52 protein-coding genes, 1 tRNA gene and 4 pseudogenes (1 of these 57 cut by a window edge) are annotated in these 54,715 nt (G+C 73.2%); 30 read left to right on the top strand and 27 right to left on the bottom strand.

Annotation, left to right across the window (positions count from 1 at the left end; genetic code table 11):
- Together ACZ573_RS08295 and ACZ573_RS08290 are read right to left on the bottom strand one after the other, a co-directional pair.
- Window positions 1-311 carry the 5' portion of an isoprenylcysteine carboxyl methyltransferase family protein gene (locus ACZ573_RS08295; protein ID WP_471300811.1) on the bottom strand. It extends 280 nt beyond the left edge of the window, so 311 of the gene's 591 nt are visible here — the first part of the coding sequence; it begins with the start codon at window positions 309-311; its stop codon lies off the left edge, out of view.
- A gap of 5 nt (window positions 312-316) precedes the next feature.
- Entirely contained in the window at window positions 317-1,378 is a 1,062-nt protein-coding gene (locus ACZ573_RS08290; RefSeq protein WP_471300808.1) for a type III polyketide synthase, read from the bottom strand.
- A gap of 76 nt (window positions 1,379-1,454) precedes the next feature.
- On the opposite strand from ACZ573_RS08290, the gene ACZ573_RS08285 reads away from it, so the two are divergent.
- Entirely contained in the window at window positions 1,455-2,345 is an 891-nt protein-coding gene (locus ACZ573_RS08285; RefSeq protein WP_471300806.1) for a UbiA family prenyltransferase, read from the top strand.
- A 113-nt stretch (window positions 2,346-2,458) separates the two neighbouring features.
- On the opposite strand, the gene ACZ573_RS08280 is transcribed toward ACZ573_RS08285, so the two are convergent.
- Together ACZ573_RS08280 and ACZ573_RS08275 are read right to left on the bottom strand one after the other, a co-directional pair.
- The gene (locus ACZ573_RS08280) at window positions 2,459-3,493 is read right to left on the bottom strand and encodes a PHP domain-containing protein (protein WP_471300803.1); all 1,035 of its coding nucleotides are present in this window, start codon (window positions 3,491-3,493) and stop codon (window positions 2,459-2,461) included.
- 48 nt (window positions 3,494-3,541) lie between these two features.
- The gene (locus ACZ573_RS08275; protein ID WP_471300800.1) at window positions 3,542-4,027 is read right to left on the bottom strand and encodes a MarR family winged helix-turn-helix transcriptional regulator; all 486 of its coding nucleotides are present in this window, start codon (window positions 4,025-4,027) and stop codon (window positions 3,542-3,544) included.
- 128 nt (window positions 4,028-4,155) lie between these two features.
- On the opposite strand from ACZ573_RS08275, the gene ACZ573_RS08270 reads away from it, so the two are divergent.
- Window positions 4,156-4,566: an Ohr family peroxiredoxin gene (locus ACZ573_RS08270; RefSeq protein ID WP_471300798.1), complete on the top strand. Its 411-nt coding sequence runs from the start codon at window positions 4,156-4,158 to the stop codon at window positions 4,564-4,566.
- Between the two features lie 74 nt (window positions 4,567-4,640).
- Window positions 4,641-5,769, top strand: a pseudogene (locus ACZ573_RS08265) (FAD-dependent monooxygenase).
- 4 nt (window positions 5,770-5,773) lie between these two features.
- Here ACZ573_RS08265 and ACZ573_RS08260 read toward each other — a convergent pair.
- Entirely contained in the window at window positions 5,774-6,139 is a 366-nt protein-coding gene (locus tag ACZ573_RS08260; RefSeq protein WP_471300795.1) for a DUF6204 family protein, read from the bottom strand.
- Between the two features lie 172 nt (window positions 6,140-6,311).
- Here ACZ573_RS08260 and ACZ573_RS08255 point away from each other — a divergent pair, with 172 nt between their 5' ends.
- Entirely contained in the window at window positions 6,312-7,589 is a 1,278-nt protein-coding gene (locus tag ACZ573_RS08255; protein ID WP_373040350.1) for a VWA domain-containing protein, read from the top strand.
- Window positions 7,589-8,407, top strand: coding sequence for a hypothetical protein (locus ACZ573_RS08250; RefSeq protein ID WP_471300792.1), 819 nt, complete (start codon window positions 7,589-7,591; stop codon window positions 8,405-8,407). Before ACZ573_RS08255 ends, ACZ573_RS08250 begins: the two co-directional genes overlap by 1 nt.
- Window positions 8,408-8,462: 55 nt before the next feature.
- Here the strand turns inward: ACZ573_RS08250 and ACZ573_RS08245 are convergent, their stop codons facing one another.
- Window positions 8,463-10,949 (bottom strand): D-alanyl-D-alanine carboxypeptidase family protein, encoded by a 2,487-nt coding sequence (locus ACZ573_RS08245; RefSeq protein ID WP_471300790.1) that lies wholly within the window; start codon window positions 10,947-10,949, stop codon window positions 8,463-8,465.
- A gap of 224 nt (window positions 10,950-11,173) precedes the next feature.
- Between ACZ573_RS08245 and ACZ573_RS08240 the strand changes: the two genes are divergently transcribed.
- Both ACZ573_RS08240 and ACZ573_RS08235 read left to right on the top strand, forming a co-directional pair.
- On the top strand, window positions 11,174-11,836 hold the full coding sequence (locus ACZ573_RS08240; protein ID WP_471300787.1) for a lysophospholipid acyltransferase family protein: 663 nt from the start codon (window positions 11,174-11,176) through the stop codon (window positions 11,834-11,836).
- A 112-nt stretch (window positions 11,837-11,948) separates the two neighbouring features.
- Window positions 11,949-12,188, top strand: coding sequence for a hypothetical protein (locus ACZ573_RS08235; protein WP_471300784.1), 240 nt, complete (start codon window positions 11,949-11,951; stop codon window positions 12,186-12,188).
- A 47-nt stretch (window positions 12,189-12,235) separates the two neighbouring features.
- On the opposite strand, the gene ACZ573_RS08230 is transcribed toward ACZ573_RS08235, so the two are convergent.
- The 3 genes from ACZ573_RS08230 to ACZ573_RS08220 form a co-directional block, all read right to left on the bottom strand.
- The gene (locus ACZ573_RS08230) at window positions 12,236-12,949 is read right to left on the bottom strand and encodes a hypothetical protein (protein ID WP_471300781.1); all 714 of its coding nucleotides are present in this window, start codon (window positions 12,947-12,949) and stop codon (window positions 12,236-12,238) included.
- Between the two features lie 132 nt (window positions 12,950-13,081).
- Complete coding sequence (locus ACZ573_RS08225) at window positions 13,082-13,435, bottom strand: VOC family protein (RefSeq protein WP_390799946.1); 354 nt, start codon at window positions 13,433-13,435, stop codon at window positions 13,082-13,084.
- An 89-nt stretch (window positions 13,436-13,524) separates the two neighbouring features.
- Window positions 13,525-13,956, bottom strand: a complete 432-nt coding sequence (locus ACZ573_RS08220; protein WP_471300778.1) for a GNAT family N-acetyltransferase — start codon at window positions 13,954-13,956, stop codon at window positions 13,525-13,527.
- 168 nt (window positions 13,957-14,124) lie between these two features.
- Between ACZ573_RS08220 and ACZ573_RS08215 the strand changes: the two are divergent.
- Window positions 14,125-14,637 (top strand): annotated as a pseudogene (locus ACZ573_RS08215) (hypothetical protein); the annotation flags it as partial.
- 102 nt (window positions 14,638-14,739) lie between these two features.
- Window positions 14,740-15,897, top strand: coding sequence for a serine hydrolase domain-containing protein (locus ACZ573_RS08210; RefSeq protein WP_471300776.1), 1,158 nt, complete (start codon window positions 14,740-14,742; stop codon window positions 15,895-15,897).
- A gap of 60 nt (window positions 15,898-15,957) precedes the next feature.
- Here the strand turns inward: ACZ573_RS08210 and ACZ573_RS08205 are convergent, their stop codons facing one another.
- Window positions 15,958-17,511 (bottom strand): AMP-binding protein, encoded by a 1,554-nt coding sequence (locus tag ACZ573_RS08205; protein WP_471300773.1) that lies wholly within the window; start codon window positions 17,509-17,511, stop codon window positions 15,958-15,960.
- On the opposite strand from ACZ573_RS08205, the gene ACZ573_RS08200 reads away from it, so the two are divergent.
- The 3 genes from ACZ573_RS08200 to ACZ573_RS08190 all read left to right on the top strand — a co-directional run bounded on the left by ACZ573_RS08200 (window position 17,510) and on the right by ACZ573_RS08190 (window position 20,368).
- Window positions 17,510-18,256, top strand: coding sequence for a class I SAM-dependent methyltransferase (locus tag ACZ573_RS08200; protein ID WP_471300770.1), 747 nt, complete (start codon window positions 17,510-17,512; stop codon window positions 18,254-18,256). The two genes, ACZ573_RS08205 and ACZ573_RS08200, sit on opposite strands and share 2 nt — an antisense overlap.
- Window positions 18,257-18,348: 92 nt before the next feature.
- A complete protein-coding gene (locus ACZ573_RS08195) occupies window positions 18,349-18,762 on the top strand; it encodes a rodlin (protein ID WP_471300767.1) in 414 nt (137 codons plus the stop codon).
- 322 nt (window positions 18,763-19,084) lie between these two features.
- On the top strand, window positions 19,085-20,368 hold the full coding sequence (locus tag ACZ573_RS08190; RefSeq protein ID WP_471300764.1) for a tryptophan 2,3-dioxygenase family protein: 1,284 nt from the start codon (window positions 19,085-19,087) through the stop codon (window positions 20,366-20,368).
- A 7-nt stretch (window positions 20,369-20,375) separates the two neighbouring features.
- Here the strand turns inward: ACZ573_RS08190 and cynS are convergent, their stop codons facing one another.
- Together cynS and ACZ573_RS08180 are read right to left on the bottom strand one after the other, a co-directional pair.
- A complete protein-coding gene (gene cynS / locus ACZ573_RS08185; RefSeq protein WP_471300762.1) occupies window positions 20,376-20,846 on the bottom strand; it encodes a cyanase in 471 nt (156 codons plus the stop codon).
- Window positions 20,847-20,905: 59 nt separating this feature from the next.
- Window positions 20,906-21,520: a carbonic anhydrase gene (locus ACZ573_RS08180; protein ID WP_471300759.1), complete on the bottom strand. Its 615-nt coding sequence runs from the start codon at window positions 21,518-21,520 to the stop codon at window positions 20,906-20,908.
- Window positions 21,521-21,644: 124 nt separating this feature from the next.
- Between ACZ573_RS08180 and cynR the strand changes: the two genes are divergently transcribed.
- Window positions 21,645-22,619 (top strand): transcriptional regulator CynR, encoded by a 975-nt coding sequence (cynR, locus tag ACZ573_RS08175; protein ID WP_471300756.1) that lies wholly within the window; start codon window positions 21,645-21,647, stop codon window positions 22,617-22,619.
- Here the strand turns inward: cynR and ACZ573_RS08170 are convergent.
- A complete protein-coding gene (locus ACZ573_RS08170; RefSeq protein WP_471300753.1) occupies window positions 22,586-23,236 on the bottom strand; it encodes a DUF4360 domain-containing protein in 651 nt (216 codons plus the stop codon). The genes cynR and ACZ573_RS08170 overlap by 34 nt on opposite strands.
- Window positions 23,237-23,540: 304 nt before the next feature.
- Window positions 23,541-23,930: a response regulator gene (locus ACZ573_RS08165; RefSeq protein WP_468114869.1), complete on the bottom strand. Its 390-nt coding sequence runs from the start codon at window positions 23,928-23,930 to the stop codon at window positions 23,541-23,543.
- 97 nt (window positions 23,931-24,027) lie between these two features.
- Between ACZ573_RS08165 and ACZ573_RS08160 the strand changes: the two genes are divergently transcribed.
- From ACZ573_RS08160 to ACZ573_RS08150, 3 genes are all read left to right on the top strand, one after another.
- On the top strand, window positions 24,028-24,306 hold the full coding sequence (locus tag ACZ573_RS08160) for a hypothetical protein (protein ID WP_471300750.1): 279 nt from the start codon (window positions 24,028-24,030) through the stop codon (window positions 24,304-24,306).
- A gap of 196 nt (window positions 24,307-24,502) precedes the next feature.
- Window positions 24,503-26,044: an aldehyde dehydrogenase family protein gene (locus ACZ573_RS08155; protein ID WP_471300748.1), complete on the top strand. Its 1,542-nt coding sequence runs from the start codon at window positions 24,503-24,505 to the stop codon at window positions 26,042-26,044.
- A 93-nt stretch (window positions 26,045-26,137) separates the two neighbouring features.
- Complete coding sequence (locus ACZ573_RS08150) at window positions 26,138-26,620, top strand: hypothetical protein (protein ID WP_471300745.1); 483 nt, start codon at window positions 26,138-26,140, stop codon at window positions 26,618-26,620.
- 78 nt (window positions 26,621-26,698) lie between these two features.
- On the opposite strand, the gene ACZ573_RS08145 is transcribed toward ACZ573_RS08150, so the two are convergent.
- Window positions 26,699-30,172 carry a M28 family peptidase gene (locus tag ACZ573_RS08145; protein WP_471301753.1) on the bottom strand — a complete coding sequence of 1,158 codons (3,474 nt, stop codon included), beginning with the start codon at window positions 30,170-30,172 and terminating at the stop codon, window positions 26,699-26,701.
- A gap of 177 nt (window positions 30,173-30,349) precedes the next feature.
- Between ACZ573_RS08145 and ACZ573_RS08140 the strand changes: the two genes are divergently transcribed.
- Entirely contained in the window at window positions 30,350-31,309 is a 960-nt protein-coding gene (locus ACZ573_RS08140; RefSeq protein WP_389118367.1) for a LysR family transcriptional regulator, read from the top strand.
- Between the two features lie 50 nt (window positions 31,310-31,359).
- Here the strand turns inward: ACZ573_RS08140 and ACZ573_RS08135 are convergent, their stop codons facing one another.
- From ACZ573_RS08135 to ACZ573_RS08125, 3 genes are all read right to left on the bottom strand, one after another.
- Window positions 31,360-32,190, bottom strand: a complete 831-nt coding sequence (locus ACZ573_RS08135; RefSeq protein ID WP_471300742.1) for a class I SAM-dependent methyltransferase — start codon at window positions 32,188-32,190, stop codon at window positions 31,360-31,362.
- A 96-nt stretch (window positions 32,191-32,286) separates the two neighbouring features.
- Window positions 32,287-32,517, bottom strand: a complete 231-nt coding sequence (locus ACZ573_RS08130) for an antitoxin MazE7 (RefSeq protein ID WP_471300739.1) — start codon at window positions 32,515-32,517, stop codon at window positions 32,287-32,289.
- 166 nt (window positions 32,518-32,683) lie between these two features.
- Window positions 32,684-33,139, bottom strand: coding sequence for a hypothetical protein (locus ACZ573_RS08125; protein WP_471300736.1), 456 nt, complete (start codon window positions 33,137-33,139; stop codon window positions 32,684-32,686).
- 152 nt (window positions 33,140-33,291) lie between these two features.
- On the opposite strand from ACZ573_RS08125, the pseudogene ACZ573_RS08120 reads away from it, so the two are divergent.
- A pseudogene (locus tag ACZ573_RS08120) lies at window positions 33,292-33,570 on the top strand (barstar family protein); the annotation flags it as partial.
- 175 nt (window positions 33,571-33,745) lie between these two features.
- Here ACZ573_RS08120 and ACZ573_RS08115 read toward each other — a convergent pair.
- The 5 genes from ACZ573_RS08115 to ACZ573_RS08095 form a co-directional block, all read right to left on the bottom strand.
- Window positions 33,746-34,975, bottom strand: coding sequence for a serine hydrolase domain-containing protein (locus ACZ573_RS08115; protein WP_471300733.1), 1,230 nt, complete (start codon window positions 34,973-34,975; stop codon window positions 33,746-33,748).
- Between the two features lie 310 nt (window positions 34,976-35,285).
- On the bottom strand, window positions 35,286-36,524 hold the full coding sequence (locus ACZ573_RS08110) for a mannosyltransferase family protein (RefSeq protein ID WP_471300730.1): 1,239 nt from the start codon (window positions 36,522-36,524) through the stop codon (window positions 35,286-35,288).
- A gap of 131 nt (window positions 36,525-36,655) precedes the next feature.
- The gene (locus ACZ573_RS08105; protein ID WP_471300727.1) at window positions 36,656-37,102 is read right to left on the bottom strand and encodes a hypothetical protein; all 447 of its coding nucleotides are present in this window, start codon (window positions 37,100-37,102) and stop codon (window positions 36,656-36,658) included.
- Window positions 37,095-37,631, bottom strand: a complete 537-nt coding sequence (locus tag ACZ573_RS08100) for a SigE family RNA polymerase sigma factor (RefSeq protein WP_471300724.1) — start codon at window positions 37,629-37,631, stop codon at window positions 37,095-37,097. The genes ACZ573_RS08105 and ACZ573_RS08100 overlap by 8 nt, the downstream gene beginning before the upstream one ends.
- Before the next feature lie 294 nt (window positions 37,632-37,925).
- Window positions 37,926-37,999 (bottom strand) — tRNA-Met (locus tag ACZ573_RS08095).
- A gap of 288 nt (window positions 38,000-38,287) precedes the next feature.
- Here ACZ573_RS08095 and ACZ573_RS08090 point away from each other — a divergent pair.
- Together ACZ573_RS08090 and ACZ573_RS08085 are read left to right on the top strand one after the other, a co-directional pair.
- Complete coding sequence (locus ACZ573_RS08090; protein ID WP_030384970.1) at window positions 38,288-38,491, top strand: cold-shock protein; 204 nt, start codon at window positions 38,288-38,290, stop codon at window positions 38,489-38,491.
- 170 nt (window positions 38,492-38,661) lie between these two features.
- The gene (locus ACZ573_RS08085) at window positions 38,662-38,874 is read left to right on the top strand and encodes a hypothetical protein (RefSeq protein ID WP_471300721.1); all 213 of its coding nucleotides are present in this window, start codon (window positions 38,662-38,664) and stop codon (window positions 38,872-38,874) included.
- Here ACZ573_RS08085 and ACZ573_RS08080 read toward each other — a convergent pair.
- Window positions 38,852-40,135, bottom strand: coding sequence for an MFS transporter (locus ACZ573_RS08080; protein WP_471300718.1), 1,284 nt, complete (start codon window positions 40,133-40,135; stop codon window positions 38,852-38,854). The genes ACZ573_RS08085 and ACZ573_RS08080 overlap by 23 nt on opposite strands.
- A gap of 50 nt (window positions 40,136-40,185) precedes the next feature.
- On the opposite strand from ACZ573_RS08080, the gene ACZ573_RS08075 reads away from it, so the two are divergent.
- Both ACZ573_RS08075 and ACZ573_RS08070 read left to right on the top strand, forming a co-directional pair.
- Window positions 40,186-40,578 (top strand): MerR family transcriptional regulator, encoded by a 393-nt coding sequence (locus tag ACZ573_RS08075; protein ID WP_471300715.1) that lies wholly within the window; start codon window positions 40,186-40,188, stop codon window positions 40,576-40,578.
- Between the two features lie 126 nt (window positions 40,579-40,704).
- Window positions 40,705-41,409: a ribonuclease H family protein gene (locus ACZ573_RS08070; protein ID WP_471300712.1), complete on the top strand. Its 705-nt coding sequence runs from the start codon at window positions 40,705-40,707 to the stop codon at window positions 41,407-41,409.
- A 68-nt stretch (window positions 41,410-41,477) separates the two neighbouring features.
- On the opposite strand, the gene ACZ573_RS08065 is transcribed toward ACZ573_RS08070, so the two are convergent.
- Complete coding sequence (locus ACZ573_RS08065) at window positions 41,478-42,134, bottom strand: LamG domain-containing protein (RefSeq protein ID WP_471301750.1); 657 nt, start codon at window positions 42,132-42,134, stop codon at window positions 41,478-41,480.
- Between the two features lie 143 nt (window positions 42,135-42,277).
- Between ACZ573_RS08065 and ACZ573_RS08060 the strand changes: the two genes are divergently transcribed.
- The 4 genes from ACZ573_RS08060 (at window position 42,278) to ACZ573_RS08045 (ending at window position 47,783) form a co-directional block, all read left to right on the top strand.
- Complete coding sequence (locus ACZ573_RS08060) at window positions 42,278-42,493, top strand: hypothetical protein (RefSeq protein ID WP_471300709.1); 216 nt, start codon at window positions 42,278-42,280, stop codon at window positions 42,491-42,493.
- A 103-nt stretch (window positions 42,494-42,596) separates the two neighbouring features.
- The gene (locus ACZ573_RS08055; protein ID WP_471300706.1) at window positions 42,597-43,463 is read left to right on the top strand and encodes a hypothetical protein; all 867 of its coding nucleotides are present in this window, start codon (window positions 42,597-42,599) and stop codon (window positions 43,461-43,463) included.
- Window positions 43,463-45,622 (top strand): bifunctional serine/threonine-protein kinase/ABC transporter substrate-binding protein, encoded by a 2,160-nt coding sequence (locus tag ACZ573_RS08050; protein ID WP_471300703.1) that lies wholly within the window; start codon window positions 43,463-43,465, stop codon window positions 45,620-45,622. Before ACZ573_RS08055 ends, ACZ573_RS08050 begins: the two co-directional genes overlap by 1 nt.
- A 7-nt stretch (window positions 45,623-45,629) precedes the next feature.
- Window positions 45,630-47,783 (top strand): bifunctional serine/threonine-protein kinase/ABC transporter substrate-binding protein, encoded by a 2,154-nt coding sequence (locus tag ACZ573_RS08045; protein ID WP_471300700.1) that lies wholly within the window; start codon window positions 45,630-45,632, stop codon window positions 47,781-47,783.
- 36 nt (window positions 47,784-47,819) lie between these two features.
- On the opposite strand, the gene ACZ573_RS08040 is transcribed toward ACZ573_RS08045, so the two are convergent.
- Window positions 47,820-48,440 carry an L-threonylcarbamoyladenylate synthase gene (locus ACZ573_RS08040; protein ID WP_471300697.1) on the bottom strand — a complete coding sequence of 207 codons (621 nt, stop codon included), beginning with the start codon at window positions 48,438-48,440 and terminating at the stop codon, window positions 47,820-47,822.
- Between the two features lie 125 nt (window positions 48,441-48,565).
- On the opposite strand from ACZ573_RS08040, the gene ACZ573_RS08035 reads away from it, so the two are divergent.
- From ACZ573_RS08035 to ACZ573_RS08025, 3 genes are all read left to right on the top strand, one after another.
- Window positions 48,566-49,294, top strand: coding sequence for a DUF2625 domain-containing protein (locus tag ACZ573_RS08035; protein ID WP_471300694.1), 729 nt, complete (start codon window positions 48,566-48,568; stop codon window positions 49,292-49,294).
- A gap of 81 nt (window positions 49,295-49,375) precedes the next feature.
- A complete protein-coding gene (locus tag ACZ573_RS08030; protein ID WP_471300691.1) occupies window positions 49,376-50,893 on the top strand; it encodes a sensor histidine kinase in 1,518 nt (505 codons plus the stop codon).
- The gene (locus ACZ573_RS08025) at window positions 50,890-51,588 is read left to right on the top strand and encodes a response regulator transcription factor (protein ID WP_471300688.1); all 699 of its coding nucleotides are present in this window, start codon (window positions 50,890-50,892) and stop codon (window positions 51,586-51,588) included. The genes ACZ573_RS08030 and ACZ573_RS08025 overlap by 4 nt, the downstream gene beginning before the upstream one ends.
- A gap of 96 nt (window positions 51,589-51,684) precedes the next feature.
- On the opposite strand, the pseudogene ACZ573_RS08020 reads toward ACZ573_RS08025, so the two are convergent.
- Window positions 51,685-52,269: pseudogene (locus ACZ573_RS08020) on the bottom strand (phosphatase PAP2 family protein); the annotation flags it as partial.
- A 261-nt stretch (window positions 52,270-52,530) separates the two neighbouring features.
- Here ACZ573_RS08020 and ACZ573_RS08015 point away from each other — a divergent pair.
- Window positions 52,531-54,624 carry a SpoIIE family protein phosphatase gene (locus ACZ573_RS08015; RefSeq protein WP_471300685.1) on the top strand — a complete coding sequence of 698 codons (2,094 nt, stop codon included), beginning with the start codon at window positions 52,531-52,533 and terminating at the stop codon, window positions 54,622-54,624.
- The last annotated feature ends 91 nt before the right edge of the window (window positions 54,625-54,715 follow it).

Raw genomic sequence — 54,715 nt, 5'->3', positions numbered from 1 at the left:
GTGGCGATGCACCACCAGCGAAGGCCCTGGGCGGCCACGGCACAGGCGAGGGCCGACCAGCCGAGCAGGGGGACGAACGGCCGTCCGGCCACCCAGGGTTCCACCACGCAGCCCACGAGCAGCGCGGTGTGCAGGGTGACCATCGCCGGGTAGTGGCCGCGGCCGTACTCGCGGCCGCCGCGGGCCAGGCTCCACGCGGTGTGGCGGCGGGCCGTGATCAGCTCGGCGAGCCGCTCGGCGGCAACGAGCCCGATCAGCAGCAGGTACAGGGTCAGGGAGGTGGGGGCGGTCGGGGCGGGGATCGAGATCATCGGGGTCACCAGCGCAGGAGGACGAGTTCGGAGGCGAAACCCGGACCGAAGGCGAGCATCAGCCCGACCGATCCGGGCGGGGGCGGTCCCGCGCTCTGGACGCCGTCCAGGATGTGCAGGACCGAGGCGGAGGAGAGGTTGCCCACGGCCGCGAGTGAGCGCCGGCTCGCGGCGAAGGCCGATTCCGGCAGCGCGAGGGCGTCCGAGAGCGTGTCCAGGATCTTCGGGCCGCCGGGATGGCAGATCCACGCGTCGACGTCCGCGGGCTTGAGGTCGTGCGCGGCGAGGAAGGACTCGACCTCCTCGGCCACGTGCAGCCTGACCAGGTCCGGAAGTTCGCGGCCCAGCACCATGCGCATCCCCCAGTGGCCGATGTCCCAGCCGAGGAGGTGCTCGGTGCCCGGGTACAAGTGGCTGCGGGCGGCCACCACCTCGGGCCCGGCGCCGGTTGAGTGCAGGGGATGGTCGCGGCCCACCGCCACCAGGGCGCCCGCGCCGTCGCCGAACAGGGCCCCGGCCACCAGGTTCGCCATCGAGGCGTCGGTGGACTGGAGGGTGAGCGAGCAGAGCTCGGTGGACAGCAGCAGGGCCGCGTGGCCGCTGCGGCCCGTCAGATGGTCGTGGACATGGCCCACTCCGGCGGCGCCGGCCGCGCAGCCGAGGCCGAAGAGCGGTACCCGCCGTACGTCGGGACGCAGGCCCGCGCGGGTGGCGAGACGGGCCTCCAGCGAGGGTGTCGCGAGCCCGGTCACCGTGGTCGACATGACCAGATCGACCTCCTGGGCCGCCAGGCCGGCGTCGGAGAGCGCGAGTTCGAGGGCCCGGGTGCCGAGCTCCAGGGCCGTCTCGATGAAGAGGGCGTTCGTCGCGCCGAAGTCGTTCCCCGGACCGTACCGCTCCAGCGGCAGCGCGAGATGTCGGCCGTCCACGCGCACCGAGCTGTGGACGCGGTGCAGCAGGGCGGTGTCGGAGCCCGGCGGCAGGAAGCGGGCGAGCGCTTCCGTGATCTCGGACTGGAGGTGGCGATGGGGCGGGAACACGCTGCGCACTGCCAGAACACGTGTCATTCGTTCACCATAGAAAACAACTGACACATCGTTATGAATCAGGCGAACCGGGCGCGGCGCCGCGTAGCGTGTCGCCGTGCCCGCGCGAAACACGCAGACCCGCGAGAACACCGCAGTCACCGGGACCGCAGCGCCCGGTCCCGGTCCCGGTCCCGGCCCCGGCGTCGTACGCGGCCTGGCCGCCGCGTGCCACCCGCTGCCCGCGGCCGCCGTGACCCTCTTCGCCGCCGCCCTGACGGCCGCCGCGGGTCAGGGCTCGGCGAGGGCGGCCGTCACCGTGGGCGCGGTGGCCGCCGGACAGCTGTCGGTGGGCTGGTGCAACGACCGGGCGGACCTGCAGCGCGACCTGGCCACGGGCCGACAGGACAAACCGCTCGTCGCCGGGCGGGTCACGGCCGCGGCCGTGACCCGGGCCGCGGCCGTCTCGCTGCTGCTCTGCGTCCCGCTGTCCCTGGCCTGCGGACCGCTCGCCGGCGCCGCGCACCTCGTCGGCGTGGCGGCCGCCTGGGCCTACAACCTCCGGCTGAAGAGCACGGCCGCCTCCTGGGTCCCGTACGCCCTGGCCTTCGGCCTGCTGCCCGCCTTCGTCACCCTGGGCCTGCCCGGCGCGCCCTGGCCGCCCCCCTGGCTCACGGCCGCCGCCGCCCTCCTCGGCGCGGGCGCGCACTTCGCCAACGTGCTGCCGGACATCGAGGACGACCTGGCCACCGGAGTGACGGGACTGCCGCAGCGGCTGGGCCTGCGGGCCTCGGCCGCCCTGGCCGGGCTGCTCGTCCTCGGCTCGACCGTCATCCTGGTCGTCGGACCACCGGGGACGGTGACGGCCTACGGCTGGGCGCTGCTCGCCGCGACCACGACGGCCCTGCTCCTGGCGGCCCGCCGGCCCGCCGGAAGGCTCCCGTTCCTGGCCACGATGGCGGTGGCCGGAGCCGACGTGATCCTGCTGGTCGTCGAACTCCGCCCGTGAGCCGCCCCGGGCGCCCGCCGACGTCCGGGGAGACGGCCTGTGGGGTGCCGGGAAGCCGGACCGTGACGAGGGGACCGCCGGCGGGGCGGTCCGGACAGGGGACGGGAGGCCCGTCAGGGCATCTCACGGGTGCGGGTCCAGGCCAGGAGCGCGTCGGCCGGCCAGGTGTTGATGACCCGCTCGGCCGGAACCTCGCACTCCACGGCCCTTTCGCAGCCGACGATCTGCCAGTCCAGCTGGCCCGGGGCGTGCGCGTCCGTGTCGATCGCGAAGAAGGTGCCGGCCGCCACGGCGAGGCGCAGCAGCCGCCGGGGCGGGTCCAGCCGCTCGGGCCGGCTGTTGATCTCCACGGCGGTACCGCTCTGCGCGCAGGCCGCGAAGACCGCCTCGGCGTCGAAGCGCGACTCCGGCCGGGTCCGGCCGGTGACCAGTCGCCCGGTGCAGTGGCCCAGGACGTCCATCAGCGGGTTGCGCACGGCCGCCAGCAGCCGCTGGGTCATCGCCGGCGAGTCCATCCGCAGCTTTGAGTGCACCGAGCCGACGACCAGGTCGAGCTGTTCCAGCAGCTCCGGCTCCTGGTCCAGGGCCCCGTCGTCGAGGATGTCGCACTCGATCCCGGTGAGCAGCCGGAAGGGCGCCCACGTGTCGTTGAGCTCGGCCACCACCGCCAGCTGCTCGCGCAGCCGCTCGGGGGAGAGTCCCCGGGCGACGGTCAGGCGGGGCGAGTGGTCGGTCAGTACGGCCCACTCATGGCCCAGCGAGGCCGCGGCCCGCCCCATCGCCTCGATCGGACTGCCGCCGTCGGACCAGTCGGAGTGCACGTGGCAGTCCCCGCGGAGGGCCGCCCGCAGCGCGGTGGCGGCGGGCGTGGCCGGCGGTCCCTCGGGGAGCGCGGCGGCCTCGTCCTCCAGGGTCTGCAGATAGGCGGGCACCGCCCCGTCGAGGGCTTCCCGTACGACCTGGGCGGTCTTGGGGCCGATGCCCTTGACGGCCTCCAGGGAGCCTGCCGCGACCCGTTCGGCGACCTCCCGCTCGCCCATCCGGGAGAGTGCCGCGGACGCCGTGCGGAAGGCCCGTACCCGGTAGGTGGGGGCCTGCGCGCGCTCCAGCAGGAAGGCGATCCGGTCCAGTGCCGCCACCGGTTCCATCGCGCACCTCCTGCCCTTCCCGGACCCAGTGTCCGGCGCGGGAGGCGGCTACGCCTCTCCTGCCTCCCGCGGCACGGCCGCGTCGAGGGCGGCGGTGAGCCGGTTCAGGCGGGTCTGGAGGTCGAGGACCTCGGCGAGCTCGAAGCCGGTCGCCGCCGCGATCCGCCGGGGCACCTCCGCGGCGCGCACGCGCAGCGCGGCGCCCTCGTCGGTCAGGTGGGCGCGGACGGAGCGCTCGTCCTCGGTGCTGCGCTCGCGGCGGACCAGTCCGGCCGTCTCCAGCCGCTTGAGCAGCGGGGACAGCGTGCCCGAGTCCAGCCGGAGGTGCTGCCCGATCTCCTTGACCGGCAGCTCGCCGTGCTCCCAGAGCACGAGCATCACCAGGTACTGCGGGTAGGTGAGCCCCAGGTCCTTGAGGACGACGCGGTAGAGGCCGCCGAAGGCACGGCTCGCGGCGTTCAGCGCGAAGCAGATCTGGCCGTCCAGGCGCAGGAAGTCCTGGTCGGGGTGGGGCGCGGTCGGCTGCTCGGTCATGGCGGCAAGTGTACCCGGACCGGACTTGAGCGGCATTGAATTGCGCACAACTTAATTGCGTGCTCTACTGGTGGAGCGCGGCCGACCACCGGCCGCCGCCACGGTTCATTTCTGCGAGAGGAACTCTCATGGACGCGCTCTACACCGCTGTCGCCACCGCCAACGGCCGCGAGGGCCGCACCGTCAGCTCCGACGGCCAGATCGACCTCGCCCTCGCCATGCCCCCGGCGCTCGGCGGCAACGGGCAGGGCACCAACCCCGAGCAGCTCTTCGCGGCCGGCTTCGCCGCCTGCTTCGCCAGCGCGCTCGGCCTGGTCGGCCGCCAGGCCAAGGCCGACACCAGCGAGGTCTCGGTCACCGCGGAGGTCTCCATCGGCAAGGACGGCGCCGGCTTCGGCCTGGGCGTCACCCTGCGCGTCGAGCTCCCCGAGTCCCTGGCCGGCGAGACGGGCGCCCTGCTGGTCAAGCAGGCGCACGAGGTCTGCCCGTACTCCCGCGCCACCCGCGGCAACATCGACGTCGAGCTCGTGATCGAGTAAAGATGCCGGATACCCGGCGCGCGGCCACCATGGAGGGGCACGATCCCCAGGGGGCCGCACGCCGGGAGGCGCAAGTGGCGCGCACCTACGCAACGGACGTCCTCGTCGCCGGCGCCGGCCCGGTCGGGCTGACCGCCGCCGCGGAGCTCCGCAGACGGGGCGTCACCTGCCGGATCGTCGACCGGCTGCCGTTCGCGAAAGCCGTGGGCATCCAGCCGCGCACGCTGGAGGTATGGGACCGCATGGGGGTGGTCCGCGCCGCCTTGGAGGCGGCCGTCCCGATGCGGGGGCAGTTCCCTGCGTCAACGGAGTCGAGAAGGCCCGCACCGAGCTCGCCGTGCCGCCCGAAGTGCCCTACGGATTCGAGGCGCTGCCGCAGTACGAGACCGAGCGCATCCTCGACGAGTTCCTGGGCCGCTTCGGAACGACCGTCGAACGAGGCACCGAACTCGTGTCGTTCACCCAGGACGCCGACGGGGTGACCTGCCGGCTGCACACGCCGTCCGGGGCGGAGGAAGAGCTGCGCTGGCCTGCGCGGGCGCGGCCCACCCCGGCCTGCTCGCCGGTCACGACGCCGAGCGCCGGCCCGTCGGCGAGGAAGTCGTCGGCCGCACCGTACGGCACGCCGTCGAGGGAATGGAGAACGACCCCGACGACCCGGCCACGGTGATGATGCGCGAGGCCCAACTCCTCGTCGGCTACCGGGGAAGCCCGACCGTGGACCCGGCCGCCGAAGGCCGGGGCCCCCGGCCCGGCGACCGGGCCCCCGACTGCGCGGGCCTCACCGGGCCCGGCACCGCCTACGCGCTGCGCCTGTACGACGTCCTGCGCGAGCGGGACCACGTACTGCCGCTCTACGGAGCCGCGTTCGGGCCAGGGTCCGCGACCGGGCCGGGCCTCGACGCAGTCGTCCGGACGGCGCGGGAGTCCTCGGGCGGCCGGATGGAGGTCTGCCTGGTGCTCGCGGCGGAGGCGGCCGCCGGCGCCGACGCGCACGCCATCATCGAGGCCGACGGGACGACCCTGCCGGTCTACGCCGACACCCGGGGCGAGTTCGCCCGCCTCTACGCGGCCGAGGAGCCCACGGCCTTCGTGGTCCGCCCGGACGGATACCTCGGCGCCCGGCTCCCGCTCTCCCCGCCCGACCCGCGACCGCTGGCCGCCCACCTCGCGGCCGTTTTCGCCGCGCCCCCGCCGAACTGATCCGTCAGGCCTGGGCGCCCCGGGCGGCCTCGCGGCGCTGTCGCTTGCCCAGCGGGGCCAGCGACATGTCCTGGGCCTGCGACCTCAGCTGCTTGAAGCCGTACCCGCGCTCGTCCAGCCAGCTCTCCGCCGCCAGCTCCGCCCGGGCCGTCGCGTCGAGGATGTCCTCCTCGGCCTCGCCCGTGTCCACGAAGCGGAAGGTGAAGAAGGGGCGGGCCGCGAGGTCGTACGTGAGGTGCCCGTCGGCGGTGAACTCCGCGCGCAGCATGTCGTGCTCGGGCGCGGCGGCGAGCAGCTCGGCCGTCTGGTCGTCGGTCAGACCGTCGAACGAGCCGCGGACGGTGATACGGAAGGTACGGGTAGCGCTCATCCCCGGAGACTAGATCGGGCACCGCGTCCCCTGCATCCGGATATCCGCCGGTCCGCCCCGCCCGCCACCCCGCGGACGGCCGTGCAGGGCCGCGTACACCGCACGGACACCCCGAAAGCCCCGGCCGGGAGCCCGTTTTGGATTGCCGGACGATCCTCAATACGATCCGGCGATGATCACAAGAAAAAGGCTTGCGGTCGGGGCGTGCGGCCTGCTCGCCGCCCTGGCCGTCGGGCTCTTCCCGGCGAGCGCCACCGCCGCCGACGAACCGACGGCGAAGGAACCCCCCAAGGTCGACCTCGTCCTCGACGTGAGCGGCTCCATGCGGGCCAACGACATCGACGGACAGACCCGCATGGCCGCGGCCAAGCAGGCCTTCAACGAGGTCATCGACGCGGTCCCGGCCGAGGTGCGCCTCGGCATACGGACCCTGGGGGCCAACTACCCGGGGGACGACCGGGCCCTCGGCTGCAAGGACACCAAGCAGCTCTACGCGGTCGGCCCCCTCGACCGGACCGAGGCGAAGACCGCGGTGGCGACCCTCGCCCCCACCGGCTGGACGCCGATCGGACCGGCCCTGCTCGGCGCAGCCCAGGACCTGGAGGGCGGCAACGGTTCCAAGCGGATCGTGCTCATCACGGACGGCGAGGACACCTGCGCCCCGCTCGACCCGTGCGAAGTGGCGCGCGACATCGCCGCCAAGGGCATCCACCTGGTCATCGACACCCTCGGCCTGGTCCCGGACGCCAAGACCCGGGCCCAGCTGACCTGCATCGCCGAGGCCACCGGCGGCACCTACACCTCGGTGCAGCACAAGGCGGACCTCTCCGGCAGAGTGAAACAACTCGTCGACCGGGCCGCGGACCCGGTCGTCAACCCGGTGGCGACCGAGGGCGCGAAGCAGTGCGAGGGCGCCCCGCAGCTGAAGGCCGGCCTCTACAGTGACCGCGAGACCTTCGGCGAACACCGCTGGTACCGGGTCGACGTCCTCCCGGGGCAGGAACTGCGCGCCTCGGTCAGCATCGGCGCCGACCGCGCCGTCAACAACGACTACGGCGTCCTGCTGCGCGCCACCACCGTCCACGGGCGCGAGATCGTGCGCGGCTCGGAGGCGGGTGACGGGCGTACCGACGTCCTCTCGACCGGCCTGCGCTACCCGAAGGCCGAGATCGACGGCCTGGACTCGGACGCCAAGCCCGTGCCGGAGACCGTCTGCCTCCAGGTCAGCAACTCCTTCTCCGCTCCCGCCTCCGTCAAGACGACCCCGGGCATGCCCGTCGAGCTGACCATCGACCTGGTGGACGGACCCGACGAGGCCTCCGACGTCGCCGCGTTCGGCCTCGGGCGGGGCTGGTGGCTGCTGGCCGTGCTGGCGCTCGCCGGGCTGCTGGCCGGTCTGGTGTGGGGATGGATCTCCCGCTGGCGCATCTCCGTCTGGAGGACCAACTGATGCGTAGAGTAGGCACACTGACCGCGTCCCTGCTGGCCGCGGCCGCCGCCCTCACGGTGGCGGGTACGGCCGTGGGTACGGCCGCCGCGGACACGCCCTCGCCGAGTGCCAGCGCCAGCGCGAGCCCGGGCGGGGGCGGGGCCAAGGCCGAATCCGCTCCGACCGAGGCCGGCACCAGCTTCCGTACCGCTGCGGCGTTCCGCCCGGGCCAGAAGGCCACGGCCGGCGCCTCCAGCGGCGACTACCTCTACTGGGTGGTGCCGATCGACGCGCAGCAGCGCGCCACGGTGAAGGCCGCCGTCACCCTGCCCGATGCGGCGGCCCGGCACGGCGCCTCGACCTGGCAGCTCGACGTGTACGACGGACTGCGCCGCCGCCAGGCCTGCACCTACGGCAGGCAGACCGCGGCCGCGGCGAAGGAAGCCGCCACGGTCGAACTGTCCTGCACCCTGCGCACCGTACGCGCCGGCGCCGAGCCGTGGGCCAACGATCCGCTGCCGGGCAGCTACTACATTCGCCTGACGGCCGTCGACCAGCCGGACGAGGACAAGGGCCTGCCGGTGCGCGCGGCCGTCGAGGCCGACGTGAAGGAGACCGGCGGCGTCCAGGCCGTGGACGGCGCCCTCTCCACCCCGCTGGTCGCGGGCACCGTGACCGCGACCCTGCGCGAGCCGGAGGACGGCTGGGCCGGCGGCTGGTGGACGGACCGCTGGATCTGGACCGCCGCGGGCGGCGTGCTCGCCGCCCTCGCGGGCATCCTCGGGTACTCCCTGACGCGCGGCGCGGGCCGCCCGTCCAGGATCCCGCCGGGCGCCTGAAAAACGGGGAGGCCGTGGCCCGCGGGCCACGGCCTCCCCTCATTTGTCCCGCGATTCAGCGGCCGCGGGTCAGCCGGGTCCCGAACGAGGGCTCGGCCAGAGCCCCCTTGACCGCCACCGGCACGCTCCGGGCACCCTCCCCGCTGCCCACCGTCAGCACGGCCACCTCGGAACCGGCCTTCGCGGTGTGCGGCAGCGGTCCGGCACCGGCGGTGGGGGCGAGGGACAGCTTCAACTGCTGGCCCGGGACGCCGATCACGTTCACGTCCTTGGTGGCCACCAGCGGAGTACGGCCGCCGAGCCCGTCGTCCACATGGCCCACGACGTCGCCCTTGCGGATCACCGGGGCCGACGCGAGCGCCGTCCGTACCCCCTCGATGATCGTCTTGCTGTTCGCCAGCACCAGCTTCAGGCTGTTCGCTCCGTCCTCGTCCGGCCCGTCCACCCGCTGGTCCATCAACGTGCCGAGGATCAACTGGTCCTTGCCATCGATCGACTTGTAGGCCGCCCACATCAGGGTCCCGCCGGCGGGCGTGCTGGAACCGGTCTTGATTCCCCGGATGCTGGTGGTGAGCAGGGTGTTGTTGTTCTCGAGCCGCTGGGAGAGCCCCTTGATGGTGGCGTTCGGGAGCGCGACGATCGAGCGGAACACCTCGTCCTTCATGACGGCCTCGGCGAGCTTCAGCTGATCGGTGGCCGTGCTGACGGTGCCCGCGTCCAGACCGCTGGGGTCCGTGTACGTGGTGTTCTCCATCCCGAGCTCCTTGGCGGCGGCGTTCATCTTCGCGACGAACGCGGCCTCGGAGTCGGTGCCGGTGTCCCAGCGCGCCAGCAGCCGGGCGACGTTGTTGCCCGAGGGGATCATGAGCATCTTGAGCATGTCCTGCTGGCTGAACTTCTGCCCGGCGGTCAGGCCCGGGATGCGGGACTCGTGCTCCGAGTTGCCGTCCGCCACGGTCTTCGCGTCGACCGTGATGTCCGGACCAGGGTCGGTCTTGCGCAGCGGATGGCCCTTGAGGATCACGTAGGCCGTCATCACCTTGGCGACGCTGGCCGTCGGGACGGGCTTCTGCTCACCGAAGGTGCCGACGTCGCCGGAGCCGGAGATGCGAACGGCGCCCTGGCCCTTGGCGGGCCAGGGGATGGAGAACTGACCGTCGACGGTGCGGTCGGCCTCGGCGGCGACGAGCTGCGGGGTGGGCAGGGGGCGCAGCAGCTGGGCGCCGACGCCGGCGCCCGCGAGGAGCAGCAGGATCGGCGTCCATATCTTGACGCGGCGCAGCGCGGTCCGGCGCGGGGTCTCCGCCGGGGCAGGGGTGTTGGTGAGCTCGGCCAGCAGGTCGAGCGGAGGCAGCGGCGCGGCGGGAGCCGGCGCGGCGACCTTGGCTTCGGTGGGCTGCGGCTGAGCCCGCGGCGCGACGGGTGCAGGCAGGTCGACGTCCTTGAGCGCGACGAACTGGCTCGTCCGCTCGGGGTCCGGCTCCGTGTCCCGAGCCCAGGCGGGCGCTTTCCGCGGGGCGTTGGGCTGGGCGGGCTTCTGCTTGGGCAGGGTGATGAGCATCGTCTCGTCGGACGCGTCTTCGCGCCCGGTCCCGGCCTCGGGCGCCTTCGGCTCGGCTTTCCCCTCGGGCCGCCGCTCGTCGGCCTGGTCCTGGGCGACGGGTTCGCCGTCGCCGCCCTCGGTGTCCGCCTCGGGCCGGTCGTCGGCGCCGGCTTCGCCCTCGGAGTCGGCCTCCGCCTCGGAGCCGTCCGTGACGTCAGGCTCGGCCTCGGGTTCGGCGTCCGTCTCGGAGCCGGCCTCGCCCGCGTGCTCCGGCTCGGCTGCGGCCTGGGGGTCGGCTTCGCCCTTGGGTTCGGCCTTCGCCTTGGGGCCGGCGTCGGCCTCGGGTTCGGCGTCCGTCTCGGAGCCGGCCTCGCCCGGGAGCCCGGCGTCAGCTTCGCCCAGGCGCTCGGAATCGGAATCGGCCTCGGGATCGGTGCCCGTCGCGGGGTCGGCTTCGCCGAGGAGTCCGGCGCCAGCCGCATCCGCCCGCTCCAGCTCGGCCTCCGCCTCGGGGTGGGCTTCGCCCGGGAGTTCGGTGTCGGCTTCGCCCGCGTGCTCCGGCTCGGCTGCGGCCTGGGGGTCGGCTTCGCCCTCGGGTTCGGCGTCCGCCTCGGGGCGGGCCTCGCCCGCGTGCTCGGCCTCGGCCTCTGCCCCGGACTCGCCCGCGCGTTCGGCCTCGGCCTCCGACTCGTAGGACCCGGGCTCGGCCTCGGCCTCGGACTTGTGGTCGGCTTCCGCATCGGAGGACCCCGTCTCGGCCTCGGGGTCGGCTTCCGCCTCGGGCTCCGCCTCGCCCGGGGATTCGGCTCCGGCTTCGGGCTCGACGTCGGCCTCGGCGACGGCGTCGCCCTCCGGCTCCGGTCGGCCCTCGCTCTCGGCGGCGGCGCCGGCTTCGGCTTCGGCCTCCGCCGTCGCCTTCGGCTCCCCCTCCAGGACGGTGGTCTCTGCCTCGATCTCCGGGTCGTCCGAGGAACCGCCCGCCACCGTTACCGCCTTCATCCCAGCCCCGCCTTGCTGCTCACATCATGCCGATACGACCGGCGAGGCCCCGCGGGGCCTCGCCGCACTGCCAGATGTCCCCGGATCCCCGCCCGTTCCATCCGCTGGATCTTGTGACCGTTCGGTCATATTCGCTGAGTACGCCTACTCATGCCCCCGCCCGCCCCTCCGGCCGACCATGGGACACATCGCACCATCACCTCACCGTCCGAACGGGGTCGTCCATGCTCAGCCGAATCGCCGCCGCCCTCGTACCCGCCTTCGGGCGGCTGACCGTCACCGCCGACCCCGGGGACCGCCCCGCTCCCGGCGCCATCCTGGTCGCCAACCACACCTCCCTCGCCGATCCGGCCGTCGTGGTCGCCGCGCTGCGCCGGTACGGGATCGAGCCGGTCATCCTGGCCACCAGTGGCCTCTGGCGGGTCCCGCTGCTCGGCTCCGCGCTCCGCCGCGAAGGCCATATCGCCGTCCACCGCGGCACGGCCCGGGCGGCCGAGTCCCTCGACGCGGCGGCCGTCGCCCTTGCCTCGGGCCGCAGCGTGCTGCTCTACGGCGAAGGCCGGCTCCCCGTACGCCGCGACGCGGGGGAGACGGCCCCCGGCCCGTTCCGTAGCGGCCTGGCCCGGCTCGCCGCCGCGACGGGCGCCCCGGTCGTGCCCGTCGGCCAGGCGGGTGCCCGCCGCCTCTGCTCCGGGAACGGCGCCAAGCAACTCGCCGGCGTCTTCACCGCCCCGCTGCGCAGGCCCTGCTTCCACGTCCACATCGGCTCGCCGCTGCACCTGCCCGACCGGGTGCCGGAGGCTACGGACCGGGCCCGTCAAGCGGTCACGGCCGCCTGGCGAACCGCGGCGTCCGCCCTCGGGGAGGCGGGCCGGGAGAGGGCCTGAGGCCGGTCCCGCACGGCCGCGCCGTGGAAGCGCACACTGTCGCGGAGGAAGCCGATCGGCCCCTCGCGTGTCGCCGAGCCCGTCACCGGGCACGGCATGCGACCGTCTCCGCATGACCGAAGGCTCGACACCACACATCTCGCCGGCGCGGATCACCGTACTGGGGGTGCAACCCGGAAACCCTCCCTTCCGCATCGTGGAGGTCGACGGCGAGTTCGTCGGCAGGGCGACATCGATGACCGACGTGCTCCTGATCGCCGCGGAGGCCGGGATCTCGATCCACGACCTCGACGACCTCGAGGTGGTCCGGTGGATCAGTGGCGGCAAGTACACCTGGACGATCCCGAGCTAGTGCTGTGACCCGGTGAACCTTTCCGGTCACAGCACCAGCCACGGCACTCAGCGGGTGCTGTGCCCGAGGACCACATGGGCCGCGACCTCACCGTCGGCGTCCGTGTCGATGAAGGACACCACCACCGGGCTGCTGCCCGTGGGTCCGCCCGCCGTGGCGCGCAGCCGGTAGCGCTCGGTGCGGACGGCCTCGCGGGCGAGCGGGCTGCCACCCGAGAACAGGGACGCCGGCTTGGCGTCGTTGGCGATACGGAAGTCGGCGGGGCGCCAGCTGCCCGAGCCCGGGTCGAAGCGCTCCAGCAGGAACCCCGGCCCGCCGCCCGCCCCGGCGCCGCCTTCGCCGACCAGCATCTCCATCTGGAAGGCGACCAGCACGTGCCGGTACTCGGCGGAATTGCCGTTGCGCAGGGTGACGGTGAACTCCTGCGGGGCGCCGCCCCGTACGAGGGCGAGCCGACCGCCCCGGGTGTCGACCGCGACCGTGAGGCGGGTCGGGGCCGGGGGAGGTGTCGCGGGCCGGGTCACGGCCGTCGTGGGGGTCGCCGATGCGGAGGGCTCGGGCGGCGAGGAGGTGGGGGCCGACGGCGAGGCGGAAGCCGACTCCGAGGCGGACACCGACGCCGACACCTCGGCGGACGGCGAAACCGAGGCCGCCGCCGGGGCCGTGCCGTTCTTGTCCCCGCACCCGGTGGTGCCAGCCAGCAGGACGGCGGCCACGGCCGCCGCGCCCAGTGCGCTGCGGGGGCATCGGGAAACTGGCATGGGATCGGTCCTCCTGGGGGGCGGCTTCGCCAGGAAGCTAGCAAGGCGGCGCCCCTTCCGACGAGGTCGATCACGCTTCGAGGCGGCGACGGTTCGGTCACGGTTCGCCGGGGCCGGTCACCAGGGGCTTGGTCAGGCGGGCTGCCACAGTTCGACCCGGTTGCCCGCAGGATCCGTGACCCAGCCGAAGCGGCCGACGCCTTCCATGTCCTGCGTCTCCTCGTCCACGTCCGCGCCCTTGGCGCGCAGTTGGGCGAGCATCGCATCCAGGTCGCGGACCCGGAAGTTGAGCATGGTCTGCTGGGTCCGGGAGCCGAAGTAGTCCGTCTCGGACTCGAACGGCGCGAACACCGTCGGGCCGGCGCCCTGCTGCCACAGGCCGTGCTCGTCGGCGTCCAGGCCCAGGCAGTCGCGGTACCACGCACCGAGGGCCGCCGGGTCGGCCGCCCGCATGAAATACCCGCCGATTCCCAGCACACGTTCCATGCCGCCCATGGTGCCAGGACGGCCACCGGCCGCGCAGGCACCACACCCACCCCCGCCCGACGTCCACGACTTCCTCGCGGGCGAACGCGTCAAACCAGCGGCTTCTCGAAGCTGAAGGCGGTCACGGCCATCCGCTCGCGGAAGTAGAAGCGGTGCGCGTCGGTCCGCTGGGTGCCGGATTCCAGCGTGAGAGCGGTGCAGCCGACGGCCAGGGCCTGCTGCTCCAGGTGCGCGAGCAGCTCGTGGCCCACGCCGGTGGAACGGGCGGTGGCGGCGGTGACCAGGTCGTCGACGTAGAGCGAGCGGACCGCCGAGGTGTTGACGACGATCCGCCAGCCGGCCGCGCCCACGCACCGGCCGTCCGCGTCGTAGGCGGCGGTGAAGCGCAGCCCCTGGCCGTGCCCCTCCGTGAGGATCCTGAGGAACAGCTCCTCGGTGAGGTGGGGACGCAGTTCGAGCAGCACGGGAAGCAGGTCGGTGGCGAGCCGGGGATCGCCGGGCTCAAGGTCGATGATCTTCATACGACGAGCCTACTGGGCCCCACGGGACAGCCCAGGGCCGAAGCCGCCGCGCGCGCTCGCAGCCGACGTGCAGAAAGGGGAAGGACGGCTCCGACGTCCCCTGCGAAAGGCTCCCGATGCCGATGCCGATGCCGATGCCGATGCCGATCCGCCTTCCGATCCCGGTCCGAGCAGGACCGCACGCGCTGGGACCGCGACGCCGTCGCCGAAGGGGTCGCCCTGGTCAGTGACGCCCTCACCCACGCCCCGCTGGGCCCGTACCAGCTGCGCGCCGCGATCGCGGCCGTGCACGACGAGGCGGCGAGCGGCGAGGACACCGACTGGGCGGAGATCCTCGCCCTGTACGAGCTGCTGATCCGCCTGGTCCCGGGCCCCGTGGAGCGCCTGGGCCACGCGGTCGCGGTGGCCATGGTGAAGGAGGGGGCGGAGCGCCGCTCCGGACGTCCGCATGACGGACATGGTCCACCGTTGTCAGAGGCGCCGCCTACTCTTGATCACGTGAGCCCGACCTCTGACGATCACCTCGCCCCCGAACGTTCCCTCGCCGAGATCAACGCGGACATCCGCTGCCTCTTCGCACGCGCCGAGGGCCGTCTCTCCGACGCGGAGCGGATCCGCCACGCCGCCCTGCTGGGCGAGTGGGCCTCGGCGATACGCGCCTCGGTGGTCCCGGCCGCATAGGCGGCCGTGTCCGTACCCGGTCGTGTCGGACCGATGAATCCGGCACCCGGCGGCAGTCTTCCCTACGAGCATCCGCCCGTACGAGAAGCGAGAAGGTGGACCATGAGCGACCTGCGCAGTCTCCTGGAGACCCACGTCGGTGACGGATCACTGCCCGGCGCAGTGGCCCTGGTGGCACATGGCGATGACGTCGAGGTCGCTGCCGTCGGCTCCCTCGACACGGCCGGCACCGCGCCCATGGCCCGGGACTCCCTGTTCCGGATCGCCTCCGTCACCAAGCCCGTGACCGCCGCGGCCACCATGATGCTGGTCGAGGACGGACTGCTGGCCCTCGACGTCCCCGTGGCCCGCTGGCTGCCGGAACTCGCGGCGCCGACGGTGGTCCGCACGCCTTCCGCACCGCTCGACGACGTGGTGCCCGCCGACCGTCCGATCACCGTCGCCGACCTCCTCACCTTCCGCGCCGGGTACGGCTTCCCCGCCGACTTCTCGCTGCCCGCCGTCGCCCCGCTGTTCGGCAGGCTGAAGCAGGGACCGCCCAGGCCGCAGGAGGTGGCGGAGCCGGACGTGTGGATGGCGGCCCTGGGCCGGATCCCGCTCCTCCACCAGCCCGGCGAGGCATGGCTCTACAACACCTGCTCCGACATCCTCGGAGTGCTGATCGCCCGAGCGACCGGCCGGCCCTTCCAGGACGTGCTCGCCGAGCGCGTCTTCGAGCCGCTCGGCATGCGGGACACCGCGTTCGCCGTACCGCGGGGGCAGCTCCACCGGTTCACCAGCTACTACCGGGACGCTCCCGACGGCGGAGCCCTGGAGCTCGTGGACGCGCCCGACGGCGACTGGAGCACCCTTCCCGCCTTCCCGTCCGGGGCGGGCGGCCTCGTCTCCACCGTCGACGACCTGTACGCCTTCGGCCGGATGCTGCTCGCGGGCGGCGCGTACGGGGGCGGGCGGCGGCTGCTCTCGGCGGACTCGGTACGGCAGATGACCACCGATCACCTCACCGCGCCCCAGCGTGCCGCGGGCACCCTGTTCCTGGAGGGTCAGGGCTGGGGGTTCGGCGGATCGGTCGACGTGGCCCGCCTCGACCCGTGGAACGTACCGGGCCGGTACGGCTGGATCGGCGGCACCGGCACCGCCGCCCACATCGTCCCCGCCACCGGGACGCTCACCCTGCTGCTCACCCAGCGGGAGCTGGCCGGCCCCGCCTCGCCCCCGGTGATGCGCGAGTTCTGGACCTACGCCGCCACCCGGGCCTGACCATCCCGCCTGTCCCGACCGCCCGACCCGTCCTTGACCGCACCGCCCGACCCGCCGCTCCTACGCCTGCCGATCGGCTGCCCCCGCCGCCCGTTCCCGGAGCCGGCGCTTGTCCGGCTTGCCCCGCGCCGTCAGCGGGATCGCCCGCTCCCAGAACACCGCGGTGGGCCGGTGCGCCGGGGCCAGCTCCTTCTCCACCAGGTCACAGGCCTCGGCAGCGAGCCCGGCGCCGGGCTCGTACCCCGCCGCCGGTACGAGGAAGGCGCACACCTCCTCGCCGGTGACGTCGCTGTGCCGACCCACCACCACGGCCTGCGCGACCGCGGGATGCCGGGCGAGCGCGGCCTCGACGGGCACGCAGTACACGTTGTCCCCGTGGACCATCACCACGTCGTGGATCCGGTCGTCCAGGTACAGGTAGCCGTCCGCCCCGAAGTGCCCGAGGTCCCCGGTCCGCAGCCACCCGTCCCGCAGTACCCCGGCCGTCAGCCCGGGCCGGCCCCAGTACCCGGTCATCATCGCCCCCGACCGCATCCACACCTCGCCCGTGCGGCCGGCCGCCACCGCCGTACCCCGCCCGTCGCGCACCTCCACCGCCACGCCCGCGACGGGCCGCCCCACCGACGCCAGCAGCTCGGGCCGCCCGGCCACCGCCGCATCGTGATCGGCGGGGGAGAGCCGGCAGATCACCGCCGCCTCGTTGGTGCCGTAGCCCTGCCGCCACCGGCCGCCCCAGCGGGTCACCGCCTCGCGCAACCGCTCGGGGTGGACGGGCGAATCGCCGTAGGAGACCGCCTCCAGACCCGGCACACCCCGGGCGGTCGCCGGGTCGTCCAGGAGCCGGTACACCATCGAGGTCGTCAGGTACGTGGCCACCGGCCCCAGGCGGCGGCAGGCCGCCGCGAACCCGGCGGGCGCGAACGGTTCGAGGATCTCCACCCGGCCCCCGGCCCGCCACTGCTCCAGGCACCGCCCGCCCGACCGCTGCGCCAGCGAGGTCACCGACAGGTACACCGAGTCCGCCCAGGCCGCCGGCCGTACGGCGTTCCGCGCGGCCAGCGCCCCGAAGGTGAAGGCCACCCCCTTGGGCCGTCCCGTGGTCCCGCCCGTGTACGTCACCCGCGCCACATCGTCCTCCCGCGCCCGTACCGGCACCGCTCCGGGCTCCTGCCGGCCGGCCCGGCGCAGCAGCTCGGCGAGGCCGAGCCGGGGCGCCCCGGTCGCGGGCACCGGCACATCGTGCACGACCAGGTCCGGCCGGCAGTCCCGCAGCACGAAGTCGAGCCCGTACAGGGCGGGCCCGGCGAGCACCTGGGTCAGCCGGGCACCCAGCAGGTGCGCGGCGATCCGTACGAGCAGCACCTCCGGCCGGTTCGAACCCGTGACGCAGGCCAGCCCCGAGCCGCGCCCGATCCCCGCCCCGGAGAGCACCCCGGCCAGCCGGCAGGCTCCGTCGAGCACCTCCTGGAATCCGAGGACGACCGGGCCGGCGCCGAGCGCGGGCTGTCCGCCGTACCGCTCCAACGCCCCTACCAGCGACGTGACATACCGCGCGGCCACCATGGGGGACTGCCTCTCCGCGCCGTTCCGGGACACCGGCATCATGGACGCCATGACGAACGAATCCCGTGCTCGTTCCTTCAGCTCCGCGGCCGCACGCTACGCCGCCCATCGCCCCGCGTACCCGCCCGCGCTCTTCGACACGCTGGCGGAGATGGCCGGCTTTCCGCTGGCCGGAGCACGGGTCGCCGACGTCGGAGCGGGAACGGGGATCGCCACCGCCCTCCTGGAGGCCCGCGGGGCCCTGGTGGTCGGGGTGGAGCCGGGCGAGGGCATGGCGCAGGAGTTCCGGCGCCGCAACCCCGGCACCCCGCTGATCCGCGCGGACGGCAACCGGCTGCCGCTGGCCTGCGGCAGCCTGGACCTGTTGACGTACGCGCAGTCCTGGCACTGGACGGACCCGGCGCACGCCGTCCCCGAGGCCCTGCGCGTGCTGCGCCCCGGCGGGGCCCTGGCGGTGTGGCAGAACGACCCGGACACCTCGGTCGGCTGGATCGCCGATCAGCAGAACCGGATCGAGGAGCGGTTCGGCCCGGGCTGGTACATCAACGAGCGTGCCCTGTCCCAGGAGGGGCTGCGCTTCACCGACCGCCGGCTGGCGTGGTCGCGTCGTGTCCCGGTCGACACGCATCTGGCCAAGCTGTCCACCCACTCCCTGTTCCTCATCGGCGAGCCCGGCACGGATGCCTTCCTGGAGGACGAGCGTGTCCTCCTCATGGACCGGTTCCCGGACGGATGGGTGGAGGAGCACTACGTCGTCGAGCTGAGCGTGGCCGTCCGGGGGCGCGAGACGCGGTAGGGCTGTTCGGGTGAAGCGTCGCAACCTGCGCGCCCCGCAGCCGTTGATCAAGGTGCTTATCACCGTGCACTCGTGCGACAGAAGGACCACTGATGATCAAGAAGTTCATGGCCACCGCCGCCGTCACCGCGTCGATCGTCGGCGCGGGCGCGGCCCTGGCCGCCCCGGCCATGGCCATCGGCAACGACAACGGGGTCAACACCGTCCAGGGCAACGGCGCCGCGCAGATCTACGGCAACCAGGAGACCCGCGGCGACCTGAGCCCGCAGCTCGGCGTGGTCCAGGGAACCCTGAACAAGCCCTGCATCGGCCTGCCCGTCAAGGTCAACGCCCAGTCGCTGATCGCGGTCCTCGCCAACGTCGGCGTCCAGGACATCAACGTCCTGTCCAACCCGCAGAACCAGCAGTGCACCGAGAACTCCACCCAGGCCAAGGGCGACGAGCCGCTCTCCCACATCCTGGACAACATCCCGGTCCTGTCGGGCAACGTCTCGGCCGGCAGCTGACGCAGTCCCCTTGTGCGAGCCGGGGCCTCCGACGCCTGCGCGAGTGCCCACGGGGCCCCGGCTTGTTCCACCCGGATCCACGGTTCCCCGGATCCGCCTCCTCCACCGGCGCGCGGCGGCCGACCGGCCGCCAGGGTGGGCACCGAACCGTACGCCACAGAGCCTCCTGCCCGCCCGGGCCGGAGGCTCTCTGCGTGTCCTTCCGCCCTTGTCAAGACACGAATGTTCGAGACATGACGGGCGGCCTTCCGATCATGCCCACTTGAATCTCCTGCTTCACCCGGACGGCGTGAGGCCCACCAGGTCCAGGAGGCGACTGGCGATGAATCCGGAATGCGCAGAGGCGGACCGCTGGGCGGCCATCGGCCACGTGGACGGGTACGACGGAGAACCGGACGGAATCCACCTGGCGCGTACCGTCACGCAAGAGGTCCGGCGGGCCGGGAAGCACTTCCTGCCGCAGCCCCTCCTGCTTCGGCTCAGCGAGATCCACGACCGCCACGCCGCGCACCGCCGGCCCCATCTCCAGGCGTTCCTCGACTGCGTGCTCGACATGCACGAAGGGCGCTACGGGAACCGGACCTACCTCTCCCTGCCGCTGCTGGAGCTCCTCCTGGGCGACACGGAAGACGCGCCGGACCCGAACCGCATGGCCACGCTGCTCATATCCGACGTCGTGCGCTTCGAGATCCGGACGCAGGCCCCGGCAGGCGAAACGCGGGAACTGAAGGAACCGCAGGAATCGGGGGAAGCCGTGGACCGGGATCCGCCGGATCCGGTGACCCTGCGCAAGCGGCTGCGCCACGCACTGCGATTCGTGGCCGACGACCTCGGCGTCCCGGATGCCGACGACCTGACCTCCCGGACGGCCCATGTGCCGTGGTCCCGCTGGGCGGACGTCGCCGAGCTCCTTCCCCGACCCACGGCCACCGGCGCCGGCCACTGGTTCGACATGACGGTCCAGCCCGTGTACGTGCTGCACGACGAGTACTTCTTCATCCGGGCCCTCCAGGCCCACGAAATGATCTTCACGGCGATCGCGGCGGACGTCCGGGCGGCGATCGGGGCGCTGCGCGCCGGCCGGCTGGACACGGCGGCCGACCACGTGGACCGTGCGGCCGGCCTCTTCGACCGGGCCTCGGCGCTGTTCCGGATGGTGGCCACGGTGCGGCCCGGACACTTCCGCGCGTTCCGGCAGTTCACCCAGGGCGCCAGCGCCATCCAGTCCGAACAGTACAAGCGCTTCGAGATCCTGTGCGGCCTCCCGGCCGCCCCGCGGCTGGAGTCGGAAGCCTTCGCAGGCGTCCCCTCCGCACGGGCCGAGGCCGAGGGTGCGTCCCACGACACGGTGGTCCGGGCCTACCTCGACCTGCGCCGCTCGGCCCGTTTCGACGAGGCCGAGTGGAACCGCTTCCGCAGCGCGCTCGGCGAGCTGGAGGAGCGGCACCAGCGCTGGAAGACCACCCACCGGAGCCTCGCCGCGCGCATGCTCGGCGGGGCCCGCGGATCGGGCTGCACCGCGGGTGTCCCCTACCTGTCCGCGTGCCTGGACAACCAGCTCTTCTGGCAGCTCGGTCAGCAGCGCGGCGCGGACGAGCGCGCCTGAGCGATCGTCAGAAGGGGCGCGTGGGAAGGTACTTGCCGTCCAGGGTGATGACGGCGCGCTCACCGCCCTCGGGGTCGGCGACCTTCCTGACGTCCAGCTTGAAGTTGATCGCGCTGATGATGCCGTCCCCGAACTGCTCGTGGACCAGTGCCTTCAGCGTGGTCCCGTAGACCTGCAGCATCTCGTGGAAGCGGTAGATCGTCGGATCGGTCGGGATGCCGCCGGGGAGGGAACCGCGGGTCGGGATCGTCTGCAGGAGCCGCACCGCGTCCTCGTCCAGGTCCAGCAGGCCGGCGACCGCCTTCGCGGCGGCCTCGGGCAGGGCGTGCTGACCCAGCAGGGCCGCGGTGACGAAGGCGACCGACAGACCGGTCGCGTCGGCGAGCTGCTGCCAGGACAGGTCCTTGCGGGTCTTGGCGTCGACGGCGGTGACGGCCAGGGCCTGGCGGGCGGTGGGGTCGAACTGGGCGTGCTGCATCAGATGTCCTTCGGAGAAGAGGGGAATCGGTGGGAGGGGGGTGAAAGCGGGGCGAGGGGTCAGCCGGCCGCTGCGGCGCCTACGTCGGTGACACCGCCGGAGCGGATGTCGTAGACCCAGCCGTGCAGCGTCAGGGTCCCGGCGGCCCGTGCGCGGGCGACCGAGGGGTGGGTGGCCAGGTTCGCGAGCTGTGCGCGCACGTTCTCGCGGACCAGGGCGGACAGCCGGCCGGGGCCGGCGGCACCCGCCGTACGGGCCACCGAGGCGTCCGCATGCCGCAGCCACCCCGCGACGGAGGCGGCGGCGCTCAGGTCGGCGCCCTCGGCCAGAGCGGTCATCGCCCCGCAGGCGGAGTGCCCGCACACGACGATGGCAGTGACCCCGAGGACCGCGACGGCGTACTCGATACTGGCCGCCACCCCGTCCGCGCCCGGGGCGTGGGCGGGGACGAGATTTCCGGCGGTACGGACGACGAACAGCTCGCCGGGCTCGCTCTGGGTGATCAGCTCCGGCACCACGCGGGCGTCCGAACACCCGATGAACAGGGTCGTCGGCCGGTGCACCTCGGCCAGGTGGGCGAAGAGGTCCGCCTTGGCCGGAAACACCTCGCGCTGGAAACGTGCGACGCCGCCCGCGAGATCGCGAGGTCCGGGCATGGTCGGCAAGGTCTGCATGGTCACTCCCTCCTGGGATGCGCCCCGTACGGGGCTTGACGTGTCCCACCATGCATGACCTGCATCTATTGTGTCCAAGACGCAATATCCATGCCTGCCATCGATGCCATCTATAGTCGGGTCCATGGCTCTGGAACTGCGTCACCTGCGCTACTTGATCGCCGTCGCCGACCACGGCAGCTTCACCCGCGCCGCCGAAGAGCTGCGGATCTCCCAGCCCACCCTGTCCCAGCAGGTGAAGCAGCTCGAACGCACCGTCGGGGTCCAGCTGTTGGACCGGACCGGGCGCGCCGTGCGGCTCACCGACGCGGGCGCGACGTACGTCCACTACGCGCGCGGCGCCCTACGCGACCTGGCCGCGGCCGAGCGCGCCGTCCTGGACCTGGCCGACCTCTCCCGCGGCCACCTGTGCCTCGCGCTGACCCCGACCTTCACCGCGTACCTCGTCGGCCCGCTCGTCGCCGGGCTCCACAGCGCACACCCCGGCATCACCCTGGAGGTCCGGGAAATGCCCCAGGACCGGATCGAAGCCGGGCTGCTCGCCGACGAGCACGAGCTCGGCCTCGCCTTCGAGGGGCCGCACCTGCCCGGGATCGCGGCGACCCCGCTGTTCACGGAGACCCTGGGCCTGGTCACCGCCGCAGGCGAGGACCCCGGACCGCTGCCCGTGCCCGTGAGTGACCTCGCGACGCGCCGACTGGCCCTTCTCAGCGGGGACTTCGCCACCCGCGAGCACGTCGACGGCTACCTCGCGGCCCACGGCGTACGGCCGCACATCGCGGTCGAGGCGAATTCCGTGCAGGCCCTCACCGAGATCGTCCGGCGCACCACGCTGGCCACCGTCCTGCCGGACGCCGTCACCCACGACCACCCGTACCTGCGCCCCGTACCGCTCGACCCCGCACTGCCGTCCCGAACGGTCACCCTGCTGCGCCGGGAGAGCGCGTACGAGAGCGCCGCGGCCCGCGCCTTCACCGAACTCACCGCGCGCCTGGTCCGCGCACGCGGGTACCGCCCCCCGCTGCGGGCGCACGCGCAGCGGGAGACGGCCGGGAGCGGGGTGGATCACTTGTCGGGGCACTCCTTCCAGGCCAGGTGATAGATGGTGTTGATGCTGCCGTCGGTGGAGTCCATCGTCATGTAGCTGGTCGACGAGGGGGACGAGGTGCCTCTGGTCACCCGGAGCTCGGTGTTGATGTTGAAGTTCCGCTGCACCCCGCACGGCGCCCAGACCAGTTGGGCCCAGTCGGTCACGTCGGTGGCCTGCCAGTTGTCCTCCTGCGGCCCGCTGAAGTTGTGGGTGCGCGCGGCGGTGTCCGGTGAGCCCTGGAAGTAGTACGAGGCCTTCTCGGTGGCCTTGGCGCCCGGCGCCAGCGAGGCGTAGCCGCGGTAGTCGGAACTGGCGATCGCGTAGGTGAAGCCGTGGGGCACGTGCACGATCAGGCTGAGCTGGCAGTTCTTGCGGGCCGCGGTGGGCGGGGCGCCGCCGCCGACCTGGGCGAGGTACTGGCTGTAGGTCACCGTGAAGGCGGTGTTGTCCTGGGACACGGCGACCTGCGCGGTGTCCTTGGGACACCCGGATCCGTTGACCGTGGCGACTTCGATCACGATGCGGTCGGGCGGCGGGTTCACGATCGTGGAGGGGGTGGCGTGTGTGGGCAGGGTGGCGGTGAGCAGGGCGCCGATCGCGCCGCTCACGAGGAATCCACCGGACATGTTTCTCCGATCCACTGCTTCGGTACCGGGCGGCGCGCAGGCGGGCATGCCTGTGCGCCGGTGGGTGGGGGGTGCGGCCGGCCAGAGCGGGGCCGGGTCGTCACAGACCGGTGTGCAGGGTGGAACGGGGCAGGCCCAGGAAGGGGAAGCTGGGCATGTCCCTGACAATTCCCGGTCGGTGAAGACCGGGTGCCCGAATCGTAGGAACCCCGGGCGGCCCGGACCAGGGCGATGTCCGGCCAATCGCGCGGCCCGGCCCGGACCGGCCGGATCCGGCCGACCGGCCGGGGGCCGAAGAGCGGAATCAGGCCGCGGCCGGCCGGGCCAGCCGCTCGACGCGGGCCACGAACTCCGCCGGATGGAACGGCTTCGCGAGACAGTCGCTCACACCGGCCTCCAGCGCGCGCTCCGTGCACTCCGGATCCGCGGGCGGCAGCGCGAGGATCGGCACCCGCCCGTGATCGGGATGCCGGCGGATCTCCTCGAACAGAGCCACCTCGTCCAGGCCCGGCCCGGTGCGTTCACAGATCACCAGGTCGATCGGGCCGGCGCTGCCGAGCAGGGAGACGGTGTCCACCCCGGTCCCGCCGTCGACCACGGTGAACCCCCGGGCCACCAGGAGGCGCTCCAACAGGCCCCGGAGGGTGGTCTCCTTCGCCACGAGGAGGATCCTGCTCGGAGTGTCGCCGCTCATGTCGTTCCTCTTCATCCGCGTGGGGGGTCCCGCAGAGCCTACGAGGCGGGGCGTGTGCACACCCGCTCCGGGGCACCTCATCCGGTAGCTTCGGTCCATGAGCACATCGCCGCAGAGCTTTGAGATCCTGCTGGTGCCCGAGCACATCGAGAACCTGCGCGGCGAGTCCCCCGCGGACCGGGCCTTGCGGTCGGCCACCGTCGAGGCGACCGGTGAGACGGGCGCCTCGGGCTACCCCCGCTACCGCGGGCAGGGCGTGGAGGCCGACATCGACCCGAGCACGCGCACGGTCGAGGCCCTGCTGGTCGACGGTGCGGAGCTGGACTACGGGCTGGTCGCCATGATCGCCCCCGAGCGGGGCCGCGGCAAGCGCTGAAGGGGTGCGGTATCCGGACCGCCTGAGGAGGTCCGGGGGACTCGCCGCTCCGAGCCGCACCGGCCATTTCGCACCCGCGCTGCGTACGGTCGCGGTGATGCCCCCGTAGCCTCGAACTGCGGCCGCCCCCGTGCGACGGGCCGCCGTACGCGAGCCACCTCCCTGCCCCGCCCACCCTCTGAGCGGAGAACCACAGATGGCACCCACCCTCGCCCTCAAGCCCGGTACCGCCTGGTCCGACGCGTGGCGGCGGTCCCTGGCCACCGCCCCCGAGGCCTTCCGTGACGATCGCGTCCTCAACCTCTGGGCCGGCTCCTGGCAGCCCGAAGGCCGCAGCCTGCCCGCCACCAGCCCGGTCGACGGCAGCCCCGTCGCGGGCCCGCCGCGGCTCGACCCGGAGACCGCCGGTGCGGCCGTACGGGCCTGCCTCGACGAGCACCGCGCCTGGCGGCACGTCCCGCTGGCCGAACGGCGGGCCCGGGTCACCGCCGCCCTCGACGCCCTCGCCGAGCACAGGGAACTGCTCTCGCTCCTGCTCGTCTGGGAGATCGGCAAGCCCTGGCACCTCGCCCAGGCCGATGTGGACCGGGCCGTGGACGGCGTCCGCTGGTACGTGGAGCACATCGAGGCCATGACCGAGGGCCGGTCCCCCCTCGCAGGGCCCGTCTCCAACATCGCGAGCTGGAACTACCCCATGTCCGTACTGGTCCACGCCATGCTCGTACAGGCCCTCGCGGGCAACGCGGTCATCGCGAAGACCCCCACCGACGGAGGGCTCGCCTGCCTCACCCTCGCCGGCGCGCTGATCCGCCGCGAGGGCATCCCCGTCACCCTGGTCAGCGGCAGCGGGGCCGAACTGTCCGAGGCCCTCGTGCGCTCCCCGGAGATCGGCTGCGTCTCCTTCGTCGGCGGCCGCGACACCGGAGCGCGGATCGCCACCGCCGTCACCGACCTCGGCAAGCGCCACATCCTGGAGCAGGAGGGCCTCAACACCTGGGGCATCTGGGAGCACACCGACTGGTCCGCCCTGACGGCGGTCATCCCCAAACTCTTCGACTACGGCAAGCAGCGCTGCACCGCTTACCCGCGCTTCGTCGTCCAGCGCACCACCTTCGACGCCTTCCTCGCCGCCTACCTGCCGGCCGTCTCCGCCATCCGGACCGGCCACCCGCTCGCCGTCGCGCACCCCGAAGACCCCCTGCCGGAGCTGGACTTCGGCCCCCTCATCAATGCGGCCAAGGCCAAGGAGCTCACCGACCACGCCGCCGAGGCGATCGAGCGGGGCGCCGTACCGCTCTACCGCGGCACGCTGGATCCGGCCCGCTTCCTGGAGGGCCAGGACACCTCCGCGTACATGGCCCCGCTCACGCTGCTCAGCCCGCCGGCCTCCTCCCCGCTCTACCACGCCGAGCCCTTCGGGCCCGTCGACACCATCGTCCTCGTCGACACCGAGGCGGAGCTGCTCGCCGCGATGAACGCCTCGGGCGGCGCCCTCGTCGCGACCCTGTCCACCGACGATCCGGCCACCTTCGCCCGGCTCGCGCCACAGATCCGGGCCTTCAAACTCGGCCACGGCAAGCCCCGCTCGCGCGGCGACCGCGAGGAGCTCTTCGGCGGGTTCGGCGGCTCCTGGCGCGGTGCGTTCGTGGGCGGTGAACTGCTCGTGCACGCCGTCACCGACGGCCGGGACGGCGAACGGCTGCCGGGCAACTTCCCCGAGTACCAGCTGATGCCGTAGGGGGTGTCCTGAGGCCCGCCTCCCCCGGGCGGGGGAGGCGGACGGTACGCGGGGAGGAGGCGGAGGCGACGTCCCGGCCAGCAGGATGAGGCCATGACCCGAACACAGAGAAAGCAGCTGGTCGCCGCACTCACCGCCAGTGCCGGAGCGCTCGCCTACACCGTGAGCAAGGTGGACCTCGCGCGGGACGGCGAGCTGGGCATGCCGGGCTTCCCCGCGCCGCCCGAGGCCTACGCCCAGGTCGCCGACGTCACGGCCGCCCAGCTGGGCAATGCCGGCCTCGGCCTGCTCATGGCGGTCGTGTCCCTGCTGCTGGTCCGCCCGCCGGCCGCCCACTGGCTGCGGCGGTCCGCGGTCGGCGTCTCCTGGCTGGGCGTCGCGATGGTCGGGGCCGGGGTCATCGGCTTCGGCGCCCGGGCGGCCGGGCTGGCCCCGGGCCTGGGCGACCCGCCTCCCCGCATGGCGACGGCCGTCGCCGCTCTGGTGGTCGGCGCGCTCTGGGTGGCGGGCTGGTCCGTGGCCGCGGCAGGGGCCACACGGGGCAGGCGGGCCACGCGGGCTGCCGGGGCCCGGTAGCCCATCGGACGGGCCCGGCCCGGCCCCGAGGTGCGGGGGCCGGGCCGGGCTCGCTGCGGTCGGGAGCTCAGGCGGGCGTCAGCTCACCTGGAGGGTGACGTCGTCCACGACGAAGGAGGTCTGCAGGGACTGGTCCTCCGTGCCGTTGAACTTCAGGGTGACGGTCTGGCCGGCGAACTGCGAGAGGTCGTAGGACTTCTCCACGTAACCGGAGTTCGCGTTCAGGTTGGAGAGGGTCTCCAGGGTCTGGCCGGCCACCGACACGGTGAACCGGTCGTAGACGACGTTCTCGTCCTCGTCCGTGTCGATGTGGAGGAAGAAGCCGAGCCGGTACGTGGAGCAGCCCGACGGGATGGTCAGCGTCTGCGCGGCGCTGTCCGTGTGGGTGGACCCGTACCCGTTCAGCCATGCCTTGTAGCTGCCGCCGTGCGGCGTCTGACCGGACTGGTTGGTGATGACACCGGCGGTCGCGCTCCACGGGCTGGAGCCGTTCTCGAAGCCGCCGTTGGTCACGAGCTGGCGCGGTGTGCAGGTGCCGCTACCGGTGACGGTGAGCGTGTAGGTGGTGGTGTGGCTGACGGTGCCGGAGCCGGTGATCGTCAGGGTGTAGGTGCCGGGCGCGGTGCTCGCGCCGACCTGGACGGACAGCGCCGAGGAGCTGCCGGACTGGACGGACGTCGGGCTGAGCGTCGCGGTGACACCGGCCGGCGCGCCGGAGACGGAGAGCGCGACGGTCTGGGCGGCGCCGCTCACGGTGGAGGTGTTGACCGTGGCGGAAGCCGAACCGCCGGGGGCCGTGCTGCCCGCGGACGGGCTGACGCCGATGGAGAAGTCCTGCGCGGGGGTCTCACCGCCGACCGCCTGCTTCCAGACGGCGTAGGCGACACCGTCGGCGCTGCGGTTCAGCACCGTGGCGTTGATGTTGTTCGTGGTGTCGCAGGAGCTGTGGTAGCAGGAGTCGTAGGCGGCGTTGGCCGTGCCGCCCCACTTCGTGGCCTGCGCCGAGGTCTTGCGGGCGCTGGCGCCGGCCGCGTAGCCGGAGGTGGGGATACCGGCCTGCTGGAAGGAGTAGTCGTCGCTGCGGCCCTGCCCCTCGGTGTTCTCCTCGGGTGCCAGGTTCAGCGAGGTCCAGTACGCCTTCAGCGGGGCGGCGGTCGTGGAGTTGACGTTGTTGATGAAGTAGCCGCCGTTGGTGGAGCCGACCATGTCGAAGTTGTAGTAGCCCTTGATGGTGCTGCGCTGGGCGCTGCTCAGCTGGTTGACGTAGAACTCGGAGCCGTTGAGGCCCTGCTCCTCGTCGGTCCACCAGGCGAAGCGCACGTGCTTGGTCATCGTCGGGTTCTTCTGGGCGAGGACGAGGGCGTTCTCCAGCAGGGTCGCGGAGCCCGAGCCGTTGTCGTTGATGCCGGGGCCGGCCGAGACGCTGTCGAGGTGCGCGCCGAACATGACGGTCTGGTCGGCGGGGCCGCCGGGCCAGTCGGCGATCAGATTGTTCGACGGGTAGGTGCAGGACGTGCAGTTCTGCTCGGTGACGGTGTAACCGGCCGCCTGCAGCTTGCCCTTCACGTACGCCAGCGACTGGGTGTAGCCGGCGCTGCCCGCACGGCGGTGGCCGCCGTTCTGGCTCGCGATGGTGTTGAACTGGGTCAGGTGCGCCTGCACGCTGGCGACGTCGATGTCCGGCGGGTCGTTGCCGGGCTGGGTCCCGCCCACGTTCAGCGCGTAGTCGACCGTGTGGGAGAGGGCCGCGCCCTGGCCCTTGACGACGACCGTGGACGCGCCGGGAGCCGCGTTGGCCGTCGCGGTCAGGGTGAGCACCGAGGACTGGCCGGACTGCACGGTGGCCGGGTTGAAGGAGGCGCTCACGCCGGCCGGCAGGCCGGAGGCGGTCAGCGTCACCGACTGTGCGTTGCCCGTGGTGACCGCGGTGCCGACCGTGGTGGTGACGGAACCGCCCTGCTGGACGGTGCCCGAGGAGGGGCTCAGCGACATGGAGAAGTCGTTGTTCTGGCCGCTCGGGGTACAGGTCGGGTCGGCGCTCTGGGCGGGCACGCTGATCGCGTCCCAGGCCCCCTTGGTCTTGTTGAAGAGGTCACAGGTGGTGTCGAGCGACTTGGCCGAACTCAGCGTCGCCGTGCGGTACTTCTTGTAGGACATGCTGCTGGTCTTGAGCAGCATGCCGCCGTAGAAGATCTTGCCGGCGTTCTGCACGCCCACACCCGTCAGGGTGGTGCCGTTGCAGGTGCTGCTGCCGGGCTTGCCGCCGCCGGGGCTGGTGCCCTCGGCCAGCAGGTAGAACCAGTGGTTCAGGGGACCGGCCGCCGCGTGCACCTCGGTGCCGGGTATCGCGGAGCTGTAGCAGGCCGGGTCGTTGTTGACGGCCGGCGGGTTGTACATGTTCCGGATCGGGCCCCGGCCCTGGAGGTTGATGACCTCGCCGACCGTATAGTCCGGGGTGTCGTACGGAGCCGGCTCGTTGGCGAAGGCCTCGGTCAGCGCGCCGAAGATGTCGCCGGTGGCCTCGCCGAGCCCGGACTCCTGGCCGCTGGTGCCGCCCGGGGTGTTGGAGTCGATGGCGTGCCCGTACTCATGGGCCACCACGTCGATTCCGGCGATCCACTCGTTGGCGCTGTTGCGCCCGATGGTGACCGAGCTGCCGTCCCAGTAGGCGTTGAGGTCGCTCAGGCCCACCTTGGCGGGGAAGCTGCGCCCGTTACCGCTGACGCCGTTGCGGCCCAGCCACTGGGAGAGCATGTCCCACTGCTTCTGCGCCGCGAACATCAGGTCGACGCAGCCGGTCTCCTTGCTCGTGGGGTTGCCCGTGCCCCAGGAGTCGGAGGACTTCGAGAAGACCGTGCCGGTGCTGTAGTCCGCACAGCTCAGACCGGTCCGGACCGGGTCGCGCAGCGTGTACGTGGAACCCGAGCCGGTGGTGTCGATGGTGACCGGGCCCGGCCCGTTCCACTTGCTGTTGCCGGTGCCCGCGACCACCTCGTCGTAGCTGTCGACGAAGGCGCCGGTCCGCGCGTCCACGAAGACGTGCAGCCTGCTGGGCGCGGTCTTCGTACGGCCGCTCAGCACGGTCTCCCAGGCCAGCACCGGCTTGTCGTCCTTGAGGCGGACCACGAGCCGGCTGCTCTCGACCTTGTCGACGGAGGCCAGCTTCGCCCGCGAGGCGGTCTCGGCGTCCTTCGCGGAGACCGACGCCCGGGTGGAGACGTCGATGCGCACGGAGGACGCGGACTGGAGGGCCCGTACCTTGCCGGTGCCGTCCGCGAGTACGACCGCGTCGCCGCCGACGACCGGCAGGCCGCGGTAACTGCGCTCGTACGAGACGGAGTAGAGGTCCTTCACCCAGGGGGTGACGAGACGCCGGTCGTACCGTTCCTGGGAGGAGTTGACCAGGGAGTCCAGGCCGCTGTCCACGGCCTGGTCGGCGGCCGCGACCGCACGTGCGGCCGGTGTGTCCTTCTGGGACGGGGAGGGCTGCGCCGGCTGCGCCGCCGATGCCGTCCCGGCCAGAGCGCCGGCAAGGCTCGCGGTCAGCGCCATCGCTGCCACGGCCGCCGTCCATCTGCTGGGATGCAACGTCCACTCCGATCGTGGGGGGTCGGGGATGAGTGTCGTTCGCGGCCGAGTATGAGCGTGAACATGACGAGATTGGGACATCTCGGGGGGCATAAGGTCCGCGTTATGGTGCCGTGGCGGCCCGGCTCGTACGCTGCCCGGATGCAGCTGGAGTTGAGGCATCTGCAAGCCGTTTGCCGGATAGCGGAGGCGGGCAGTCTGGGGGGCGCGGCGCGGCGGCTCGGAGTGTCCCAGCCGGCGCTTTCCGCCCAGTTGCGCCGCATCGAACGGGTCACCGGGGGCGAGCTCTTCGTGCGGGGCCGCAGCGGGGTGGAACCCACGGCACTGGGCCAGTTCGTGCTGGCCAAGGCGCGTCGCGTCCTCAGCGAGATGGACGCCCTGGGAGCGCAGGCACGCGCCATGTCGACCGGCGGCCCGCTGCGGCTGGGCTGCATCATGCTCGTGCTGCTCGACGGCCTCCTTGCCCAGACCGACCTGTCCATGTCAGGCCGGGAGATAGCCGTGGATCTGGAGGATTCGGTCACCGTGCTGGCGCGGATGCTCGGCGCCGGTCGCTACGACGCCATCGTGTACGGGGAGGTCAACGGCCACGAGGTGCCGCTGCCGGAGGGAACCCTGGCCAGGACGCTGATCCCGAAGGAGCCGTTCTGCATCCGGCTGTCCGCCGGGCACCCCCTCGCGGGTCTGGACCGCATCGAACTGGCCGACCTGGCCGGGGAGTCGTGGATGACCCTGGTGGAGGACGACGACGGCGGCCCCGAGGCACTCGTCACCGCCTGCGCGAAGGCCGGATTCAGCCCCTCACTGCGCTACCGGATCACCGACCGCAAGATGCAGCACGACCTGATCGCCGCGGGACGCGCGGTCGCGCTCAGCCAGCCGACGGCCCCGTCCGGGGAGGGCACGGTGATGCGCCCGCTCGTCGGCACCCCCATCATCGGCCGCATCCGCCTCGCGTGGAGCCGCGCGGCGCTCTCGGCCGGGCAGGCGGAACTGCTCTACCGGGCCGCGGCCCGCGCCTACCTGGCCAATGTGGACAACAACCCCTTCCACAAGGAGTGGTGGGACGCCCACCCGGAGGTGCACCCGGTCCTCGACTGACCGGTGGGGAGTGGTGTGGTGGCGCGGGGCCGGGCGGGGCCGGGCGGGGGTCAGCTCCGGCGGTGGGCCGTCAGCAGCAGGTACTCCCACTCCATGACCCCGTCCACCGTGTGCTCGGCGGCGAGGGCGTCGAGCGCCGCGTCCAGCTCGGCGACCCGGTCCGGCTCGCCGGCGACGGCGCGGTAGACGGCCACGGTGGGCCCGTAGCAGGCCTTGAAGAACTCCCGGAAGTCCGTGGGCCCCGTGAAGCGGTCCACGCGGACCGTCCGGCGGCGCGAGTCCACGTCGGTGACCGCGTCACCGAGCAGCTCGTGCACGTGTTCCTCCTCCCCCCACAGCGGGGGCGGCTGGGCCCCGGGCGGCGGCGGGGGAGCGTACGGCTTCATCGTGGCGAACATCCGGCCCACGAAGCCCTGCGGGGTCCAGTTGATCAGCCCGACAGTGCCGCCGGCGCGGCAGACGCGCAGCATCTCCTCGGCGGCGGGCCGGTGGTGCGGGGCGAACATGATGCCGACGCAGGACATCACGACATCGAACTCGCCGTCGGCGAAGGGCAAGTGCTCGGCGTCCGCCTCCCGCCACTCCAGGGTGGCCCCGCGTACGGCGGCCAGGTGCCGGCCGATCTCCAGCAGCTCGGGGGTGAGGTCGGACGCCACCACGTCGGCCCCGGCCAGGGCGGCCGGAATGGCGGCGTTGCCCGAGCCCGCCGCGATGTCGAGCACCCGGTCGCCGCGCTGGACGCCGCACTCCTTCACGAGCACGGCCCCCAGCTCCGGAATGACGTGGGAGGCCACCGACTGGTAGTCGCCCAGCGCCCACATCGCCCGGTGCCGGGCCTTCAGGGTGCGGTCCGCCTGGGCCGCATCGCTCGCCTCGGTCATGACAGCCGTCCTCCAGGGCTCGGGGCAGCCCCTTCTCCGAGCATAGGTACGTTTCGCGGCCCCGGCCCGTCGGCGGATCCAGGGGCGCCCGCCGCTTCAGTCGCGGGGGGCCAGGCTGCCGAAGTCGCGCGTGAAGCCCTCGCGGAAGCCGGGCCGCTCCAGTGCCCGCTCGAAGGCGAGCGCGGCGCGGGCGAGCGCGGCCTCGTTCTCCTGGGCGGTGGCGAGTTCGGCGAGGTACGCGCGCAGGCTCAGTCCGCGGTCCGCGGCGAGTACGGCGAGGCGGTCGTGCACATCGGTGTCGACCTCGACGGTGGTGGTGTCGGCCATGCTCCGAGTATGCGCGCCCGGTGACCGGGCGGGGGGCCGTTCGGCGCAGGACCGGCGGCGGTCCGGCGGGCTCGCGGGGCGCAGGTGTCGACCGCGTCGGTCCCGTGCGCCGCCGCAGCCACCGTGCGGCTCGCCGGCGGGGCGACCCGCGCCCGAAGGGGCGGCCTCAGGCGCGGACGCGGCCGGAGAGCCAGGGCGTGAGCGAGGGGCCCCCGACGCTCTCCCGGTACGTCTCGTCGCCGGGCAGGGGGACGGAGAGCCAGTAGCCCGGCGGGAAGAACCGTCCCTTCACGAAGGCCAGTCCGCTGTAGACGGACCTCAGGAACGCGGGGACGGAGTCCCGGGGCACGTCGTCGAACTCCACCCCGTCGACGGTGATCTTCGCGTCGTCCTCGGGGAAGATCCGCACGCTGACGGCCGGGCTGCCGCCCAGTTCCACGAACGCCTCGTGGGGCAGGGATCCGTCGGGGTCGACGACGGTGAACAGGGGCGCGGAGGTCCGCCGCGACGTCTGGTCGGCGCCGATGTCGTCGGTGACGGACATGGCCAGCCGGTACTCGGCCGCGATGGCCCGAATCGCCGCGACGGCCGACTCGGTGGTCGGCAAGGAAGGATGCGTCATGATCCAGATCATGCCGCACGGCCGTGTCGCTTTCCGATCTGGAATGCGGCTCGCCGCCGTCTCCGCTCTGACGGTGGTCGAGACAGAGGTGGCGGTGTGCACGCCGTGCCCTGGGTGCACGTCGTCCGGAGCAAGGCGCCCTGCCTGTCGATGTGTTGCTGCCCGACACCGGCAGGACGTACGCAGTGCGCCTCGACGGCCGGCAGATGCGGGACACGGACGCGGTCTTCCTGCAGTTCTACGACCGACTGAAGCTGCCGGACCACTTCGGGTGGAACTGGAGCGCCCTCCTCGACTGCCTGCGTGATCTCAACTGGCTGCTGCCCGCCGAGCGCTGCGTACTCGTCGTCGAGGCTGCGGATGAGGTGCTGCCGGACCATGCCGACACCCGGCGACTGCTCTTCAGGACCCTTCTGCGGGCAGGCCGGCGATGGTCCTTCACACGTCGGTCCGAGGGTCTCGACCTGAGCGGGCTCGTGATCGTCATGTCCTGCGCGGCAGCATTCGTTCCGGACCTGCGGGAACAACTGCGCCTGTGCTGGCACGAGATGGTCTCGGGAGCTGACCGGGCCCCGGTCCGGGGCGTCCGTGCCGGGGGCGACGCAGTCAGCCCGCCAGGGAGTGCCCCGGGGCCAGGGCTGCGGCGATCCGGGCGGCGATGGTCTGCGCCGTGTTGTTCTCGGGAGCCTTGGGGCCGACCGTGGTCGACACCGCGATGGCCAGGTGCTCGCTCGGCAGGTACGCCTGGATGGCCGCGTAGCCCGCGAAGGACGGGTTCGACTGGATCCAGCCGTTCTGGACGATCACGCCGTAGCCGAAGTGCCGGGCCGGAAGCTGGCGGAAGCAGTCCTTGGGCGCACAGCCGGGGGTGTTGCCGCCGAGGCCCACCGTGCCCGGGTCCAGCTGGACCTTGAAACTCTGCGGCGAGAGGAGCTCACCCGTACCCACGACCTCGGCCGAGCGCGCCAGGTCGCAGATGTGGGTGTTCAGGACCGCACCGGGGGCGGTGGTCCAGGAGGGGTTCCAGTAGGTGGACTCCTCGTACATGCCGCGCTCCGCGTCGAAGGAGTGCAGGACGGGCTCCTCGATCTGGGGCGTGAAGCTGTTGAGGGTGTTGTCCAGTCCGGCGGGCCCCGTGATCTGCTGCTCCATCACCTTGGCCAGCGGCATGCCCGAGATCTTCTCCAGGGCCTGCCCGAGAAGCACGAAGTTCGCGTGGGAGTAGCTCCAGCTCGTCCCCGGCTCGTACAGCAGGGGGTGGGCGGCGGAGATGCCCACGAGCTCGTCGGGGGTCCACTGGCGGAACGGGTCGGCGTACAGGGCCGCGAGGAACTTCGGGTCGGGTACGTAGTCGCGCAGCCCCGAGGTGGAGGCGCCGAGCATGCGCAAGGTGATCTCGTCGGCGTGCGGCGCGTCGGGGAGCCAGCGCGAGATCGGATCGTCCAGGCCGGCCTTGCCGTCCTCGACGAGTTGCAGCATGGCGATGCCCATGTAGACGATGGCCACCGAACCCGCCCGGAAGTGCATGTCCGCCGTGGCCGGGACACCGGTCATCGATTCGCCGAGCGCACCCGTGACGACCTCGTGCCCGTCGCGCGTGACCCGCAGGACGACGGCGTTCAGGTCCAGCTCCTTCTGCGCCGCCTTGGCGATGTCCATGATCTGCTCCGCCTCGCCGCCCAAGGGCGCGGGGGATGCCACGCACGACGCCGGCGCGGACCCCGCGCCGGTGGCCGCCCACGCGCCGCCGGCCGGCAGGACCGTGCCGAGCAGCGCGGTGGCGCACAGCAGCGCCGTCCGGGCGCGGCCCGGGTGCGCGGTCCTCACTCCGGTCATGGCGATCTCCTGCCGCGAAGAGCCCCTCGGGACAAGGCCCACCCTTCGATGGAACGCCGACCGTGCGAGACGGGCCAGTCGGCGCACCGCCGGCGACGGCCGGACCGGCGGCGTCCGGCCGAGACCCGGAAAAGACCCCGAAGAGACGCCTAGTGCTGTGGCCGGGAAGGTTTGCCGGGTCGCGTCGTCCGGTGCGGTGGATCGCAAGGCGGAGGACCGCGGCTCGTACTGGACGTACTTGCGCGGTCCGACAACGCGGCGAGACGCCGTGCCGGGCGTCGTGACCCGGTGAACCTTCCCGGTCACAGCACTAGCCGGCCCAGCGGCCCGTGAGGAAGGTGATGGCGACCACGGTGGACAGGGGAGCCACGACGTAGAGGTAGGCAGTCCGGATCCGGTGGCGCTTCAGGCTCCAGGAGGCCAGGCCGATCCACAGCGGCCACCACAGGAGCGTGGAGCGGGGCACGGACGTGTACCAGTAGGAGGTGCCCAGGGCCCACAGGGTGAGGCCGATGTACAGGGCCTCGGGCCAGCGGCGGCCCCGTACCAGCAGGACCAGGAGCAGGACACCGACCACCATGGCCAGGAGCTCGGCCTGCCACATCAGTGCGTACCCGGTGGGGTGGGTGTGGTGGAAGGCGGCGTTCCAGGTGTTCGCCCAGGCTTCCCACGGTGCGTGGAAGTCCCGGTACCAGCCGCGCTCCTGGGCGTGCTTCCAGGCCATCCAGTCCCCGGTCCGGGTCTGCAGGTACCAGCTGTAGAGGACCGGCGCGAGGGCCGGGAGGAGCAGCCACGGGGCCGCGCGCCAGGCGGTGCGGCCACGGGCGGTCAGGACGAAGTGGAGTGCGAGGGCGGCCGCGAGGAACAGACCGGTGATGCGGACCGAGCAGGCGAGGCAGGCCAGTATCGCGGCCGACGGCCAGTTCTGACGCTGCGCCGCCAGCCAGGCGGGCAGGGCCAGGGCCAGGAAGAGCGCCTCGGTGTAGCCCGCAGCGAGGAACACGGCGCACGGCGAGAGCAGCAGGAACACCACCGTGCGGCGGCCCGTTTCCAGGTCGGCCAGGTGATGGCGGGCGATCCGGGCGAGAGCCAGGACGGCGACTCCTCCCGAGAGGAACGAGATCAGCGCTCCGGCCGCGGCCCAGTCGGGGACCACGGTGTGGACGGCGCGCAGGGCGAGGGGGAACCCGGGCAGGAAGGCCTCCCGGTTGTCCCAGCCGGCCGTCCAGGGTCCGGCCTGGCCGGGGAAGTAGCCGTCCTCGGCTATGTGGAGGAAGTGCCACCAGTCCCATTGCTGCCAGGTCGAGAGCGGCGAGGCGGGCCGGCGGGCCTCGGCGTCGGCGGGGAACAGCCAGCTGACGGCACCCGCGGTGGCCCAGATGCCGACGCGCGTCAGCAGGTACAGCCAGATCACCTCCCGCTCGCCCGGGCCGAGCCGCAGGAACGCCGGCAGGGCCCGGCGGGGGCGGCGACCGCTCTCGCGCACGGGCGGCCACGTGGTGGGCGAGCCGGGGAGCTCGACCGTCCGGCGGGGGGCCGAAACGGGCATATCGGGATCTCCTGACCGTCTGAAGGCGTGCGGAGTCACCGGCCCTGGTTCAGGCCGGTGTGCGCGGGCGGTGTGCCGTGGCGAGAGGGGGGAGAGGGGGAGGGGGAGCGAAGGGGGAAGGGGGGTGGGGGCTACCGGAGCGGCTGGGGCGGCGTGGGCGACATGCTCGCGGTGACGGTCCCGGTGGGATCGAGCGGCGGCGTCGTCGTGCTGCGCGGCGGCATCATGCTGTTGAGCGACGGCGGCGTCGTCGTGCTGTGCGGCGGCGTCATGGAGTTGAGCGTCGGCGCCGTGGAGTGGGGCGGCGGGGGCGGTGCGGACGTCGGGGACGGGGCCGCGGGCGAGGGAGTGGTCGCGGGAAGGGTCGGGCCCGGGTCCCCCGGGAGGAACGCGGACAGGGCCGCGCCGGATCCGGCGAGGACGAGGAAGCAGACGGCGGCGACACCGGCGATCCGGCGCCGGCGGTGCCGTTCACCGCGCCGCTCGATGACGGCGACGGGCGGGGCCGTGCTGGCCGACTGTCCGGCGGAGGCCGCTTCCCGGAACAGGGACCGCAGCGGGTCGTGGGAGTCAGGCATCGGGAGCCTCCTCAATGCGGGGGTCCTGCAGATGGCGGGAGAGCGTGGCCCTGCCCCGGGACAGGTGGGTCTTGACCGTGCTCGCGGACAGCGAGGTCTCCGCGGCGATCTGCTCGACGGTCAGATCGCACACGTAGTGCAGCGCCATGGTCCGGCGCTGCTTCAAGGGCAGTTGCCGCAGCGCTTCGACCAGCGCCACCGCCTCCGGCCCCGGTCCCTCCACGTGACCGGCGGGGGCGGTGCGCTGCCAGGCGTCGGCGGTGCGCCGCCGCCCGCGCCAGCGGCTGACGGCGAGCCGCCACGCGACGGTGCGGATCCATGCCTCGGGCCGGCCGTCACGGTCCAGCTGACGTCGGCGGCCCCACCCCCTGACGAAGGCTTCCTGCACCACGTCCTGTGCCTCGTGGTGGTCGCCGAGCATCACGTAGAGCTGTCCTGTGAGCCGTCCTGCCGCTTGCGCGTAGAACTCCTCGAACTCCTCGATGGTCAAAAAATCGCTCCCGAATCCATGTGTCCCTCTCACGGGCATACGCCCGCCGCACCCCATCCGGTCGACACCGGACGACAGATCGCTGTGTGAGTGCCGTCACACGATGGGTGGGGTGTTCATCGTCGCGGCGGCCACGGCGAGGCGGAGTGGCGGCGCCACGGGCCACCGGGTGACGCGGAACCCGGCCCCGGCCCCGCCCCCGGCACCGACTCCTGTCGGCCCCGGCCTCGACCCGGCCCCGGATCCGCGCGGTCGGGCCGCGCCGCGCGGGGAAGAAGGGTCCGACACAGCAGAAGGGCCCGGATCCATGAGGATCCGGGCCCTTCCGAGCAGTAGCGGGGACAGGATTTGAACCTGCGACCTCTGGGTTATGAGCCCAGCGAGCTACCGAGCTGCTCCACCCCGCGTCGGTAGACCTCACACTACGGCATCCCGGAGGCGGTCCTCGACGCATTTACGGGCCACCGCGCCCGGAGTGTGGGCGAAAGGGCTGAATCTCGCCCCGAAGGCGAGATCATTCCCCCTGGTGACAGTGCGTGCAGGCGTGTACCTTCACGGGTAGCTGTCGTGGTTCCAAGTGCCTTGCCCGTGCCCTTTGGTGTGGGCAGTTTTGCTGTGTTGTGCCGTAGGACCAGGGCGATCACCTCCGTCTTCCACGCCGTGTGGAAGACGTACGTCAACGGGAAGGCATGAACATGGCTACGGGAACTGTGAAGTGGTTCAACTCGGAAAAGGGCTTCGGCTTCATCGCCCAGGACGGCGGCGGCCCGGACGTCTTCGCCCACTACTCGGCGATCAACGCCTCTGGCTACCGTGAGCTCCAGGAGGGTCAGGCCGTGACCTTCGACATCACGCAGGGCCAGAAGGGCCCGCAGGCGGAGAACATCACCCCCGCCTAGTCCCGGACGACGGCCCGGTCCGACCACCGGGCTCCGGAGAACCGTTTCCCCGTCCCGCCCCTTCGTTGAACGGGCCGCGGGGAAAGATCAGGGCCGTGCGGCCTCGCCGCACGGCCCTGATCCGTCTCCCCGGCTCCGCGCGGTGCCATGATGCCCCGGCGGATCGCAGGGTGAGCACGGATGCGCAGGCGCGGGTCGGCGGGATCCTCGGCGAGACCGTGCGCCGCGCCACCGGCCTGGCCCCGGCCGAGGCCCTGCGCACGTACGTGAGCGAGCCGCTCGGGGTGTCCGACGAGCTCTACTTCGGCCCGCCCGAGAGCGAGCCGGCGCGTACGGCGCAGCTGGTGGGGAGGTCGGCCGTCACAGGGGCGCAGGGGTCCTGACGCGGCGCAGCCCCCGGGCCCGGACCGCGGCCCCGATCACGGCGAGTGCGACGGTCGCGATCCCCGACGCGGCCAGCACCTGCCGGGGCCCGAGGAGCGCGATCAGCGGGCCGCCGAGGGCGGTGCCCACCGGCCCGGCGGTCAGGAGGGCGGCGCTGCGGGCGGCGAGGACCGTGGTCAGCGAGGCGGCCGGGGTGCGTTCCTGGAAGAGGGTGTAGGACAGCGCCGTGAACGGTCCGTAGATCAGGCCGCCGAGGGTGAAGCAGGCCAGGGTGACGGCCGCGGGCGCGCCGAGGCCGAAGGGTACGAGCGCCAGCCCCCAGCCCGCGACGATCCCCAGCGTGACCGGCCAGAGGGGGAACCGCCTCAGGGCGCCCGCAGCCAGGCCGCCCAGCACGGCGCCCGCTCCGAACAGCGTCCAGTACAGCCCGAGCAGGCCCGCCCCGGCATGCAGGTCGTCGGTGACGTGCAACGGGAGCGCGACCTCCGCGGGCCCGTAGAGGAAGTTGAAGAACCAGGTCAGGGCCAGGACACCGAGGAGCTCGGGCTGCTTGCGCAGCAGGCGCAGGCCGGCCGCCGACCGGTCGGCGTCGACGGGCGCGGCCGTCGCCTCCTCCCCGTCCTTCCCACCCTTTTCGGCCGCCGTGCCCCGCAGCCGCCCGACCTGGGCGGCCAGCACGGCGAAGGACAGCGCGTCGAGCCCGATGAGACAGGCAGGACTGATCACCGCCGCCAGGAACCCGGCGAGCGCCGGGCCGACGACGATGGAGGCCGAGACGCTGGAACTGACCAGCGCGTTGGCGGCCAGCCGCTGATCGGGCGGAAGTATCTGCGCGAGCAGGGAGTACCTGCCCGCGTTCCCCCAGGCGTGCAGGACGGACGAGCCCGCGAGCAGGGCCACGTACAGCACCGGGTGCAGCACCCCCGCGGCCCAGGCCAGCGGCACACAGCCGAGGAGCACCGCGCGGATCCGGCTGTCGGCCGCCAGCAGCCGCCCGGCCGGAAGCCGGCGCAGCCAGCGCCCGAAGAGCAGCGCTCCGGCGGCACCCGGAAGCGCGTACGCGGCGAGCGCGGCCCCCAGGAGCAGCCCGGACCGGCCCGGGGGAGCGATCTCGATGGCCAGCCACGCCACGGCGACCACGCTCATCCCGTCACCGAGATCGGAGGCCGCCAGCGCGGACAGCAGCCGCCGGAAGTCGGCATGGGCGAACAGCGGCCGGTAGGTGCGGGGGAGGAGACGAGTTGTCTGTACGGGAGTCACCAGGTCAGACTCATGGTTCAAGCGCACTTGAGGTCAAGGGGGAGTGACGGGTGCGACAGCTCGGGATCGGTGAGCTCGCTCGGCAGGTGGGGATGCAACCCTCGGCACTGCGCTACTACGAGAGCGTCGGCTTGCTGCCGCCCGTCGAACGGGCCGCGGGCCGGCGCGTCTACCCGGCCGGCACCGTGCGGCGGCTCGCGCTGATCAAGATGGCCCAGCGGGCCGGATTCACCCTTGCCGAGATCCGCGGCCTGCTCGACGGCGACGCCGAGCGCGGCGCCACCCGGCAGTGGCGTGCCCTCGCCGAGAGCAAGCTCCCCGAACTGGACCGGTTCATCGAGCAGACGCAGATCCTGCGGGACGCCGTCGCCGACTGCCTCGCCTGCGGATGCATGAACTTCGAGAAGTGCGCACTGCTCGCGGCCGGCGGCCCCGGCTCCTGACCGGTGAAGCAGACCCCGCTCAAGGACGTCCGCCGGCTCTGCCGCACGGGCTCCCGTCCGGGGGCCAAGGACGTGCTGCCGGGCCGGGCGATCGGGGAGCCCCGCGGGATGAGGCATGATCGGGGGATGTCTGATCGCATCATCGCCGCCTGTGACGGAGCGGCCAAAGGTAATCCCGGGCCCGCCGGCTGGGGTTGGGTCATCGCCGACTCCCAGGGACGTCCCGAGCGCTGGGAGGCCGGTCCGCTGGGGCGGGCCACCAACAACATCGGCGAGCTGACCGCCCTCCAGCGGCTGCTGGAGGCGGTGGACCCGGGGACGCCCGTCGAGGTGCGGATGGACTCCCAGTACGCGATGAAGGCCGTGACCCAGTGGCTGCCGGGCTGGAAGCGCAACGGGTGGAAGACCGCCTCCGGCCAGCCGGTCGCCAACCGTGAACTCGTCGAGGCGATCGACCTGCTGCTGGCCGAACGGGACGTCACCTTCCAGTACGTTCCTGCGCACCGCGAGGACGGCGACCGGCTGAACGCGATCGCCGACCAGGCCGCCAGCGACGCGGCGATCAGGCAGGAGGCCGCAGGGACGGCCCTCGGCAGCCCCGAGATGCCGGTTCCGGCTCCGGCCGCGGCCTCCCCCGCGCGCCGCAAGGCCGCGCCGGGGAAGCGGACGTCCGCGGGCGCCACGACCGGCGGCGGCGGAGGGTCCCGGGCCATCAAGGCGAAGTTCCCCGGAAGTTGCGCCTGCGGAAAGCCCTACGCCGCCGGTGACCTGATCACCAAGAACGGCAGCCGGTGGGGTCACCAGGCCTGCGGCGCTCAAGACACCCCCTAGACGAGTAAGTCCCAAGTGCTGGTCACTGATCGCCTACGGCCACTAACCAGCACTTCGGACTTACTCGTCTAGGGTCGGTGGACGCGTAGGTACTCCACCTCGTAGGACATCTGCGAGACGCCCGGCTCGGGCGCCGGGTGGTAGCGGCCGGCACACACGGACAGGTTGACGATGAGGTACGCCCGCCAGTTGCGCCCGACGCCCCGGCGGTCGGCGAAGACCCGGGTGCCGTTGACCCACCACACGACCGAGCGCGATCCGAACTCGACCTTGAGGTCCACCCAGCCGCCGGGGGCGATGAAGGAGTCCCGGTGGTATCGCGAGCCGCCCCTGACGTGGTTGGAGAGTTCGAGCAGGTCGGGGTTGTCGGGGTGGTACTCGAAGACGTCGATCTCGTTGCCGCCGTCCCGCCAGGTCCAGATCGCCGGCCAGGCCCCGATCTCGGAGGGCAGCCGTACCCGGGACTCCAGTACGTCGCCGGTCCGCACCATGAACCCTTCGCTGCTGCCCTCGGTGGTCAGCAGGCCCGCGTTCCACTTGCCGTCCGGGCGGCGGGTGGCCCGGAACGTGCCGGTGCGGCTGTAGGCCGGGTCGGCCACGAGGTAGTCGAGTTTGTTGTCGCCGGTGTTGGTGGGGCCGCCGTTCGGATAGGCCCAGGACCGGCCGGCGATCCACTGGGAGGTCGATCCGAAGTCCGCGGTGAAGACCGGGGCCCGGGCGCTCAGCGGTGCGGCCCCACTGTCGGGGGTACCGGTGAAGCGTCCCGTGAGCCGTCGGAGCCAAGTGAGAACCTGAGTGAGCACGAGCGGCTCCTTCCCCATGAATGGACGCTCCTGCAGCATGCCCGGCCGCGATGCATTACATACCGGTGGACCGGTTTGTCTTTCGGATCCCGGCCGGAGCCAACCTCGTCGTCGTCGCCTACCGGAGGCACGGCGTGGGCCGCGAGCTCATCGGCGTCACGCGGGAAGAGGTGCCCGAGGCGAAGCTCGTCCTGCTCTCCGCGCCGGCCGCGGCCGACCACTACCCGCACGTCGGCTTCACCCGCCACGAGTCCGCGCGGACCCCGGACCGTCCGCAGTAAGAGGACGACCGGCCTCAACATGGGTTTCCCGTAAGCCAGTTAAGCGCGTCCACGGCGGGGTACGATCCGTGCCGTGGGGGGACTGGTAGGAGAGAGCAGAGGGATGGCCGTCCTGCGCGCCTGCGGCTGCGCGGTGGCGGGTCTGTTCCTGATCGCCGGGTGCACGGCCGACGGCACGCCCGAGGGCGGCACGGCGAGCGGCACCCCGGGCGCGCCGGCCACGCCCTCGGGCACGGGTGGTACGGGCGCCGGAGGTTCGGGTCCGGGCGGCACCGGCGCGAGCAGCACCCCGGCCGCCCGGCCCAGCAGTTCCGCCTCGATCCCGATGCCCCCGGTCGACGAGTCCAAACAGCCGAAGACGGCCGCCGAGGCCCGCGACCTGCTCGGCCGGATCATCGTCGCCGAGCACGACCTCGGGCCCGAGGTTGTGCGCAACACCCCGTTCGAGAGCGATCCCGGCCGCTGGCCCGTGCTCGACGAGGGCTGCGTCTGGCAGACCGAGGGACTGCCGGCCGACGTGCTCGCCACGAGCACCCGCCACTTCCACATCCCGGCCAAGGACGGCCGCGGCCGCGTACGGATCAACGCCACGGTCACCGTCCACCACAACCGCGAGGAATCCGGCTGGGAGACGGCCCGCGCCATGGAAGAGGTCCTGCGGTGCCCGGACCAGAAGCTGCGCGAGGGCGAGGACCTCAAGAGCCTGTGGGGCGGCGCCTTCTATCTCGGCGAGCAGATGAACGCCTGGACCGAGGACGCCTTCACCGAATCCGGCAAGTACGTCAACGCGCAGGACGGCGGGCCCTACGACTACACCTGGTCCCAGGCCCAGTTCGGGCCCGTCACCGTGGCCATCTCCGCCAAGGGCGCGCAGGGCATCACCCTCGGCGATCTGAACGCCTACGTGGCCCGGGGCACCAGCCAGATGATGATCCAGGCCAAGCAGGAGCTCGGAAAGGCGGCGGGCTGATGGAGCCGCTCCACCCCTCTGACCCTTCCCGGATCGGCGGACACCGGCTCCTCGGACGTCTCGGCGCCGGCGGCATGGGCGTCGTCTACCTCGGCCGGACCGACGACGGCGCGCTCGCCGCCGTCAAGGTGATCCGCGCGGAGTACGCCGAAGAGGCCGACTTCCGGGCCCGCTTCCGCCGCGAGGCCGAGATCGCCGCCGAGGTGGACAGCCCGTGGGCCGTCCGCGTCACCGGCGCCGACCCGGACGCCGCCGAACCGTGGCTCGCCACCTCCTTCGTCGCCGGACCCTCCCTCGCCGAGGCCGTCGCGGCCCACGGCCCGCTCCCGCTGCGCGCCGTACGGATCCTCGGCAAGGCCCTGGCCCAGGCCCTCGCGGTGATGCACGAGCAGGGCCTCGTACACCGCGACGTGAAGCCCGGGAACGTCCTCCTCGGCATGGACCGGCCCCGGCTGATCGACTTCGGGATCGCCCGCGGCGGCGAGCACACCGCCCTCACCTCCGCCGACGCCGTACTCGGCACCCCCGGCTTCCTCCCGCCCGAGCAGGCCGAGGGCCGCCCCGCCGAACCGGCCGGCGATGTCTTCTCGCTCGGCTGCCTCCTCGCGTACGCCGCCACCGGACGGCTGCCCTTCGGCACGGGCACCGTGGACGCGGTGCTCTACCGCACGGTCCACGACGAGCCCGAATTCGGCCCCGAGGTCCTCGCCGACCCCGAACTCACCGCGCTGCTGCGCACCTGCGTCGCCAAACACCCCGACATCCGCCCCGGAGCGCGCGAGCTCGACGCGGCACTGACGGAGGACACCCCGGGGGAGGGCACCGACTGGCTGCCCGACCCGGTCGTCGCCACGATCGCCGCACGCGCCGCCGCGCTGCTCGCCCTGCCCGGCATCGACGAGACCGTCGCCGACCCGGACGCCGCCCCCGCACCCGGCACGGCCGCGGCGCCCTCCCGCAGGCGGTTCCTCGCCCTCGCCTCCGGCGGCGCCGTCCTCGCGGCCGGCGGCGGCCTGGCCGCCTGGCTGGCGCTGCGCGACCAGGACAAGCCCACGAATCAGGCCGCGGACGCCCCGCGCCGGTGGGTGATCGGTGTGCACGCCGACCTCTCCGGCCCGCAGAAGGCCGCGGGACAGGCCCAGGAGCGCGGGGTGCGCCTCGCCGTCGACGCCTTCAACTCCCGCAAGGACAAGCCCTTCATGCTCACCGTGGCCACGGCCGACGACGCCGGGAAGGCGGACCGCTCGGCGGCCGCCGCCACCGGACTCATCGCCAACCGCGACCTGTTCGCCGTGGTCGGCCCCACCGGCAACGACTCCGTGATCCCCTGCCTGGAACTCTACGGCGAGAGCTCCGTCCCCCTGGTGACCGTGTCCGCCCTGGCGACGACCTTCAGCATCACCGACCGGCGCAGCTTCTTCCAGAGCTGCCCGATCTCCTCGACCCAGGCCGCCGCGGTCAACCTGCAGCTCGCACGGAAGCAGGGCGTCCGGCGGCTGGGCATCCTCAGCGACCGCGGCGGGGACACGGACACCTGGCAGGCGGCCCAGCTCATGGGCCGCACCATCGGCTCCTTCGCGCCGGATGCCACCTACTACGGCCGCGTCGTCCCCCGCGGAGTCACCGACCTGGCCCCGGTGATCACCGACCTGCTCGCGCACGGCATCGACGGCTTCTTCTACACCGGTACCCCCGCCGGCGGGGCCAAGGTCGCCGGACTGCTGGCCGCCGCCGGTTTCCAGGGCCCCCGGGCGGCCGATTACACCATCGCCGGCCCCGAGTTCCTCGGCGCGGCCGGCCAGGCGGCCGAAGGCTGGCAGTTCTTCACGCCGTACACGGGCCCGGAGGCCCCCGAGGTCGCGGAGATGACCCGCGCGCACCGGGCGGCGTACGGATCCGCCCCCGACATCTGGACCGCGGAGGCCTTCGACGCCACCCGCCTGATCATCGACCGGCTGGTCACCACCGCGGCGGGCGGCCAGCGCCCGACCCGTGCCGGGCTGCTGACCGCGCTCACCCAGGGCACCTTCCGCGGCCTGACCAAGGAATACACCTTCGACGACCGGCAGCAGGTCAAGGGCAACATCTACTTCATGCACAAGGTGGAGGGGGGCCGGATGCGCTACGTCGGCCCGGCCGTCCAGCCCGCGGCGGGATAGCCCCCGGATGCGCCCCCTCACCCCTGCCGATCCGGCCGCGATCGGCGGCAACCGGCTGCTGGGACGCCTCGGTTCGGGCGGTATGGGCACCGTGTACCTCGCCCGCTCCGCCGCCGGCACCCTGGTCGCCGTCAAGGTCATCCGTGCCGACCACGCCGCGAACCCGGACTTCCGCGCCCGGTTCCGGCGCGAGGTGGAGGCCGCCGGGCAGCTGACCGGGCGCTGGGTGGTCCCGGTCGTCGCCGCCGACCCGCAGGCGCGCGAACCCTGGCTGGCCACTCCCTACGTCCCCGGGCCCTCCCTCGCCGAGGCCGTGGGAGGGTACGGTCCGCTGCCCGTCCGCGCGGTACGGACCCTGGGCGCGCGGCTCGCCGAGGCGCTGGCGCAGGTGCACGCCGCCGGGCTGGTCCACCGCGACGTCAAACCGGGCAACATCCTGCTCGCCCCCGACGGGCCCCGGCTGATCGACTTCGGGATCGCGCGGGCCGAGGGCGCGGTCACGCTGACCGCCGTGGACGCCGTCCTCGGCACCCCGGGATACCTGGCACCGGAACAGGCCCGCACGGACGGCGCCGTGGCGGGCGCCCCGAGCGATGTGTTCTCCCTCGGCTGCGTCCTGGCGTACGCGGCGACCGGGCACGGTCCCTTCGGCGGCGGGCACGCGGCCGCGGTGGTCTACCGCACGGTGCACGACGAGCCCGAACTCTCCGGACTGCCGCCGGAGTTGCTCGGCATCGTGCTGGCCTGTCTGGCGAAGGACCCGACGGCCCGGCCGACCCCGGACCAGCTGGGCGCCGTACTCGGGGACGACCTCCCCGGCCCGGACGGCGAGGACTGGCTGCCGCCCCCGCTGCCCCGGCTCATCGCCGAGCGCTCCACCAGGGCCCTGGACCTGCCCGTCCCGGAACCGACCCGGATCGACGCGCCGGAGGCGGCGGCCCGGGGCCTCACGCGCAGACAGCTGCTCGGGGCCGGCGCGGGCCTGGCCGTCATCGGCGCGCCGGTCGCCTGGTTCACCACCCGAGGCCGGGCCCGCGGCACGACGACGCCGCCCGCCCGCGAACTCGCCACCCACACCCTCGCGCTCCAGGCGGACCTGACCGGGCCCGGCAAGGAGATCGGTCAGGCCCACGAGCGCGGCATGAAACTGGCCGTGGAACGGCACAACAGCCGCTCGGACGCCGCGTTCCGGCTGGCCCTGCGCGTGGTCGACGACGGCGGGGAGGCCACGCGCGCCGTGCAGGTGGTCAAGGAGCTGGCCGCCGACCCCGCGGCGGTCGCACTCACCGGCCCCACCTGGGACGGGGTCGTGCCCGAGATGGCCGCTGCCTGCGAAGCGGCCGATCTCGCCCTGCTGCTCGTGTCCGCCGACAGTGCCGAGACCGCCACCTCCCAGGTGGGGTGGCGCACGGTGGTCGCCACCCGCCCGGCCGGCGACCAGCTCGCCCTCCCGGTGATCGACTGCTTCAGCCGGATACGGCCCGTCCACCGCACGGGCCTGGTGGAGGACGTCGAAGGCGGCGAGCCCGCCTTCCCGGTCGTCCGGCACCTGCAGCAGTCACCGCCCTCGCAGGGCACGGTCAGCGTCCACCGGATCCCCGCGGGCAGCTCCGACTTCGCCGGCGCCGTACGCGCGCTGACCGAGGCCGGGGCCGAGGCCGTCGTCTACGCCGGTACCTCACCGCAGCGCGCGGCCCGGATGGCCCGCGCCCTCACCGAAGGCGGATTCCAGGGCCGGCGGATGGGCATCCAGCACGCCATGGAGCCGGCCTTCCTCACGGACGCCGGTCCGGCCGCCGACGGCTGGCTGTTCGCCTCCCTCTTCACCGACCCGCTCGCCGTCCCCGCCGCCGCCGAGTTCGTCGCCGCCCACCGGGCCGCGTACGGGACCCCGCCCGCCCGCTGGGCCACCGAGGCCTACGACGCCGTGGGGCTGCTCGCCGCGACCCTGGCCGGCCTGGAGAAGGAGGGGCGGGACCGGGCGGGCGTGACCCGCCGGATCTTCCGGACGGCCCACGAGGGCCTGGCCAAACCGCTGTCCTTCGACTCCAACACCCACGTGCTGACCAGAACCCGCACCGCCCACCTCTACCAGGTCGAATCCGGGGCGTTCCGGTACCTGGGCATCTACCCGGACGTGAGCCCCGCGTCCGTGCGGTGAACGGGAGCCAGGAAGGTCCCCGGGCTCGGGCGGAGGCTACTCGAACCGACTGGTGTCGCCCGCGCCCCGGCGCACGATCTCGACCTCGCCACCGGAGAAGTCGATGACAGTGGTCGGTTCGGTACCGCAGTCACCCGAGTCCAGTACGGCGTCCACCTCGTGGTCGAGCCGCTCCTTGATCTCCCAGCCCTGAGTCAGCGGCTCGGGCTCGTCGGGCAGCAGCAGGGTGCTGGAGAGCAGCGGCTCGCCGAGCTCGGCGAGCAGGGCCTGAGTGACGACGTGGTCGGGAATCCGGACTCCGACCGTCTTCTTCTTCGGGTGCAGCAGCTGGCGCGGCACCTCCGAGGTCGCGGGGAGGATGAACGTGTAACTGCCCGGGGTCGCCGCCTTGATGGCGCGGAACACGTCGTTGTCGATCTGTACGAACCGGCCCAGCTGTGCGAAGTTCTGGCACACGAGGGTGAAGTGATGACGGTCGTCCAGATTTCGGATCGACCGGATCCGGCTGATGCCGTCGCGGTTGCCCAGCTGGCAGCCCAGCGCGAAACAGGAGTCGGTCGGGTATGCGACGAGCTTCCCGCCGCGGATCATGTCGACCACGCTGTCGATGGTGCGCCGCTGGGGATTCTCGGGGTGTACGTCGAAGTATTTCGCCATCCGCCGAGCGTACGCGGTCCGGACCCCGGCGCCGGTACGGCCCGGCGGGCCCGCCGGGCCGTACCGCCGGGCCCGCCCCAGGGCCTGCCTGCCGGGGCGCGCGGGACGGGTGCGACGATGCGCTGATGCGCACGCTGAACGAACTGACCGACGTCGACGGTCCCGCCTGGCCCGAACTGAGCGGGGAACTCGGTGCGGGAGCCGTTCCGGTGGAGGTCCTGCCGGCCGATCCCGCCCTCGCCCGTGCGTCGCTCCTCCAGCTGCAGGTCACGGCACGGTCCTACCTGGGCGCGGTGGTGCTGCACTGCGGCGGCCTGCTCCTGGACGACGGCTGGCTGCGCGTCCTCGGCAGCCCCGCCGCCGACCGCTCCCGGGGACTGCCCGGACTCGCACAGGCCAACGCCTTCCCCTCGGCGTTCGAACCCGGCTGGTGCCCGGATGCCGGGCTGGTCGTGGCGTACGACGTGCTGGGCGGGGTCTTCGCCCTGAACGGCGCGCGTCCCGCCGACGGCGGCCGCCCCGGAGCACCGGGCGAGATCGTCTACTTCGCCCCCGACGCGCTGCGCTGGGAGGCCCTCGGGGCCGGGTACGCGGCCTGGCTGTCCTGGCTGCTGTCCGGAGCCCTCGACCGGTTCTACGCCGACCTGCGCTGGCCCGGGTGGCGGGCGGAGGTCGCGGAACTGAACGGCGGCCGGGGACTGTCGCTCTACCCTCCCCTGTGGTCCGCCGAGAGCCGCGGCGACCTGGCGGCGACCAGCCGTCGCGCCGTCCCCATGGCGGAGCTGCTGGGCTTCGCCCGCGAAACCGGGCAACAGTTCGACGGGGTCGACCCGGGATTCATGGGCACGGTCTGACGGGTCCGGAGAGCAGACCGAGGCCGAAGGCGGACGTTCGGCAGTGCCGCCGGCCCGGGGGAGTTCCGTAGGGTCGGGTGCGTGAGATCAGTGATCATCGAGCCCCGCGTCCCGCAACCGGTCGTGTCCGCCGGGCTGTTCACCACGGCGCTCGCCGCCGTCGGCGCGAGCGTGGCCGACCCGTGGTGGGGGATGCCGGCGGTGGTCGGCGCGTACGTCGCAGGCCGCGGACCGGGGCCGGGACGGAGCGCGGCGGTGGCTCTGACCGTGGTGCTCGTGGCAGCCGTGCCCGTCGTGGTCCTCGTACCCGAGTGGCTCGCGTGGGTGACCAGGTTCGTACTGACGCTGCTCGCCGCGGCGGTGCTTCCGTGGTTCGCGGGCCGGTTCCTGCGCCAGTACCGCGAACTGGTGCGCGCCGGGTGGGAGCGGGCCGCGCGGCTGGAGCGGGAACAGCGCCTGCTCGCCGAACAGGCTCGACTGCGTGAACGGACCAGGATCGCGCAGGACATGCACGACCTCCTCGGTCACGAACTCAGCCTCGTCGCCCTGTCGGCGGGGGCGCTGCAGCTGGCCCCCGGCCTTCCGGAGGCCCACCGCACCGCCGCGCGGGACATCCGGTCCAGGGCGGGGGCCGCCGTGGACCGGCTCGGCGAGGTGATCGGCCTCCTGCGCGAACCCTCGGACCCGGAGCCCGGGCCCGAGAGCGGACCGGCGAACGGGCTCGCCGGGATCGGGGGCCTGGTGGACCGGGCCGCCGAGGCGGGACTCGATGTCCGGCTGCGGGTGGAGGGGGAACCGGCGGCCGCCGTGCTGCCGCGGGCCGTCGACCGGGCCGCGTACCGCGTCGTCCAGGAGGCGCTGACGAACGTCGCCAAGCACGCGCCCGCCTCCCGGGCCACCGTCGCCGTCCGGCACACAATGGATGCGACGGACACGGCGGACACGACCGATGCAACGGATCCGGGCGGCCGGACCGAGATCGCCGTGACGAACGGGCCGGTCCGCGGCCAGGAGCCCGCCTCCCAGGTCCCGGGCGCCCCCGGCGAGACCCACCGCCTCGGGCTCATCGGCTTGGACGAACGGGTCCGGCTGGCCGGCGGCTCCTTCACCGCAGGCCCCGAGGGCGACGGCTTCGCCGTCCGTGCCGTGCTCCCGCACCGGCCCGGCGCGGCCCCGGCGCCCCCCGCCGATCCGGCCCGCCCGGGCGGCGTCCTGCCCCCGGAACACCGCAGCGCCCGCCGCCGGCTGCGCCGTACCGCCGTCGCGGCCGTGCTGGTACCGCTGTGCACCGCGGCCGTGCTCATCCTCGGGGTACGGACCTGGGACACCGTGACGGCCCGGCAGTCGGTCCTCTCCCCGCAGGACCATGCCCGGCTGAGCGTCGGGCAGCCCCGCGCCGAGGTGGCGCCGTACCTGCCGCGACGGCAGACGCCCCGCCGGCCGGCCGCCCCCGCCCCAGAACCGGACGGTGCGGCCTGCGAGTTCTACGTACAGACCGCAGACCCCTTCGACGACCGCTCGGGGGACATCTACCGGCTCTGCTTCCGGGCCGGCCGGCTCGTCTCCACCGACACCTTCACCGGGAGGGAAGTCCGATGATCCGGATCCTGATCGCCGACGACGAGCCGATGATCCGCGCGGGCGTCCGCGCCGTCCTCGCCACCGATCCCGGCATCACCGTCGTCGCCGAGGCCGCCGACGGCCACGAGGCGGTGCGGCTCGTGCAGCACCACCGCCCGGACGTGGCCGTACTGGACATCCGGATGCCGGGCACGGACGGGATCGCGGCCGCCGCCGAGATACGAAGGACCGTACCGGCGACGGGCGTCGTGATGCTGACGACCTTCGGCGAGGACGACTACATCCTGCGCGCCCTCGGCGAGGGCGCCACCGGCTTCCTGATCAAGTCCGGCGATCCGGAGGAGCTGCAGGCCGGTGTGCGGGCGGTCGCCGACGGCGCCGCCTACCTGTCACCGAAGGTCGCGGCCCGGGTCGTCGCCCATCTCGCGGCCGACGGCGCGGGCGCCAGGGCGGGCCGCCGCTCCGCGGCCCGCGCCCGCGTCGACGCCCTGACCGCCCGCGAACGGGACGTGCTGGGCCTCCTCGGCGGCGGACTGTCCAACGGGCAGATCGCGCGCCGCCTGCACCTGGCGGAAGGGACGGTGAAGGCCCACGTCAGCTCGATCCTCGCCCGCCTCGGCGTCCACAACCGGGCCGCGGCGGCGGTGGTCGCCCACGAGGCCGGAGCGGTCCCGGCGCCGCGCGGAGGCGGGGCGGCGCCCGAGGAGCGCTGACGCCGCGCGTCCGGCGGCGGGCAGGAGCAGGATCCGTACGGTCAGCACGGCGCTCGCCCCGAGCGCCGCGCCCGCCAGGACGTCGTGCGGATAGTGCACACCGACCAGGACCCGCAGCAGGGCGGCGGCCACGGCCACCGGCAGGGCCAGGGCCGCGAGCCGGGGACGTACGAGCGCCACCCCGACCGCCAGCGCGGCGGCGAGCGTGGCGTGATTGCTCGGGAAGGACCAGTCGCCCGGCGCGGGGCACCGCGCGACCGCCAGAGCCCCTGCCACGGCACGGCACGGCCGTTCCTCGTCGACCAGGAGTTTCAGCCCCTCGCTGAGCGCGTAGGCGGCCACGGTCCCGGCGGCCGCCAGGGCCACCCCGGCCAGGCCCGGCACGTCACGGCGCCGCAGTGAGCACACGCCCACCGAGACCAGCAGCAGGGCCAGGAGCAGCAGCGTGCCCTCGCTCGCCGCTTCCAGCGCCGTCCCGGCCCAGGCCGGCCAGTCGCCCGCCACGCTCCGGGCGAGTGACCGGTAGGCCGTCGCCGAGACGCCCTCCGTGACGAGTACCGGCTCGTTCGTGCCCAGCGCGCCGCCGGGCGCCGCCCAGGCGACGGCCGCGGTGCCCGCCCCGGCCGTCGCACCGGCGAGCGGCAGCCGCCGGGCCCATCCGTATCGGGTGTTCGATTCCATGGGGTCCGACCGTAGGAACGCCGGGGCCCGCCCGCCCCGGCCGAACGGCCGGCCCGGCCCCCGACGAACGTCAGGGTTGCGACGTCCGCCGTTCCGTGCCTGGAAAGCGTCTGCCGCATGCGTGGCGGTCCTGGCGGGACGCTCCGGACGCTGCCGGACGGGTTCGGGGGCACGATGAGAGGAAGCCGTGCGCCTCGGACCGCCCCCGGGCGGGTGGCGGCGGGCGGCGCCGGGCCGACGATGCCGGAAGGAGCGTCGCCGATGGGTGCGATCGACGGGTCGGGGACCGGTGGGATCAGACCCGGCATGTCCGGGGTCTCCCCGCCGAGTGGTTTGCTCGACGTCCTGAACGTCGCGGCGGTCGTCCTCGACTCCGAAGGACGGGTGGCACTGTGGAGCCCGCAGGCCGAGCAGCTGTTCGGCTGGACGGCGGCGGAGGCACTCGGCCGCCCCGCCGCCCGGCTGCTGGCCGCCAAGGAGCACGTAGGCCTGGTCACGGAGCTGTTCGCGCGCGTCATGGGCGGCGCGGGGGACTGGGCGGGGGCCTTCCCGGTGCGGCGCCGGGACGGCACCACGCGCCTGGTGGAGTTCCGCAACATGCGGCTGCTCGACGAGCACGGCGAGATGTACGCCCTGGGCATCGCGACCGACCGCACCCGGCTGCGCCAGCTGGAGAGGGACCTCGCCCTGTCCGCGCGCCTGGTGGCCCAGTCCCCGATCGGCCTCGCGGTCCTGGACACCGAGCTGCGGTACGTGCTCGTCAACCCGACGCTGGAACGGATCAACGGGCTGCCCGCCGAAGACCACATCGGCCGGGGCGTCCGCGAGGCCCTGGCCTTCCTCGACGACGCGGAGGCCGCCGAGTCGGCGATGCGCCAGGTCCTGGCCACCGGAACGCCGCTGCTCGAACAGTTCACGGCCGGCCGCACCCACGGCGGGGACCGCACCGAACACGCCTGGTCGGTGTCGTACTACCGGCTGGAGGACGCCACCGGCCGGGTACTGGGCCTCGCCACCTCCGTGGTGGACGTCACCCAGAGTCACCGGGCGGCCATCGAGATCGCCCGCAGCCGCCGCCGCCTCGCGCTCATCGCGGACGCCACCGTCCGGATCGGCACCACCCTCGACCTCGACCAGACCGCCCGAGAGCTCGCCGACGTCGTGGTGCCCGAGCTCGCGGACATCGCCGCCGTCGACATCCTCGACTCCGTCCTCGAAGGCCGGCCCACCCTGCGGTCCTCCGCCCACGAGCCCGCCGTGTTCCGGGCCCTCGCCCTGGCCGCCGCCTACCCCAGCGACGCCGTCCGCGCCGCCGACCCGCCCGGCGACATCGCCCGCTACGCAGCGGACCGGCTCGTCACCCAGTCCGTGACGACCGGCCACCCGGTCCTCGTCGCCCACGTACAGGCCCAGGACATCTCGCGCATCGCCCGCGACAGCACCGCCGCCGATCTCCTGAGCCGTGCCGGGCTCCGCTCCTACCTGGCCGTTCCGCTCATCGCCCGCGGCGAGGTCCTCGGCGCCCTCGACCTCAAGCGCACCCGCAACCCGCTGCCGTTCAACGACGACGACATCGTGCTGGCCGGCGAACTCGCCGCCCGCGCCGCCGTGTGCATCGACAACGCCCGCTGGTACCGCAACGCGCACCACACCGCCCTCGCCCTCCAGCACCACCTCCTGCCGCACCACCCGCCGCCCACACCCGGCCTGGAAGTCGCCTACCGCTACCGGCCCGCCGCGGCCAGCAGCGAGATCGGGGGCGACTGGTTCGACGCCATCGCCGGACCGGACGACACCACCGTCCTCGTGGTCGGAGACGTCATGGGCAGCGGCATCAACGCCGCCGCCAGCATGGGACAGCTGCGTACGGCGACCCGCACCCTCGCCGAACTCGCCCTCGACCCGCCCCAGGTGCTCCACCAGCTGGACCACACCACCGCCGCACTGGAGGAGACCATCGCCACGTGCGTCTACGTCGTCTACGACCCGCACGCCGCCGAGTGCCGGGTCGCCCTCGCCGGACACCTGCCGCCCGTCCTCATCCGCTCCGGCCGCCGGCCCCGACTCCTCGACCTGCCCACCGGCGCACCGCTCGGCGTGGGCGGCATCCCCTTCGAGTCCACCACCATCGCCATGGACCCCGGTGACCAGCTCGTCCTCTACACCGACGGCCTGGTCGAGACCCGCGACCAGCCCATCGACGAACGCCTGGACCTCCTGCTGACCCTGCTCGCCGACACCGGACGTCCGCTGGAGGAGACCTGCGACCGCCTCCTGGACTCCCTGCGCCGCACGGACGACCACGACGACGTCGCCCTGGTCATCGCCCGCGCGCGATCCCTGCCGACGGCCTAGGCCGTGTTTTAGATCGGGGTTCCGGCCCGCGCCTTGCGCCGTGATGATCATGGTGTGGGGCGTGGGGATCTTTCTGGTGAGCAGTGGTCGG

Source organism: Streptomyces sp. NPDC040545, assembly GCF_055595065.1.
The sequence above is the reverse complement of the archived record's forward strand: the minus strand, read 5'-3'. Positions and strand labels throughout refer to the sequence as shown.

Coding starts and splice junctions, on each gene's coding strand:
- ACZ573_RS08290 (WP_471300808.1), bottom strand. CDS start 1,378: ATGACACGTGTTCTGGCAGTGCGCAGCGTGTTCCCGCCCCATCGCCAC.
- ACZ573_RS08280 (WP_471300803.1), bottom strand. CDS start 3,493: ATGGAACCGGTGGCGGCACTGGACCGGATCGCCTTCCTGCTGGAGCGC.
- ACZ573_RS08275 (WP_471300800.1), bottom strand. CDS start 4,027: ATGACCGAGCAGCCGACCGCGCCCCACCCCGACCAGGACTTCCTGCGC.
- ACZ573_RS08270 (WP_471300798.1), top strand. CDS start 4,156: ATGGACGCGCTCTACACCGCTGTCGCCACCGCCAACGGCCGCGAGGGC.
- ACZ573_RS08260 (WP_471300795.1), bottom strand. CDS start 6,139: ATGAGCGCTACCCGTACCTTCCGTATCACCGTCCGCGGCTCGTTCGAC.
- ACZ573_RS08255 (WP_373040350.1), top strand. CDS start 6,312: ATGATCACAAGAAAAAGGCTTGCGGTCGGGGCGTGCGGCCTGCTCGCC.
- ACZ573_RS08250 (WP_471300792.1), top strand. CDS start 7,589: ATGCGTAGAGTAGGCACACTGACCGCGTCCCTGCTGGCCGCGGCCGCC.
- ACZ573_RS08245 (WP_471300790.1), bottom strand. CDS start 10,949: ATGAAGGCGGTAACGGTGGCGGGCGGTTCCTCGGACGACCCGGAGATC.
- ACZ573_RS08240 (WP_471300787.1), top strand. CDS start 11,174: ATGCTCAGCCGAATCGCCGCCGCCCTCGTACCCGCCTTCGGGCGGCTG.
- ACZ573_RS08235 (WP_471300784.1), top strand. CDS start 11,949: ATGACCGAAGGCTCGACACCACACATCTCGCCGGCGCGGATCACCGTA.
- ACZ573_RS08230 (WP_471300781.1), bottom strand. CDS start 12,949: ATGCCAGTTTCCCGATGCCCCCGCAGCGCACTGGGCGCGGCGGCCGTG.
- ACZ573_RS08225 (WP_390799946.1), bottom strand. CDS start 13,435: ATGGAACGTGTGCTGGGAATCGGCGGGTATTTCATGCGGGCGGCCGAC.
- ACZ573_RS08220 (WP_471300778.1), bottom strand. CDS start 13,956: ATGAAGATCATCGACCTTGAGCCCGGCGATCCCCGGCTCGCCACCGAC.
- ACZ573_RS08210 (WP_471300776.1), top strand. CDS start 14,740: ATGAGCGACCTGCGCAGTCTCCTGGAGACCCACGTCGGTGACGGATCA.
- ACZ573_RS08200 (WP_471300770.1), top strand. CDS start 17,510: ATGACGAACGAATCCCGTGCTCGTTCCTTCAGCTCCGCGGCCGCACGC.
- ACZ573_RS08205 (WP_471300773.1), bottom strand. CDS start 17,511: ATGGCGTCCATGATGCCGGTGTCCCGGAACGGCGCGGAGAGGCAGTCC.
- ACZ573_RS08195 (WP_471300767.1), top strand. CDS start 18,349: ATGATCAAGAAGTTCATGGCCACCGCCGCCGTCACCGCGTCGATCGTC.
- ACZ573_RS08190 (WP_471300764.1), top strand. CDS start 19,085: ATGAATCCGGAATGCGCAGAGGCGGACCGCTGGGCGGCCATCGGCCAC.
- cynS (WP_471300762.1), bottom strand. CDS start 20,846: ATGCAGCACGCCCAGTTCGACCCCACCGCCCGCCAGGCCCTGGCCGTC.
- ACZ573_RS08180 (WP_471300759.1), bottom strand. CDS start 21,520: ATGCAGACCTTGCCGACCATGCCCGGACCTCGCGATCTCGCGGGCGGC.
- cynR (WP_471300756.1), top strand. CDS start 21,645: ATGGCTCTGGAACTGCGTCACCTGCGCTACTTGATCGCCGTCGCCGAC.
- ACZ573_RS08170 (WP_471300753.1), bottom strand. CDS start 23,236: ATGTCCGGTGGATTCCTCGTGAGCGGCGCGATCGGCGCCCTGCTCACC.
- ACZ573_RS08165 (WP_468114869.1), bottom strand. CDS start 23,930: ATGAGCGGCGACACTCCGAGCAGGATCCTCCTCGTGGCGAAGGAGACC.
- ACZ573_RS08160 (WP_471300750.1), top strand. CDS start 24,028: ATGAGCACATCGCCGCAGAGCTTTGAGATCCTGCTGGTGCCCGAGCAC.
- ACZ573_RS08155 (WP_471300748.1), top strand. CDS start 24,503: ATGGCACCCACCCTCGCCCTCAAGCCCGGTACCGCCTGGTCCGACGCG.
- ACZ573_RS08150 (WP_471300745.1), top strand. CDS start 26,138: ATGACCCGAACACAGAGAAAGCAGCTGGTCGCCGCACTCACCGCCAGT.
- ACZ573_RS08145 (WP_471301753.1), bottom strand. CDS start 30,172: ATGGCGCTGACCGCGAGCCTTGCCGGCGCTCTGGCCGGGACGGCATCG.
- ACZ573_RS08140 (WP_389118367.1), top strand. CDS start 30,350: ATGCAGCTGGAGTTGAGGCATCTGCAAGCCGTTTGCCGGATAGCGGAG.
- ACZ573_RS08135 (WP_471300742.1), bottom strand. CDS start 32,190: ATGACCGAGGCGAGCGATGCGGCCCAGGCGGACCGCACCCTGAAGGCC.
- ACZ573_RS08130 (WP_471300739.1), bottom strand. CDS start 32,517: ATGGCCGACACCACCACCGTCGAGGTCGACACCGATGTGCACGACCGC.
- ACZ573_RS08125 (WP_471300736.1), bottom strand. CDS start 33,139: ATGACGCATCCTTCCTTGCCGACCACCGAGTCGGCCGTCGCGGCGATT.
- ACZ573_RS08115 (WP_471300733.1), bottom strand. CDS start 34,975: ATGACCGGAGTGAGGACCGCGCACCCGGGCCGCGCCCGGACGGCGCTG.
- ACZ573_RS08110 (WP_471300730.1), bottom strand. CDS start 36,524: ATGCCCGTTTCGGCCCCCCGCCGGACGGTCGAGCTCCCCGGCTCGCCC.
- ACZ573_RS08105 (WP_471300727.1), bottom strand. CDS start 37,102: ATGCCTGACTCCCACGACCCGCTGCGGTCCCTGTTCCGGGAAGCGGCC.
- ACZ573_RS08100 (WP_471300724.1), bottom strand. CDS start 37,631: ATGCCCGTGAGAGGGACACATGGATTCGGGAGCGATTTTTTGACCATC.
- ACZ573_RS08090 (WP_030384970.1), top strand. CDS start 38,288: ATGGCTACGGGAACTGTGAAGTGGTTCAACTCGGAAAAGGGCTTCGGC.
- ACZ573_RS08070 (WP_471300712.1), top strand. CDS start 40,705: ATGTCTGATCGCATCATCGCCGCCTGTGACGGAGCGGCCAAAGGTAAT.
- ACZ573_RS08055 (WP_471300706.1), top strand. CDS start 42,597: ATGGCCGTCCTGCGCGCCTGCGGCTGCGCGGTGGCGGGTCTGTTCCTG.
- ACZ573_RS08050 (WP_471300703.1), top strand. CDS start 43,463: ATGGAGCCGCTCCACCCCTCTGACCCTTCCCGGATCGGCGGACACCGG.
- ACZ573_RS08045 (WP_471300700.1), top strand. CDS start 45,630: ATGCGCCCCCTCACCCCTGCCGATCCGGCCGCGATCGGCGGCAACCGG.
- ACZ573_RS08040 (WP_471300697.1), bottom strand. CDS start 48,440: ATGGCGAAATACTTCGACGTACACCCCGAGAATCCCCAGCGGCGCACC.
- ACZ573_RS08035 (WP_471300694.1), top strand. CDS start 48,566: ATGCGCACGCTGAACGAACTGACCGACGTCGACGGTCCCGCCTGGCCC.
- ACZ573_RS08025 (WP_471300688.1), top strand. CDS start 50,890: ATGATCCGGATCCTGATCGCCGACGACGAGCCGATGATCCGCGCGGGC.
- ACZ573_RS08015 (WP_471300685.1), top strand. CDS start 52,531: ATGGGTGCGATCGACGGGTCGGGGACCGGTGGGATCAGACCCGGCATG.